General features: G+C 48.8%; 46 protein-coding genes, 6 tRNA genes and 1 rRNA gene (1 of these 53 running past the window's edge). 43 read left to right on the top strand and 10 right to left on the bottom strand.

Features of this window, described 5'->3' with window-relative positions; all coding sequences use genetic code 11:
- The first annotated feature begins 142 nt into the window (after positions 1–142).
- The 8 genes from rrf to rocF all read left to right on the top strand — a co-directional run bounded on the left by rrf (position 143) and on the right by rocF (position 1,811).
- Positions 143–257: ribosomal RNA gene (gene rrf, locus CRN96_RS12000) — 5S ribosomal RNA — on the top strand.
- A gap of 19 nt (positions 258–276) precedes the next feature.
- A tRNA-Asn gene (locus tag CRN96_RS11995) sits at positions 277–351 on the top strand.
- A 25-nt stretch (positions 352–376) separates the two neighbouring features.
- Positions 377–448 (top strand) — tRNA-Glu (locus CRN96_RS11990).
- A 5-nt stretch (positions 449–453) separates the two neighbouring features.
- Positions 454–529, top strand: a tRNA-Val gene (locus CRN96_RS11985).
- Position 530: 1 nt separating this feature from the next.
- A tRNA-Tyr gene (locus tag CRN96_RS11980) sits at positions 531–611 on the top strand.
- A gap of 17 nt (positions 612–628) precedes the next feature.
- Positions 629–703, top strand: a tRNA-Gln gene (locus CRN96_RS11975).
- A 6-nt stretch (positions 704–709) separates the two neighbouring features.
- Positions 710–782 (top strand) — tRNA-Lys (locus CRN96_RS11970).
- A 120-nt stretch (positions 783–902) separates the two neighbouring features.
- Positions 903–1,811, top strand: coding sequence for an arginase (gene rocF / locus CRN96_RS11965; protein WP_425442552.1), 909 nt, complete (start codon positions 903–905; stop codon positions 1,809–1,811).
- A gap of 55 nt (positions 1,812–1,866) precedes the next feature.
- On the opposite strand, the gene CRN96_RS11960 is transcribed toward rocF, so the two are convergent.
- Positions 1,867–2,319 carry an ArsR/SmtB family transcription factor gene (locus CRN96_RS11960; protein ID WP_097042490.1) on the bottom strand — a complete coding sequence of 151 codons (453 nt, stop codon included), beginning with the start codon at positions 2,317–2,319 and terminating at the stop codon, positions 1,867–1,869.
- Between the two features lie 112 nt (positions 2,320–2,431).
- Here CRN96_RS11960 and CRN96_RS11955 point away from each other — a divergent pair, with 112 nt between their 5' ends.
- The 4 genes from CRN96_RS11955 to glmM are packed head-to-tail and all read left to right on the top strand — an operon-like array spanning position 2,432 to position 6,518.
- Complete coding sequence (locus CRN96_RS11955) at positions 2,432–3,379, top strand: helix-turn-helix domain-containing protein (RefSeq protein ID WP_097042487.1); 948 nt, start codon at positions 2,432–2,434, stop codon at positions 3,377–3,379.
- Between the two features lie 22 nt (positions 3,380–3,401).
- Positions 3,402–4,223, top strand: a complete 822-nt coding sequence (gene cdaA / locus CRN96_RS11950; protein WP_097042485.1) for a diadenylate cyclase CdaA — start codon at positions 3,402–3,404, stop codon at positions 4,221–4,223.
- The gene (locus CRN96_RS11945) at positions 4,210–5,154 is read left to right on the top strand and encodes a CdaR family protein (protein WP_097042482.1); all 945 of its coding nucleotides are present in this window, start codon (positions 4,210–4,212) and stop codon (positions 5,152–5,154) included. The genes cdaA and CRN96_RS11945 overlap by 14 nt, the downstream gene beginning before the upstream one ends.
- Before the next feature lie 11 nt (positions 5,155–5,165).
- Positions 5,166–6,518 carry a phosphoglucosamine mutase gene (glmM, locus tag CRN96_RS11940; RefSeq protein WP_097042480.1) on the top strand — a complete coding sequence of 451 codons (1,353 nt, stop codon included), beginning with the start codon at positions 5,166–5,168 and terminating at the stop codon, positions 6,516–6,518.
- 317 nt (positions 6,519–6,835) lie between these two features.
- On the opposite strand, the gene CRN96_RS11935 is transcribed toward glmM, so the two are convergent.
- Positions 6,836–7,075, bottom strand: a complete 240-nt coding sequence (locus tag CRN96_RS11935) for a hypothetical protein (RefSeq protein WP_097042478.1) — start codon at positions 7,073–7,075, stop codon at positions 6,836–6,838.
- Between the two features lie 225 nt (positions 7,076–7,300).
- Between CRN96_RS11935 and CRN96_RS11930 the strand changes: the two genes are divergently transcribed.
- From CRN96_RS11930 to CRN96_RS11890, 9 genes are all read left to right on the top strand, one after another.
- Positions 7,301–7,492, top strand: a complete 192-nt coding sequence (locus CRN96_RS11930; protein ID WP_097042476.1) for a hypothetical protein — start codon at positions 7,301–7,303, stop codon at positions 7,490–7,492.
- The gene (locus tag CRN96_RS11925) at positions 7,485–8,903 is read left to right on the top strand and encodes an amidase (protein ID WP_097042475.1); all 1,419 of its coding nucleotides are present in this window, start codon (positions 7,485–7,487) and stop codon (positions 8,901–8,903) included. Before CRN96_RS11930 ends, CRN96_RS11925 begins: the two co-directional genes overlap by 8 nt.
- Positions 8,904–9,068: 165 nt before the next feature.
- Positions 9,069–9,260 (top strand): hypothetical protein, encoded by a 192-nt coding sequence (locus CRN96_RS11920; protein ID WP_097042472.1) that lies wholly within the window; start codon positions 9,069–9,071, stop codon positions 9,258–9,260.
- Positions 9,253–10,662: an amidase gene (locus tag CRN96_RS11915; protein ID WP_097042470.1), complete on the top strand. Its 1,410-nt coding sequence runs from the start codon at positions 9,253–9,255 to the stop codon at positions 10,660–10,662. Before CRN96_RS11920 ends, CRN96_RS11915 begins: the two co-directional genes overlap by 8 nt.
- A 304-nt stretch (positions 10,663–10,966) precedes the next feature.
- Entirely contained in the window at positions 10,967–12,769 is a 1,803-nt protein-coding gene (glmS, locus tag CRN96_RS11910) for a glutamine--fructose-6-phosphate transaminase (isomerizing) (RefSeq protein ID WP_097042468.1), read from the top strand.
- A 180-nt stretch (positions 12,770–12,949) separates the two neighbouring features.
- Positions 12,950–13,636 (top strand): deoxynucleoside kinase, encoded by a 687-nt coding sequence (locus CRN96_RS11905; protein WP_097042466.1) that lies wholly within the window; start codon positions 12,950–12,952, stop codon positions 13,634–13,636.
- A 236-nt stretch (positions 13,637–13,872) separates the two neighbouring features.
- On the top strand, positions 13,873–15,225 hold the full coding sequence (gcvPA, locus tag CRN96_RS11900) for an aminomethyl-transferring glycine dehydrogenase subunit GcvPA (protein WP_097042464.1): 1,353 nt from the start codon (positions 13,873–13,875) through the stop codon (positions 15,223–15,225).
- On the top strand, positions 15,218–16,681 hold the full coding sequence (gene gcvPB / locus CRN96_RS11895) for an aminomethyl-transferring glycine dehydrogenase subunit GcvPB (RefSeq protein WP_097042462.1): 1,464 nt from the start codon (positions 15,218–15,220) through the stop codon (positions 16,679–16,681). The genes gcvPA and gcvPB overlap by 8 nt, the downstream gene beginning before the upstream one ends.
- 86 nt (positions 16,682–16,767) lie before the next feature.
- Positions 16,768–17,136, top strand: coding sequence for a DUF1801 domain-containing protein (locus CRN96_RS11890; protein WP_097042460.1), 369 nt, complete (start codon positions 16,768–16,770; stop codon positions 17,134–17,136).
- An 80-nt stretch (positions 17,137–17,216) separates the two neighbouring features.
- On the opposite strand, the gene CRN96_RS11885 is transcribed toward CRN96_RS11890, so the two are convergent.
- Positions 17,217–17,657, bottom strand: a complete 441-nt coding sequence (locus CRN96_RS11885) for a DUF1801 domain-containing protein (protein ID WP_097042458.1) — start codon at positions 17,655–17,657, stop codon at positions 17,217–17,219.
- Between the two features lie 125 nt (positions 17,658–17,782).
- On the opposite strand from CRN96_RS11885, the gene CRN96_RS11880 reads away from it, so the two are divergent.
- The 4 genes from CRN96_RS11880 to tatC are packed head-to-tail and all read left to right on the top strand — an operon-like array spanning position 17,783 to position 20,934.
- Positions 17,783–18,565, top strand: a complete 783-nt coding sequence (locus tag CRN96_RS11880; protein WP_143544318.1) for a hypothetical protein — start codon at positions 17,783–17,785, stop codon at positions 18,563–18,565.
- A 48-nt stretch (positions 18,566–18,613) separates the two neighbouring features.
- A complete protein-coding gene (locus CRN96_RS11875; protein ID WP_179647210.1) occupies positions 18,614–19,045 on the top strand; it encodes an RDD family protein in 432 nt (143 codons plus the stop codon).
- A 26-nt stretch (positions 19,046–19,071) separates the two neighbouring features.
- Positions 19,072–20,085, top strand: coding sequence for an acrylyl-CoA reductase family protein (locus CRN96_RS11870; RefSeq protein WP_097042453.1), 1,014 nt, complete (start codon positions 19,072–19,074; stop codon positions 20,083–20,085).
- 33 nt (positions 20,086–20,118) lie between these two features.
- Positions 20,119–20,934 (top strand): twin-arginine translocase subunit TatC, encoded by an 816-nt coding sequence (tatC, locus tag CRN96_RS11865; protein WP_097042451.1) that lies wholly within the window; start codon positions 20,119–20,121, stop codon positions 20,932–20,934.
- 355 nt (positions 20,935–21,289) lie between these two features.
- Here the strand turns inward: tatC and trhO are convergent, their stop codons facing one another.
- Entirely contained in the window at positions 21,290–22,276 is a 987-nt protein-coding gene (trhO, locus tag CRN96_RS11860) for an oxygen-dependent tRNA uridine(34) hydroxylase TrhO (protein ID WP_097042449.1), read from the bottom strand.
- 205 nt (positions 22,277–22,481) lie between these two features.
- The gene (locus CRN96_RS11855) at positions 22,482–22,703 is read right to left on the bottom strand and encodes a hypothetical protein (RefSeq protein WP_097042447.1); all 222 of its coding nucleotides are present in this window, start codon (positions 22,701–22,703) and stop codon (positions 22,482–22,484) included.
- 168 nt (positions 22,704–22,871) lie between these two features.
- Here CRN96_RS11855 and queC point away from each other — a divergent pair, with 168 nt between their 5' ends.
- The 5 genes from queC (at position 22,872) to queF (ending at position 25,883) form a co-directional block, all read left to right on the top strand.
- Complete coding sequence (gene queC, locus CRN96_RS11850; protein WP_097042445.1) at positions 22,872–23,546, top strand: 7-cyano-7-deazaguanine synthase QueC; 675 nt, start codon at positions 22,872–22,874, stop codon at positions 23,544–23,546.
- A complete protein-coding gene (gene queD, locus CRN96_RS11845) occupies positions 23,515–23,934 on the top strand; it encodes a 6-carboxytetrahydropterin synthase QueD (RefSeq protein WP_097042443.1) in 420 nt (139 codons plus the stop codon). The genes queC and queD overlap by 32 nt, the downstream gene beginning before the upstream one ends.
- Positions 23,931–24,653, top strand: a complete 723-nt coding sequence (gene queE, locus CRN96_RS11840; RefSeq protein WP_097042442.1) for a 7-carboxy-7-deazaguanine synthase QueE — start codon at positions 23,931–23,933, stop codon at positions 24,651–24,653. The genes queD and queE overlap by 4 nt, the downstream gene beginning before the upstream one ends.
- Positions 24,654–24,668: 15 nt before the next feature.
- Positions 24,669–25,298 carry a DsbA family oxidoreductase gene (locus CRN96_RS11835; RefSeq protein ID WP_097042440.1) on the top strand — a complete coding sequence of 210 codons (630 nt, stop codon included), beginning with the start codon at positions 24,669–24,671 and terminating at the stop codon, positions 25,296–25,298.
- Between the two features lie 96 nt (positions 25,299–25,394).
- Positions 25,395–25,883: a preQ(1) synthase gene (gene queF / locus CRN96_RS11830; protein ID WP_097042438.1), complete on the top strand. Its 489-nt coding sequence runs from the start codon at positions 25,395–25,397 to the stop codon at positions 25,881–25,883.
- A 57-nt stretch (positions 25,884–25,940) separates the two neighbouring features.
- Here queF and CRN96_RS11825 read toward each other — a convergent pair whose 3' ends face one another.
- Positions 25,941–26,225 (bottom strand): hypothetical protein, encoded by a 285-nt coding sequence (locus tag CRN96_RS11825; RefSeq protein ID WP_097042436.1) that lies wholly within the window; start codon positions 26,223–26,225, stop codon positions 25,941–25,943.
- Between the two features lie 94 nt (positions 26,226–26,319).
- Between CRN96_RS11825 and CRN96_RS11820 the strand changes: the two genes are divergently transcribed.
- The 4 genes from CRN96_RS11820 (at position 26,320) to CRN96_RS11805 (ending at position 30,288) form a co-directional block, all read left to right on the top strand.
- On the top strand, positions 26,320–26,838 hold the full coding sequence (locus CRN96_RS11820) for a GNAT family N-acetyltransferase (RefSeq protein WP_097042435.1): 519 nt from the start codon (positions 26,320–26,322) through the stop codon (positions 26,836–26,838).
- 94 nt (positions 26,839–26,932) lie between these two features.
- Complete coding sequence (locus CRN96_RS11815; RefSeq protein ID WP_097042433.1) at positions 26,933–28,105, top strand: cation:dicarboxylate symporter family transporter; 1,173 nt, start codon at positions 26,933–26,935, stop codon at positions 28,103–28,105.
- Between the two features lie 128 nt (positions 28,106–28,233).
- Entirely contained in the window at positions 28,234–29,376 is a 1,143-nt protein-coding gene (locus tag CRN96_RS11810) for an MFS transporter (RefSeq protein WP_097042431.1), read from the top strand.
- A gap of 21 nt (positions 29,377–29,397) precedes the next feature.
- A complete protein-coding gene (locus CRN96_RS11805; protein ID WP_097042429.1) occupies positions 29,398–30,288 on the top strand; it encodes a Rossmann-fold NAD(P)-binding domain-containing protein in 891 nt (296 codons plus the stop codon).
- A gap of 45 nt (positions 30,289–30,333) precedes the next feature.
- Here the strand turns inward: CRN96_RS11805 and CRN96_RS11800 are convergent, their stop codons facing one another.
- Positions 30,334–31,515: a LysM peptidoglycan-binding domain-containing protein gene (locus tag CRN96_RS11800; protein WP_097042427.1), complete on the bottom strand. Its 1,182-nt coding sequence runs from the start codon at positions 31,513–31,515 to the stop codon at positions 30,334–30,336.
- 234 nt (positions 31,516–31,749) lie between these two features.
- On the opposite strand from CRN96_RS11800, the gene CRN96_RS11795 reads away from it, so the two are divergent.
- From CRN96_RS11795 to CRN96_RS11770, 6 genes are all read left to right on the top strand, one after another.
- Positions 31,750–32,361, top strand: a complete 612-nt coding sequence (locus CRN96_RS11795; protein ID WP_097042426.1) for a Bax inhibitor-1/YccA family protein — start codon at positions 31,750–31,752, stop codon at positions 32,359–32,361.
- Between the two features lie 41 nt (positions 32,362–32,402).
- Positions 32,403–33,122 carry a YebC/PmpR family DNA-binding transcriptional regulator gene (locus tag CRN96_RS11790; protein ID WP_097042424.1) on the top strand — a complete coding sequence of 240 codons (720 nt, stop codon included), beginning with the start codon at positions 32,403–32,405 and terminating at the stop codon, positions 33,120–33,122.
- Positions 33,123–33,184: 62 nt separating this feature from the next.
- Positions 33,185–33,958, top strand: coding sequence for an SDR family NAD(P)-dependent oxidoreductase (locus tag CRN96_RS11785; protein WP_097042422.1), 774 nt, complete (start codon positions 33,185–33,187; stop codon positions 33,956–33,958).
- 192 nt (positions 33,959–34,150) lie between these two features.
- Positions 34,151–34,537, top strand: coding sequence for a GntR family transcriptional regulator (locus CRN96_RS11780; RefSeq protein ID WP_097042420.1), 387 nt, complete (start codon positions 34,151–34,153; stop codon positions 34,535–34,537).
- The gene (locus tag CRN96_RS11775) at positions 34,534–35,439 is read left to right on the top strand and encodes an ABC transporter ATP-binding protein (RefSeq protein WP_097042418.1); all 906 of its coding nucleotides are present in this window, start codon (positions 34,534–34,536) and stop codon (positions 35,437–35,439) included. The genes CRN96_RS11780 and CRN96_RS11775 overlap by 4 nt, the downstream gene beginning before the upstream one ends.
- Positions 35,411–37,423 (top strand): Sec62 family protein translocation protein, encoded by a 2,013-nt coding sequence (locus tag CRN96_RS11770; protein WP_143544317.1) that lies wholly within the window; start codon positions 35,411–35,413, stop codon positions 37,421–37,423. Before CRN96_RS11775 ends, CRN96_RS11770 begins: the two co-directional genes overlap by 29 nt.
- Before the next feature lie 65 nt (positions 37,424–37,488).
- Here CRN96_RS11770 and CRN96_RS11765 read toward each other — a convergent pair whose 3' ends face one another.
- A complete protein-coding gene (locus CRN96_RS11765; RefSeq protein ID WP_097042415.1) occupies positions 37,489–38,175 on the bottom strand; it encodes an LrgB family protein in 687 nt (228 codons plus the stop codon).
- Positions 38,172–38,537 (bottom strand): CidA/LrgA family protein, encoded by a 366-nt coding sequence (locus tag CRN96_RS11760; protein ID WP_097042413.1) that lies wholly within the window; start codon positions 38,535–38,537, stop codon positions 38,172–38,174. Before CRN96_RS11760 ends, CRN96_RS11765 begins: the two co-directional genes overlap by 4 nt.
- 142 nt (positions 38,538–38,679) lie before the next feature.
- Here CRN96_RS11760 and CRN96_RS11755 point away from each other — a divergent pair, with 142 nt between their 5' ends.
- The gene (locus tag CRN96_RS11755) at positions 38,680–39,219 is read left to right on the top strand and encodes a ribonuclease FAU-1 family protein (RefSeq protein WP_097042411.1); all 540 of its coding nucleotides are present in this window, start codon (positions 38,680–38,682) and stop codon (positions 39,217–39,219) included.
- 36 nt (positions 39,220–39,255) lie between these two features.
- On the opposite strand, the gene CRN96_RS11750 is transcribed toward CRN96_RS11755, so the two are convergent.
- Positions 39,256–40,137 carry an SDR family oxidoreductase gene (locus tag CRN96_RS11750; protein WP_097042408.1) on the bottom strand — a complete coding sequence of 294 codons (882 nt, stop codon included), beginning with the start codon at positions 40,135–40,137 and terminating at the stop codon, positions 39,256–39,258.
- A 109-nt stretch (positions 40,138–40,246) separates the two neighbouring features.
- Between CRN96_RS11750 and CRN96_RS11745 the strand changes: the two genes are divergently transcribed.
- Entirely contained in the window at positions 40,247–41,110 is an 864-nt protein-coding gene (locus CRN96_RS11745; protein WP_097042406.1) for a LysR family transcriptional regulator, read from the top strand.
- Positions 41,111–41,205: 95 nt separating this feature from the next.
- A protein-coding gene (locus tag CRN96_RS11740) for a DUF456 domain-containing protein (RefSeq protein ID WP_097042403.1) crosses the window boundary here: on the top strand, positions 41,206–41,212 show its beginning. It continues 479 nt past the right edge of the window; the window shows 7 of its 486 coding nt (coding positions 1–7); its start codon is at positions 41,206–41,208; its stop codon lies off the right edge, out of view.

Here is a 41,212-nt window from a genome sequence, read left to right as displayed (position 1 = left end):
GATAGGTTCGGCGTGTAAGTGTGGCAACACACTCAGCGGACGAATACTAATCGATCGATGACTTATTCAAAGATTTGTACCGTGTAGGTTTTCTACATTGCTTGGCTTCTATATGGTTTTGAATGTACATGCATTCATATTGTCTGGTGGCGATGGCGGAGAGGCCACACCTGTTCCCATGCCGAACACAGCCGTTAAGCTCTCCAGCGCCGATGGTAGTTGGACATACGTCCTGCCAGAGTAGGACGCTGCTAGGCAATTTCTTTTTTTTATGATTCCACAGTAGCTCAGTGGTAGAGCTATCGGCTGTTAACCGATCGGTCGTAGGTTCGAATCCTACCTGTGGAGCCATTTTTATGTCTATACATATTTTTACGGCCCGTTGGTCAAGCGGTTAAGACACCGCCCTTTCACGGCGGTAACACGGGTTCGAGTCCCGTACGGGTCATCATTGGAGAATTAGCTCAGCTGGGAGAGCATCTGCCTTACAAGCAGAGGGTCGGCGGTTCGAACCCGTCATTCTCCACCACGGTGGGGTAGCGAAGTGGCTAAACGCGGCGGACTGTAAATCCGCTCCTTCGGGTTCGGCAGTTCGAATCTGCCCCCCACCATAGCATCATTTTAATATTGGGCCGTAGCCAAGCGGTAAGGCAACGGGTTTTGGTCTCGTCATGCGAAGGTTCGAATCCTTCCGGCCCAGCCATTTTTAGAGCCATTAGCTCAGTCGGTAGAGCATCTGACTTTTAATCAGAGGGTCAGAGGTTCGAATCCTCTATGGCTCATCCTGGACACTTATTCATTTAAGTGTCTTTTTTTATGCATTCATACATAATTATAAGTCGTTGCATAAACTCCTCATTTTATATATTATGGGTGTATAGTACACAAAAGGGGAGTTCATTATGAAAAGAGTGGATATCATAGGGGCGGCAACGGCTTTCGGCCAGCCGAAGCTTGGTGTGGACCTGGGTCCGGATGCATTACGTTATGCCAACTTAATTGAAGAAATTGAAAAAATGAATATAAAAGTTAACGATAAAGGTAATATCTACAGCGATTTCAAGGTGGAAGCTTCAACGCATTCCCGTCGCTCCGAGAACAATCTCAAAAATTATGAGCAGGTCGTCGATTTCAGTGAAAAGCTTGCTGCTGCTGCGGATGAGTCAGTCAAATCGGGTGCGTTTCCGCTTGTCATCGGCGGGGATCATTCACTTTCAATCGGCAGCCTGGCAGGTATCAGTCCTCACTATGATAATCTCGGCGTCATCTGGTATGATGCGCACGGGGATCTGAATGACAGTGCGAGCTCCCCTTCAGGGAACATTCATGGAATGCCGCTTGCGATTGCCTGCGGCGTAGGGGATGAAAATCTGGTCAATATCCATAAGACGGGGGCAAAAATCAAGCCTGAAAACGTCGTATTGATCGGCATGAGGGATTTGGACGAAGGCGAAACAAGGTATATCAAAGACCAGAATATCCTAACGTACACCATGAGGGACATCAGGGAAAAGGGGATTTCCACCGTCATGTCGGAGGCGCTGGAATACCTTGAGGCGAAGACGGATGGCATTCATCTTTCCCTGGATGTGGATGCGCTGGATCCTGAAGAAACTCCGGGCACCGGTACACCGGTGGGGGAAGGATTAAGTCTGTGGGAAACACTTCTTGCGATGAATATACTTCATGACAGCGGAAGTATCACTTCCATGGATCTGGTTGAAGTGAACCCGCTCCTCGATGAGGGGAACATGACTGCTGAAAAAGCGGTGGCCATGGCTTCGGCTTTGTTCGGCAGCAAACAGAAGTAGGCGATGCCGGGGGAGACATAAAAAACGTGGACATCCATAAAGGGGACCACGTTTTTTATTCTTCTTCAAATGGTAATATCTGAATTTTATACTCGCTGGTTTTATCGCTGTTTTTTTTGGTGGAGTGTTCTTTGACCAGATTTTTAAGGTTTTTCTTGAACTGGTTCAATTCCTTATCTTTGATTCTCAAGTGGTAGGACAAATGATCCTTCTTCTTTTCCTGCTTGTATCGCAGCAGGCTGATGTCCGGTACGACCTTTTCAGCCACAGGTTCATAAAATTTCTGGACGATGCTGTTCTTCTCTTCAGTCTTCACGACATGAATGATTTCATTTTTGAGTAATTCATTCAAATGATAATGAATTTTAGCCCTGGGAATGCCTATTTCATCAGCAAGCATCTGCCCCGTTTTCGGCTTTTCACTCAGGAGTGTGAGCAGTTCGATTCTAAAAGGATCGCTGACACTTTTCAATTGCGCCAGATTATTGATGACTAACAATTTTTTCATTTGAAACACCCCTTATATATATATTTATAGTATGATTAAGAGTAAATAAGTTGTCAAATAAATCTAACAGGATGGGTGTATTATTCATAAGCGCAGGAAAGGGGCACCATAGATGATTGGTCAAAGAATCAAGGAAACGAGGCACAGGAATAATCTCACACAGGAAGAGCTTGCTGACGGGATCATTTCCCGGACTTATTTAAGTCTCATTGAGAAGGGCAGCGTCCAGCCTTCCACGAATGTGCTGATAAAACTCAGTGAACGCTTGAACTGTTCCCTGAACGATCTGATGTCTGAGACGTCAAACTTCCGGTATAATGATGTGGAAGTGTTCCGCGAAATCGTCTTTCATGAATATAAAGTGGAACATAATGATTTCTCGACCATACCTGAACTGATGAACAAAGAATATGAGAAAGCGGATGAAATTTCGAGTGCCGATTGCGGCAGGCTCCATCTATTGTATGCCAAATATTACAGGCATGAAGGGGACGCTCTCCAGATGATCCGGCAGGCGGATCAGTCACTGTCAAAGTTGTCCAATAATGTCATCAATCAATTTTACATAGATGCTTTATTGATCAAGACGGCCTACTTGGTGGAGCGTGGGGAAGTCACAGAAGTGCTTGACCTGCTGGAAGACACTTACGCGATGATATATCCGATGAATGAGCTGAACCTTGGCAAACTGAAAATTTTATTTGAAATCATAGAATGTTATTATAGGAAAGAACAGTATTTTACATGCCGTCGCCTGATAGATAAATATGTTGATCTGGAACGCAGGATGCAGGTTCATTATAAAGAAAAAGAACTGGGTGTACTTTCTGCAAAGGTGGCGGCTTTCGAAAATGATTTCGAAATGCTCGAGCGGCTGGTCGACCAGTCGGAAACTGAAGAGCTGATCCTCCTCAAATGCTATAATTTGTACAAAAAAGGCCGGATCAGGGAATGTGTTGAATATTTTAAGAGTTATCCTAAGAATACGGATGAATTGAAGGACGATCCTTTAATGCTGGATATATATAATGAGCTGAAGGATAAGATTGGGACGTTATAATTCATCAGAAAGGACCGGGTGAATGCAGAACACCAACATTTTTGAAAATATAACGACCGCCGCTGTCATCACAAGTGTAATAGATCTGATCATCGTATGGTATGTTTTTTATCTGCTTATCAGAGTCATGAGAGGGACGAAAGCGATCCAGCTGATCAAGGGTATCTTCCTTATACTGATTGGAAGGGCGGTCAGTAATTTCCTTGATCTGACCACGACGACGGAGTTGTTCGACACCGTTCTGGAATGGGGTTTTCTGGCGATCATCGTCATATTCCAGCCGGAACTGCGGCGGGCACTTGAACAGCTCGGACGGGGTAGTTTATTCAAAGGCAGCAATAATACCGCCGGGGCCGATTATGAGGCGTTGAGGGAAGCGATCATCAAATCAATCAGGTATATGGCAAAGCGGCGGATCGGTGCGTTGATCGTCTTTGAAAAAGGGACCGGCCTGAAGGAGTATACGGAAACCGGGATACCGATCGATGCTAAAATTTCAGCGGAACTGCTGATCAACATCTTCATACCGAACACCCCGCTGCATGATGGAGCGATGATCGTCTCGGGTGATAAGATCAACTCCGCAGCAAGCTACCTGCCGCTTTCGGACAGCAGCAAGATTGCGAAAAGCCTTGGTACGAGACATAGGGCGGCAGTCGGGATTTCGGAAGTGACGGATGCATTCACCGTGGTGGTTTCCGAGGAAACAGGCAGCATCTCCGTTACATACGGCGGCAAGCTGGATAAGGAAATCACTCTTGAAGAACTCGATGAGCTGCTGAAAAAGCACTGGAGTATCCTGCCCGGTGTGAAGGAAGGAGGCGGCATGTTTGCTCGAAAGTAAATGGGGATTGAGGTTTGTTGCATTGGCTTTGGCATTATTCATGTTTCTTTCGGTGAATGATGTCTTTGAAAACCTGAACCTGTTCAATGAAAATGGCGACGATGATGAAACTGAAGTACTTCAGGGCATGCCTGTGGAAGTGCTTTACGATGAAGATGAATACTACGTGAGCGGAGTACCGAGTCAGGTGAACGTACAGTTGTCCGGTAACACCTCAAATATAGTCAGACTGCAGACGACAAGGGATTTCAACGTCCTGCTCGATTTGCGGGAGAGGGGGACCGGGGAACATGAAGTGCATTTCACGATTGATGAGCTGCCCGAGAATGTCACGGCCGAAGTCGTTCCTGAAACTGCGGTCGTGAGTATCCAGGAATTGGTTTCACAGACATTCACGGTGCAGGCTGAAGTCGATGAGAGTCGTTTCGGCCCGGCGCATCAGCTGGAATCCGTTTCGGTGGAGCCGGAGACGGTGACCATTTACGGCGGGGAAAACGAAATCAACCGGATACAGTATGTGCGTGCGGCATTAAGCGATAATTCGCGTATTACAGAAGACCGTGTCGAAGAAGCGGAAGTCGGTGTATTCGATTTCCAGTTCAACCGACTGGATGTGCGGACGGAACCATCCAATGTAAGGGTTGAAATCAATGTGAATGAAGTAAGCAAGACAGTGCCTGTCAATTATGAAGTGACGGGCATGGTCGACAGTAATCATCAGCTTGTGAATGTGGAGCTCAATCACGAGACCATCGAAGTGTTTGGAAGTCAGGAAGTTTTGGATACCATCGAGTCGGCCAGTGTCGAAATCGACGTGGACGGCCTGGACAGCTCAGTGACAAGGGATGTTGAACTGGATCTGCCGGAAGGCATTACAAAAACTGAGCCGGCTGTTTTAGAAGCGGAACTCACGATAGAAGAAAATGACTAAAGGAGAAACTCATGGGTAAATATTTTGGTACTGACGGCGTCAGAGGCGTAGCAAATAAAGAGTTAACACCGGAACTGGCATTTAAATTGGGACGTGTTGGCGGATATGTTTTAGCAGGGGAGAACAATACAAAGCCGACATTTTTAGTGGGCAGGGACACCCGGATTTCGGGTGAGATGCTCGAGTCGGCACTCGTTGCGGGACTCCTGTCAATAGGGGCGGAAGTGATGCGTCTTGGTGTGATTTCAACACCAGGGGTGGCATATCTTGCTCGTGAAATTGAAGCAGATGCCGGAGTCATGATTTCAGCCTCACATAACCCGGTGGCAGATAACGGCATCAAGTTTTTTGCCTCCGATGGCTTCAAGCTGAGTGACGCTGAAGAACAAAAAATTGAAGAACTGCTGGATCGGGAGATGGATGATCTTCCAAGACCGACAGGCACCGAAATCGGCAGCAAATCGGATTATTTCGAAGGCAGCCAGAAGTATATCGGTTATCTCAAGTCAACTATCGATGTGGATCTTGAAGGTCTGAAAATCGGGCTGGACGGCGCACATGGTTCAACGCATTCCCTGGCACCATACTTATTCGGGGATCTCGAGGCGGAGACGGTCACGGTGGGGACCAATCCGGACGGCACGAATATAAATGACGGTGTCGGCTCCACCCATCCTGAGAAACTGGTTGAACTTGTGAAGGAAAAAGAATGTGATTTCGGCCTTGCATTCGACGGCGACGGCGACCGCCTGATTGCGGTGGATGAGAATGGCGATATCGTAGATGGCGATAAAATCATGTTCATCCTGGCACAGCATCTGAAAGAAGACGGCAAATTGAAAGATGACATGGTCGTTTCGACCGTCATGAGTAATCTCGGCTTTTATAAAGCCCTGGAAGCACACGGCCTGAGAAGTGACAAGACTAAAGTGGGAGACCGCTATGTCGTCGAAGAGATGAGGAAACACGGCTACAGCCTGGGCGGAGAACAGTCTGGACATATCATCATGATGGACTACAATACGACCGGAGACGGTCTGTTGTCCGGCGTGCATCTGGCTGCAATTATCAAAAAGACAGGTAAGCCTTTGAGCGAACTTGCCGGCCAGGTCGAAACATTCCCTCAGAGACTGGTCAATGTAAGGGTCAAGGACAAACACAATGTCGTAAACAACGAAACGGTCGCTGCAAAAATCGAGGCGGTGGAAAAAGAGATGAACGGCAATGGCCGCATCCTCGTCCGTGCATCCGGCACCGAGCCGCTTGTGCGCGTCATGGTGGAAGCGGAGACCGTCGAGCTCGCAGATCGCTACAGTTCAAATATAGCAGAAGTCGTAGAGGCTGAAATGGGTCTGGAGAAATAAACTGATTGAGCATGAAGAACCGGGACATTCGTCCCGGTTTTTATTTGGAGTGAAGGCAGTCTGCTTATTCGCCGTGGAAATCGATGCCGAATGAGCAGGGGCGAAGGAAATCTGCTTACTCGTCATGAAAATTAATGATGAATGAGCAGCAATCAAGAAAATCTGCTTACTCGTTATGAAAATTAATGGTGAATGAGCAGGCGTAAAGAAAATCTGCTTATTCGCCGTGGAAATCAGGGCTGAATGAGCAGGCTGGACCTTATCTACATCATCTCCACATCAAAAAGAGGCATGAACCCTAATTCATGCCTCTTTCTTTATGCCTTTTCTACAACATATGCCTTTTTCTCTCTATAATACTTTTCGCCGTCTTCCGAAGAGTGTTCAAAAAACCCTTTGAATTCATGTGTCACTTTGAATTCCTGTTCGGGATCCGAGAAAAGGTGACTTTCATTTGTCGACAAGAGCACAGCATCGGTTGATGTAACGAAGCTGTCAAGCTCCTGTGCCTTGTAGTTCTGACCAGGCTTCAAAGTGTTCAATCCAGGTTTGGACATGATCTCCCTCCTTGTCGCCATGATTTCATTATTCTGTTTCCCATCATGTATTATTCCTAAACACAGGAGGAAAAAATGTTTTATATTACTGAAAATGGGAATACGAAATTTACATGCAAAATAGATATATAAATTACAGAAAATTCATCAGGATTTCTCATCCGACAGTCATCAAAGATGATATGTATCAGTCCAATTGTAAATTCTAAAAGGAGGATACTGAAGATGAGACTGAAGAAGTTTATTGATAAAGAGCTGGATATGTACGACATTTCCATCGACAAAGAAGATTTACCCTATGTAAAAGAAGTGCTTTCCAGCATCGAAGCGTCGGAAACTGAGCTTGAAGCTTTTCCGGACCTGAAGGAGCAATTACCGTTCACCATCCAGGATAAGGGGGAGATACTCAATGACTGATCTTGAATTCATGAAGGCATCGGAGCTTGCTCCCATGATCGAGAAGAAAGAAGTGTCTCCGGTCGAATTGACGGAGCGTTTCCTCCATCGCATAGATAAATTGAATCCGAAATTGAATGCCTACCTCACCACTCTGGAAACAAACGCGCTTGAACAGGCGAGGAGTGCAGAAGAGGAAATCATGAACGGCCGCTATAAAGGACCGCTGCACGGCATCCCGATAGGCATCAAGGATAACTATAAGACAAAGGGCATCCGCACTACAGGCGGAGCGAAGATATTTGATGAATACACACCGGATGTGAATGCGACGACGGTGAATAATCTCGAGGAAGCGGGCGGCATCAACCTCGGCAAGTTGAATATGAATCCGCTCGGCGCCGGGTCATCAGGCAACAATCTGGACTACGGCGTGAGCCCGAATCCATGGAACACGAATCATTTACCGGGCGGTTCAAGCAGCGGAAGTGCCACGGCCCTGGCATCCGGCCTCGCGGTACTGACGACGGGCACGGACACGTGGGGGTCCAACAGGATTCCTGCCGCCATGTCCGGGGTGTACGGATTGAAGCCGACGCACGGGCTTGTGAGCACACACGGCCTGCTGCCGACGGCATGGTCCCTTGATACGTCCGGGCCGTTCGCAAGGTCCGTTTCGGATATCGCATTGATGTTGAACGTCATGGCAGGATTCGATCCTAAAGATCCGCAGAGCCTGAATATAGACATTCCGGATTATACCAAAACCCTGAATAAAGATATAAAGGGGCTGAAGATAGGCGTGCCGCGTTATTACCTTGAAGGGCTTGCGCCGGATATAGAGACGCTCTTCGGGAAAGCGAGGAAGACGCTTGAAGATCTCGGTGCTGAAGTCAGGGAAATCGATATCCCCGAGCTTTCAATGTCATCATTTGCGGGCCAGGTGACCGCAACAGGAGAGGCTGCTGCCTATAATTACAGCATGATGCAGGAAGATGCCGGGCAGTACCCTCAGGATGTGCGCGTCCTGCTTTCTGCAGGCACAGTTTCCAGCACCTCGCAATATCTTAAGGCACAGCAGGCAAGGCGGAAGCTTGCTGATGCATTCCAGAGAGCCTTCGAGGAAGTGGATGTCCTGCTTGGTCCGACCCTGCCGATCACCACGCCGGAGATCGCAAAAGACGAGACAAAACAGAACCTGCAGGTGATCCAGCGCGGCCTGCCGTTCACCGTGCCGGCCAACCTGACCGGTGTACCGAGCCTTGCGGTGCCGATGGGTCTCTCTTCAGACGGAATGCCTGCCGGCATGCAGTTCATAGGCAGCCACTTATCCGAAGAGAAGCTGATGCAGGTGGGCAGCGCCTGGGAGAACACAAATCCGATCAGTGTCGGATATGCAGAGATAGAAGGCAGCCATATACCGGATGAATAGAAAGTCTTTAAGCTCACGGCCATCGGCCGTGGGCTTTTTTTCATGCATTTTCATCTGAGCGGCGTTTTCTCCCTAAAGCCCAGGGTATATGCAGATTGAATGCAGTAAAATGGACACAAGCCTTACACGTCGACTAAAAAAGAGTGATGAAAGGAGAGGCATGACATGCCCGTGAAAAAGTTCGTAAAAAGCGGCCTCAAACTGCATGGTGTAAAAGTGAAGAGGTCGGACGTCCCCTATATCAAAGGGATGCTCCTCGCAGTGAAGCAGATGGAAAAACCACTTGAAAATTTCCCCGACATCAATGAGAAGACTCCTCTTACGACCATCGACAAAGGGGTGTTCAAACATGACTGATTTAGCATTTACGGATGCCTTCAGGCTTGCCCGGATGATAGAGAATAAAGAGCTCTCCCCCGTTGAACTGACTGAGCACATGATCGGCCGCATCAATCGTCTGAACCCTGAAATCAATGCCTATTTGAGCCCTCTGGAGAGCGCTGCCCGTGAGCAGGCTGCGGCAGCAGAAAAAGAAATCATGGCAGGTATATATAAAGGGCCGCTCCACGGCATACCCATCGGCATCAAGGATAACTATAAAACGAAAGGCATCAGGACGACGGCGGGATCGAAACTGCTCGGTGACTTCACCCCGGACATCAATGCGACCGTGGTCGACAAGCTTTCAGCAGGTGGTGCCGTCATGCTGGGGAAACTCAATATGCAGCCGTTCGGTGCCGGGCTTGCCGGGCATAATCAGGATTTCGGGGCCCCGCGCAACCCTTGGAATAAAAAGAATATCCCCGGCGGCTCGAGCAGCGGCAGTGTCGCCGCCCTCGCATCAGGCATGGCCGCGGTGGTGACCGGTACGGATACATTTGGATCCAACCGCGTCCCCGCCGCTTTCACGGGTGTTTATGGTTTGAAACCGACATATGGGCTCGTCAGCACACATGGCATATTCCCGCCAGCCTGGTCGCTAGACACCGCCGGTCCCATCGCCCGGTCGGTGCCGGATCTTGCCATCATGCTGGAGCATATGGCGGGCTTCGATCCCGATGATCCGGCGAGCCTGAGAACTTCACTTCAAAATTACATGGAAGGGCTGGATGCGGATATACGGGGTATGAAAATCGGCATTCCGGATTACTACATCCAGGGGCTGGATAAGTCCGTCGAAAAGCTTTTCAAGTCGGCGGTCGCCATACTTGAAGAGATGGATGCGGAAGTGCGGGAGATGGAGATACCGGAACTGTCCCTGGCGCCGTTTGCCGGGTTCGTCACGACTGCCGGTGAAGCGGCTGCATACAACTATGAGGGGATGAAGAAATATCCTGAAGCTTATCCAAAAGATGTCCGCGTCCTCTTATCCACCGGACTCCTGTCGAGTACGGCACAATATGAAAAAGCCCAGCAGGCGAGAAGGAAGCTTGTGGAGGGCTTGCAGAAGGCATTCACTGAAGTGGATGTGCTGCTCGGTCCGACAGCGCCGATGACGGCGCCAAAGATCAGCAGCAAGCCGGGCGCACAAAGCCTGGAAGTCGTGCAGAAATGCACACCGTTCACAGTGCCCGCCAATCTGGCAGGCATTCCGGCCTTATCCGTCCCGATGGGTATGGATAAAAAAGGCCTCCCTGCCGGCATGCAGTTCATGGGGCCGCACCTTTCCGAAAAAAAGCTGCTCCAACTTGCGAAAGCATGGGAGGAAACCGGTCCGCTTAAAAAGAAGTACGGAGAGTTGGAAGTCAACCGGTTGTAAGATGTGAGAATGGAAGCCGGCAACCTGAATATGGTTGCCGTTTTTTTGAAATAAAAGGAAAAAGCGTTGAAACAGAAGCGTAAATAAATTACAATTTTAACGACACAGTTTTTAGGAGGGCAGTCGGAAAAAAATCGGAATAGCGCCTGGGCAGCAATGCTGCTGACGAGGAGGACAGTCATCGATGATCGGCGGATACTGTCCCGGACACTGAAGTGTTCGTCAAACCGGATGTTAAAGCCTGCAAGCGATTGCGGGGACAGAGCACCGGTCAACATTTGTCATGAAAAGGAGCAAATACTTTATGTGCGGAATTGTCGGATACATCGGAGAAGAAGATGTCAAAGAGATATTACTGAAAGGTTTGGAGAAACTGGAATACCGCGGCTATGACTCTGCGGGCATCAGTGTACGCAACGGGGAAGAGCTGAAAATATTCAAGGAAGCGGGACGCATCAAGGATTTAAGGGAGAAAGTGGATCCGGATTTCCAGGCAGCGACCGGCATCGGCCATACACGCTGGGCAACGCACGGCGAGCCGAGTGTGACCAATGCACATCCGCATCAGAGTGCGGACGGCAGGTTTACGCTTGTGCATAACGGCGTCATCGAAAATTACGAGCAGATCAAACAGGAATATCTGCCTGAAACGGAGTTTGTATCGAGCACGGACACGGAAATCATCGTGGAGCTCATCTCCGCGCTTGCAAAAGAGGGCAGGACGACTGAAGAGGCCTTCAAGGCAGCACTTGATATACTGCACGGCTCATACGCACTCGGACTCCTCGATAAAGATGAAGAAGATGTGATCTATGTCGCCAAGAATAAATCCCCGCTGCTGCTCGGGAAGGGTGAGGGCTTCAATGTCATCACATCGGATGCGATGGCGATGCTGCACCTGACTGATGAGTTCGTTGAACTGATGGACGGTGAGCTCGTCCTGCTGAAACGCGACGGAATCACGATCAAAGACCGGGACGGCAATACGATTGAAAGGGAATCCTATATCGCAGAAATCGATGAGAGCGATACGGAGAAAGGCACATATGAGCATTATATGCTGAAAGAGATCAATGACCAGCCGGCCGCGATGCGAAAAATCATCCAGGAATACCAGGATGAAAATGGCGAGCTGAGTATCGACACTGAAATCATGGACCAGATCAATGATGCCGACCGCGTATATATCATTGCAGCAGGCACGAGTTATCATGCAGGACTCATCGGCAAAGAGTATTTCGAGAAATGGGCGGGCATCCCGACTGAAGTGCATGTTGCCTCGGAATTCGTCTATAATACCCCGCTGCTCTCAAAGCGCCCTTTATTCGTATTCATCTCGCAGTCCGGTGAGACGGCGGACAGCAGGGCCGTGCTCGTCGAGGTGAAGCGGCTCGGTCATAAGACGCTGACCGTGACCAATGTGCCCGGCTCGACGCTGTCGCGTGAAGCGGATCAGACGCTGATACTTCATGCAGGACCGGAAATCGCCGTCGCTTCGACGAAAGCATATACGGCACAGATAGCGGTGCTGGCGATACTCGCACAAGTTGCCGCACGTGCACTCGGCAGGGAGACCGGCATCAATCTCACGGAAGAGCTTGCAAAAGTGACGACGGCGATCACGACCGTGATCGATGATGCGGAGACAATTGAGGGAATCGTCCATGAGTATCTGGAAACGACAAGGAATGCATTCTTCATCGGCAGGGCGATGGATCATTACGTCGGACTGGAAGGTGCGCTCAAGCTGAAGGAGATTTCCTACATCCAGGCGGAAGGCTTCGCCGGGGGGGAATTGAAGCACGGCACGATTGCCCTGATAGAGGAGGGCACGCCGGTATTCGCGCTCGCGACACAGGAGAAGGTGAATCTGAACATCCGGGGCAACGCCCAGGAAGTGCAGGCACGCGGTGCTAACGTCTGCACCATTGCGATGGAAGGCCTTGAGAGCGAAAATGATGCGTACGTCATCCCGAACGTACACAGCATGCTGACGCCGCTCGTTTCAGTGGTCGTTTACCAGTTCATTTCATACTATGCAGCACTGCACCGCGGCAATGATGTCGATAAGCCGAGGAACCTTGCGAAATCGGTGACGGTGGAATAACTATAGAAGAGGCAGTAAGGGTGGCTGTGGAAGCATTGTGCTTTTACAGCCACCCTTATTTCTGTGTTTTTAACTATACCTCGTGTTGACCACTCCGGGTATGGACAGGGCTCTGGATGATAAGATAATATATACTGGGAAGTGTTCATATTCGGAAGACAGCAGCTGGGAGGCATAGCAATGATAACGATGGCAGGTACGATCGGTGCGGGGAAGACGGCTTGGGGCGGGGTGATCGCCCGCCATTTCGGCACCGAGTTATTGATAGAAAAAGTGGAGGGGAATCCTTTCCTCCCGAAATTTTATGAAGATCCGAAAAGGTACAGCTTCCACCTGCAGGTGTATTTCCTGAATCACCGGTTCAAGGCGCTGAAGAATGCCTTGAAACATCCTAATACGGTATTGGACCGTTCGATCTATGAAGATGCCATGGTGTTCGCAAGGCTCCAGTACGACAACGGCTCCATGGATGAAGCGGAGTACATGACTTATCTGGAACTCCACGAAAATATGATGCAGGAACTGCATGATCTGTATGAGCAGCAGATCGTTTTCAAAAAGTCGCCGGATCTGCTCGTCTTCGTCCACGGTTCATTCGATGAAGCGATGCGGAGGATCAGGAAGCGGGGGAGGCCTTACGAGCAGGTTGAAAGGGATCCGGGTCTCGCCGAATACTACCGTGACCTGTATGATATTTATGAAAATGAATTCATAAAGGAATACGAAAAGAAGGAAATATCTCCTGTATATCATCTGGACATCGACAAATATGAAGTTTCAGATCCCCGGGACGTGGAAACGGTTCTCGGTGAAATTGAGAGTATGCTTAAAAAAGAAAGAGGATTCGTTTTCCCGGAAATGGAATGAACGGATTTTTGTTACGGAAATGTAGAGAAAAGACATTGAAGAAGGTACATTTTTCACTTGAAGGGCCGTATTCCGGCTCAATTTATGACGAATTTATAAATTCATTCAAATATGTTGTACTTTTATTGTGAAAAAATTGTTAATCTCTTCAATATCCTTTATAATGGTTACGGTATGGCATAAACTGATCAACTCAGAAATTATATTATCGTATGATAAATAAGGAGGAAATTTTAATGGATTTTCGTTATTTACCAGTTACTGAAACTGATAAAGCAGAAATGCTTGAAAAAATCGGTGTGAAATCCACAGACGAGCTTTTTTCCGATATCCCGGAAAAAGTGAGACTGGACAGAGAATTAAAACTTACTAAACCTAAGAGTGAGTATGAACTGAAGCGTGAACTCACTCAAATGGCGTCAAAAAACGCCAATACCCTCGACTATACTTCGTTCCTGGGTGCGGGTGTCTATGATCACTTCATCCCTTCAGTGGTTGACCATGTTATTTCAAGGCAGGAGTTCTATACTTCATATACGCCATATCAGCCGGAAATGACACAAGGTGAACTGCAGGCGATGTTCGAATTCCAAACGATGATTTCTGAGATCACAGGTATGCCTATTGTAAACTCGTCATTATATGATGGCGGTACAGCTGTAGTGGAATCAATGAACCTGAGTGTAGGACATACGAAAAAGAACAAGATCCTCATCTCAGCAGCTGTTCATCCTGAATCCCGTCAGCTAGTGAAGACAGCTTCAGTTGGTAAAGGTGTTGAAGTTGTTGAAATTGGACTTAAAGATGGTAAGACAGACCTTGACCAGCTTGAGAAAGAACTGGATGAAGATGTAGCTGCATTCATCGTCCAATACCCTAACTTCCTCGGTCAGATCGAACCACTTGAAAAAATAAGAGAAATTCTTGATCAGCAGCCTAAGGCTATGATGGTCGTTTCAAGCAACCCGCTTGCACTCGGCTACTTGACGCCTCCAGGTGAATTCGGTGCGGACATCGTTGTCGGTGATACTCAAGTATTCGGTATCCCTGCACAGTTCGGCGGACCACACTGTGGTTACTTCGCAACAACTCAAAAACTGATGCGTAAAGTGCCGGGCCGTTTCGTCGGTGAAACGACGGATGAGAATGGTCAGCGCGGATTCGTGCTCGTACTCCAGACGAGAGAGCAGCACATCAGACGTGAAAAAGCGACATCCAACATCACATCCAACCAGGCATTGAATGCAGTGGCAAGCTCGGCTGCAATGAGTGCACTCGGTAAAAACGGTGTGAAGGAAATGTCCGAATTGAACATGCAGAAAGCAAGATATACAAGAAGCCAGCTGGAAGAAGCAAACATCCCGGCTGCATTCGAAGGATCATTCTTCAACGAGATCGTAGTCAAGCTTTCAAAACCGGTATCAGAGGTTAATGAACAGTTATTTGAAAAAGGATTCATCGGCGGATTCGATTTGGGCCGCGCATATCCTGAATTCGAAAACCATATGTTGATCGCTACTACTGAGATCCGTTCCAAAGAAGAGATCGATGCATTTGTAAAAGAAATGGGGGCTATCAATAATGGCTAATGAAAACTTTCCATTAATTTTTGAGCGCAGTAAAGAAGGCAGAAACGGTTACAACCTGCCTGCACTTGATGTTCCTGAAGTGAATCTTGAAGAGGAACTCGACAGCGCGTATGTACGTAAAGTCCAGGCAAACCTCCCTGAGGTGGATGAGCTTGAACTGATGCGTCACTATACAGGATTATCCAACCGTAACTTCGGTATCCTGTCAGGTTTCTACCCGCTGGGCTCATGTACTATGAAGTACAACCCGGTAATCAACGAAGATGTTGTTAGACTGCCTGGATTCAGCCACATCCATCCTTACCAGGATCCTAAGACTGTTCAGGGTGCTCTTGAGCTGATGTATGACCTGCAGGTACACCTTGAGGAAATCACAGGCATGGACGAAATCACTTTGCAGCCGGCTGCCGGTTCACAAGGTGAGTGGACTGCACTGATGATCTTCAAAGCATTCCATGAAGCGAATGGCGAATCGCACCGTAACGAAGTCATCGTACCTGACTCCGCACACGGTACAAACCCGTCATCAGCAGCGGTTGCAGGCTTTAAAGTCGTTGAAGTTAAATCAAACGAAAAAGGCCTTGTCGACGTTGAAGACTTGAAGAAAGTGGTCAACGAAAACACTGCAGCACTCATGCTGACAAACCCGAACACATTGGGTCTGTTTGAAACTGAAATCCTTGAAATGTCTGAAATCGTCCACGAAGCGGGCGGTAAGATGTACTATGACGGTGCGAACCTGAACGCAATCATGGGTTACGCACGTCCTGGCGACATGGGCTTCGATGCAGTTCACCTTAACCTGCATAAGACTTTCACAGGCCCTCACGGCGGCGGTGGCCCGGGATCCGGTCCAATCGGCGTAACTGATGAGCTGAAGAAATTCCTTCCTAAGCCGGTTGTCACTGAAAAAGACGGCGAATATGCTTTCGACTACGATCTGCCTGATTCCATCGGTATGGTCAAGAATTACTACGGTAACTTCGGCATCAACGTACGTGCGTACACGTACATCCGTACTTTGGGTGCAGAAGGCGTCAAGAAAGTCAGTGAAGGTGCTGTACTCAACGCGAACTACCTCATGCGCAGCCTTGAAGACTCGTATGATCTTCCGTTCACTCAGCACTGTAAGCACGAATTCGTACTTTCGGGCAACAGACAGAAGAAACAAGGCGTGAAGACTTTAGATATCGCAAAACGTCTTATGGACTTCGATATTCACCCGCCAACCGTTTACTTCCCATTAATCGTGGAAGAAGCGCTTATGATCGAGCCTACTGAGACTGAATCTAAAGAAACGCTTGATCACTTCATCGCGACTATGAAACAGATTGCTGATGAAACAGAAAATAATCAGGATGTCATCCACAGTGCACCACACAAAACGACTGTTAAACGTCTTGATGAAGCAACAGCTTCACGTAAGCCTAAACTTCGCTGGGAAGCTGAAGCGTAAGACTTACAAAACCACTCCATACAAAAGTATGGGGTGGTTTTTTTATCTGATATCAAGCTTTTAATCACAGGAGAAGGGATGATTCCATGAGTGAAAAGAGGACCTCGGAAAAAGTGGATGCATATATTGAAGGTCTGTCCGGAGAAATTAAAGTTATTACGGAAGAACTGAGGGCCATCATACTTGATACCTCTGAGGAACTGATTGAAGAATTGAAGTGGGGCATGCCGAATTACAGCTATTACGGGCTGGCTGCCTATCTGCAGACTGCAAAATCACATGTCAATTTTGGGATTCACAATGGCGGGAAAATAATGGATAAAGATACCAGAAAGCTGCTTGAGGGCTCAGGGGAGAAAATGAAGCATATTAAAGTACGGTCGACTGATGATATTGACCGGCAATATTTTCAGAAGCTGATTGAAGCAATAATGACTTTGAATGCATCGGAATGATTCTTCTTTAAGATCAAAAGTGAGGCATTCAATGATTTTATGTAAAAGAAGCACAGCCTGTCATGCAAGCGGCTGTGCTTTTACTCATATAATCTGCTTGATTCATAAAGCTCGATCCATTCCTGAACCGTCATTTTTCCGGCAAGTTCCCCAAGCAGTTCGTATGGTATCTTCTTCGGATTCGTAAAGCGTATGCAGCTCTTCCCCATGTTCAGCTTCGTCTCCATATACTTCGGGTATTCTTCTGTAAACCACTCATAGAGAGCGTCATCACGGTACATTCCCATATGGTAGACGGCCAGATGCTTTTTCTGGACAGCAATGCCGATGAACGGCAACGGTGTTCCACCGACGTGGTACCCTTGAGGATATGTTGACAGCGGCACTGAAAATCCCGGCATGCCATGTTGGAAGTCTGAAATGAATCCGTCAGGCAGATGGGATTTCACCGACTGCCATGTCTTATAAAAGCTGTCTTTCCACTTATCGTCAATACATTCTGCATATTCATCCAATCTCACAATATCACTCCTCGATATCCTGCATGTATTTATTATATAATAAAAATATACTTGAGTAATTCTTTTAGTTGATACTCGTATAAGGGTACTATGGTAAGATTAGATAAAAACAATTGGTGATGTATATGAAAACTAAAAAGTTGAAACTGGCATCAATCATGGTTCTCGGCACTGTCGTATTGGCGGCATGCACCAACCCTTTCGATCAGCTTGCAGATGAAATCAACAGTTATCTGGCAGGTGATGAAGGAACGGAAGAACCAGCCGAGGTGGACGAAGCGGAAGATGTACCGGCCGCAGAGGAACCTGCGGAAGCTTGGGAAGATGCAGAGACGGATCCATTGTACGCGCCGATCGACTACACTCATCTCTACGGAGAGGGGAAAGAGACGAGCATCGCTGCCGGGGAGCATGTAGTGGGCGAGGACATCATGCCCGGCAGGTACAGCATTACATCGACCGGGGAATACTCGGGTTATTTGTCCATCTACGATGAAGAAGAGCGGTATGTCGCCGGAGAAGTGCTGGCCAGTGAGGGAACGGAGAGCACTTTCAGGGATTATCCGACGGAAGTTTTACTCTACATCGATGAAGGGGACAAAATGGAAATCACCAATGATACAACGTTCGTCTTTACACCTGTGGACGGTCCGTTCGAAGGGGCGTTGTCCCCCGGCATGTACATCGCGGGGCATGATATCGAAGCCGGCGATTACAGGATTACAACAGAAGAGACGGAGCTCTCCGGCAATATATATGTGCATCAGATAGAGGCCTATGATTCAGGCAGATATTCGGTCGGGAACCCTGAATTCGGCGGGAAGGATTCATTCGTCATGACTTTTGATGAAGGCGACCTCGTTGAAATCACAGGCATCAAAAGTGTGAACATGGAAAAGCTGGAATAGTCTGATGTATAATAAAAGGATGCACCTCATCATACAGGAGGATTGAATTTGATTTTTCCAGCAAAGTTATGGCAGCGTTTTTTTGCCCGCATCATAGATGGGCTGATAGTTGGTGTACCTATAGTATTTATATTGAGTTTCACTTCCGGTTATGAATTTGTCATCGATCCGGGAGCAAATTTCATATTCAATATTTTCATGATACTGATCGTCACCGCTTATATGATTGTCCTGCCGGTCATCTGGTACGGCTGGACGATAGGAAAGAGGCTGATGGGGATAAGGGTCACGCAGTCGGACAGTTCCGATGTATCGTGGACGACGATGCTGAAAAGGGAGCTGTTCATACTGGTGGTCTACAGCGTGACGTTCGGATTATTTCTACTGTTGTCCGGCGTGATGATGATCACCCGTAAAGATAAGCGGGCACTGCATGATTTGATGGCAAAGACGAAAGTGTCCGATGAAAGCGGGCAGTAAGCAAATTTTTTAAGGGGTGGAATTTTATGAGTTCTTTTAAAGCTTTGGTTGTGGATAAGGTGGACGGCAACCCGGAGATGTCCATTCAGACACTGACGACGGATCAACTCACTTCGGGGGATGTGCTGATCAAAGTCCATTATTCGAGTGTGAACTATAAGGATGCCATGATTGCCGTGAACGGCCAGTTCGCAGAGAAGTTCCCCATGGTGCCGGGGATTGATCTCGCCGGAGAAGTCGTGGAGTCTGTGAATGAGGACTTCCAGCCGGGGGACCAGGTGCTGGCGACCAGTTATTATATCGGTACACGCAATTTCGGGGGATTCAGCGAGTATGCGAAAATCCCTGCCGAATGGCTTGTCCCTTTACCGGAAGGATTGACTTTAAGGGAGTCGATGATACTCGGCACTGCCGGCTTCACTGCGGCATTATCCATCGATAAACTTGAACAGAACGGGCTCAGGCCCGATGACGGGAAAGTGCTGGTCGCCGGTGCGAGTGGTGGTGTCGGCAGCATCTCCGTGAATATGCTCAGTGATATCGGCTACCATGTCGAGGCGAGCACGGGCCATATGGAAGAAGTGCAGTATTTGAAATCCATCGGTGCAAAGCGGGTCATACACCGTGATGAAGTGACCGATGAAGAAGATAAGCCGATCAGGAAAAGGCAGTGGATTGCGGCAATCGATCCGATTGGCGGGAAGACGACGCAGTACATTTTGAGCAGCCTGGATTATGGCGGATATGTTGCGACATGCGGCCTTGTCGGGGGCGTTGAAGTCAAGACGACCGTCCTGCCGTTCATTTCAAGGAACATCCAGTGGATCGGCGTGGATTCTGTCAAGTTCCCGATGGAAGGCAGGAAGAAAATCTGGGACAGGCTCGCAACGGACTTGAAACCATCCAAGCTCTCGAGGGATATCGCGACTGAAATCACTTTGAACGAACTGCCTGACACTTTGAAGGAGATTTTAAAAGGACAGATCAGGGGAAGGTTCATCGTCAACTTCATCAAAGATTCCGATGAAGAGACGGAGTAACATCCTCCCGCGTCCGGACTGAGGTGAGTATGTGTGGGTGAAGAGGATAAAAATGAACGTAAACAGACACTGCAGCAGATTACGGACGAAGGTATTTCAAACACTAAAAGACGCCGCCGGGTGACGCCCGATGAACCGGATGCGACACTGGTCGAACATCTCGACGATTTGAGGAGTGTGCTGATCAAGTCGATCGTCGTATTCGTCATCTTTTTCACACTCATATTTTTGACGATACAATTCTGGTTCCCGTATTTGACTAAAGGACACGACCTGATCGTCAGGGGGCCGTTTGAAGTCATCCGGTTTTACTTAAGGACCGCAGGCTCCCTCGGTATCGGCCTGAGCCTGCCGTTCATCTGCTACTACTTATGGCAGTTCATGCGGCCGGGACTTGTGGATCAGGAGACAAAATTCATCAAGTCGTATTTTCCGATCATGATGGGTTTATTTTTACTCGGGATTGCATTCGGCTACTTCGTGGTGCATCCGGTCAGCTACTACTTCCTCATCCAGATGGGGCAGCAGAACTTCGATGTGCTGGTGACGGCGGATGAGTATATGTCATTCCTGCTGATGACGACGATGCCTTTTGCGCTGATATTCCAGCTGCCTGTCATCGTGCTGTTCCTGCATCATATCGAACTGCTGGATTCGGACATCATGAAAAACGTGCGGCTGTATGTATATTTTGCGCTGCTCGTCATCACCGCACTGATTGCACCGCCGGACTTCTTTACGCATATGATCACGGTGTCGCCGATGATCGTCCTTTACGAGATCAGCATCTACATCGTCAAGATCAAAGAAAGGCGGCAGAAGCGGCGCGAGGCGCAGATGGAACAGTGAAGATCCCCTTTTGGGGATCTTTTTATTTTGTATATTTAGGATTCGCAACGTTGGCCGGGAAAGGGTCTCAAGGTTGCGAAAAACGGGTCTGGAAGCGCAACTTAGATTGCAGAAACCAATCAAGGTTGCGAAAAGCATGCCTGAATCCGCAACTTAAGCAGCACAAACTAACCAAGGTTGCGAAAATCAGGCCAAGATCCGCAACGTTGGTCGGGAAATCACCGCAGGGTTACGAAAAGCATGCCTGAATCCGCAACTTAAGCAGCACAAACCAGTCAAGGTTGCAAAAATCAGGCCAAATCACACGTCAGTCAGAAAAATCCCATAAAAAAAGAGCCGCGCGGGCTCTTGGTCTTTATTTTCCTCTGGCATCGCCGATCATTTCGAATTCGGCAAAGTCGGAGTTCCTCAATTCTTCAAGGCGTGCCTCCACAAATTCCCTGGAGAGTTCCTCATCGATGATGTAGCGGTTGCGTGCGTGCTCGGCGCATTCGAGTGAGCATCCGCCTAAATGATATGCCTGGTTTTCTTCCGAGGCGATGATCTGGGCGTTGCATTCCGGGTTCGCGCAGTTGATGTACCGCTCACACGGTGTATCGTCATAGTGGTCCCGTCCGACAACGGTGTGTTCGACCTGGTTGATCGGCACCGTCAGCCTTTCATCGAAGACATACATCATGCCGTCCCAAAGCTGGCCTTTGGTCTCCGGATCTTTTGCGTACGATGCGACGCCGCCGTGCAGCTGGCCCACATCTTCAAAGCCCTCACGCTTCAGCCATCCCGTGAATTTCTCACAACGGATGCCGCCGGTGCAGTATGTCAGCACCTTTTTGCCTTCGAACAGTTCGCGGTTTTCACGCACCCATTCAGGCGTGTCCCTGAACGTCTCGACTTCAGGGCGGATTGCGCCCCTGAAGTGGCCGACATCATATTCATATGTGTTCCGCACATCGAGTACGACGGTGTCTTCCTTCTGCATCTCCTCGTAGAATTCAGCCGGGGATAAATACTCACCGGTGACTTCACGCGGATCTACATCGTCTTCGAGGCTCAGGTTCACAAGTTCCGGACGCGGTCTCACATGCATCTTTTTGAACGCATGCCCTTCCGCTTCATCCACTTTGAAGACGATCCCTTTGAACAAAGGGTGCTTCTCCATGTAGTTCTTGTATTTGTTGGTGTCCTCCACCGTCCCCGAGACTGTGCCGTTGATGCCTTCATGTGCAAGCAGTATGCGGCCTTTCAAGTTCATGTCTTTACAGATCCGCAGATGCTCTTTGCTCAATCCTTCCGGATCGGCGATGTCGGTATAATAGTAGTAAAGTAATACACGATATTCCATTGTCAATTCCACCTATCAATTATATTTGCAGGATATACCTGATAGTCATAGCAATCGCAATGGTGCCAAAGGTTATTCATTTTTAAAATAAAATTGATACCATCTTGATACTATTTCTCACAATATATGAATATAACCGTTTTCGAATAAAATTTCAAGTACTGGGCAGGGATTGTATATTTTTTGTCATAAATAAAACCCTCATTCAGGAGATCATCCGCCTGATCTCTTCGATCACTTCCTCTTCGCTTGCATGGTAAGTGGATTCGACCTGGATTCTGCTGTTTTTGGATTCGCTCAATTTGAAACGGTCCCCGGCCTGCCTGCTGATCCGGAACTTCGCACCGTCTTTCGATATCGTCGCAAGGGAGGTGCTCGCGAATACTTTAAAGCCTTCCGCCCTGGCGAATTTCGCTATTTTCCTCATTTTAAACTCACTCCTCTGGCATCAATTATATAGAGGTCTGCGGAGGCGGGGCAATATAAAAGTATATTTCGGGGAAAGTTCTCGAAATTCACCAGCCCGCCGGATGGCGAAATTTGGCGGAAACTGTTAAAATTTAATAATTGAAGAATTTATAAGGACGGATGAACCATGAATCGAAAAAAAGCGCTGGTCGTCTTCTCAGGCGGCCAGGATTCCACCACATGCATGTTCCACGCGCTCAAAAAATATGATGAAGTCGAACTGGTCACTTTCATGTACGGCCAGCGGCACGCACTTGAAATCGATGTGGCACGCAAAATCGCAGACGAGCATGGTCTGAAGCACCATGTCCTCGACATGGACCTGCTTTCACAGCTCGCCCCGAATGCGCTCACCCACGATATGCAGATAGACGAGGATGGCGGCATGCCGAACACTTTCGTGCCTGCCCGGAACATGATCTTCTTATCATTCGCCTCGGCGCTCGCCTATCAGATCAAGGCGGGGGTGATCATCACCGGTGTATCACAGACGGACTTCAGCGGATATCCGGACTGCCGCAACAATTTCATCCAGTCGATGAACCTGACCGCAAACCTCGCGATGGATGCTGATTTTGAAATCGAGACGCCGCTGATGTGGCTCGATAAGAAGGAGACATGGGCGCTTGCCGACGGGCTCGGCAAGCTTGAATACATAAGGGAAAATACGCTCACATGCTACGAAGGTGTGCCCGGCGACGGCTGCGGCACATGCCCGGCCTGTGAACTCAGAAATGCAGGCCTTGAAGCGTATTTGAAAGAAAGGGGAAATGACGGTGTTTTATCCAATCCCGGATCATGATTATGAATATGAACTGAATAAAGATCTGAACTTTTCTGCGGCGCATCATATACCGGATGCGCGTGCAGGCAAATGTGAACGTGTACACGGCCATACATACCACGTAAACATCACCATCGCAGGTGATGTGCTCGATGACCTCGGCTTTCTCGTTAATTTTTCCGCGCTGAAGAAACTGATCATGGATGCCTTCGATCACAGGCTATTGAACGACCATGAAGCGTTCAGGGATATACCGCCGACTTCGGAGACGCTGGCAAAAGTGATCTATGATATGGTGGACGAATATATTACGGCAGAACAGCCGAACAAACTGGAATGCCTACAGATCATACTGAAGGAAACACCGACAAGTTATGTCGTCTACCGTCCGAAGGGGAGAAAATGATGAAAATACCCGTATTGGAAATTTTCGGGCCGACGTTCCAAGGTGAAGGTGCCGTCATCGGACAGAAGACGATGTTTGTGAGAACCGCCGGCTGTGATTACCAGTGCAGCTGGTGTGATTCCAAATTCACATGGGACGGCAGTCAGAAGGAAAACATCCGAATGATGACCGCAGAAGATATATTCGCATCCCTCGATGCACTGGCGAAAGACAATTACAGCCATGTGACGATTTCCGGAGGCAATCCGCTGCTCCTTAAAAACCTGAGTGATTTCGTGGAAAAGGCAAAGTCGAAAAACATCAGGCTTGCGGTGGAGACCCAGGGCACGATGTATCAGGACTGGCTGCAGATGATCGACGATGTGACGATCAGCCCGAAGCCGCCGAGTTCCGGCATGGTGACGGACTACGGTAAGCTGGAACATATTTTTGCGAAACTGGATGAGAGCGGCACATCATATAATTTGAAAGTCGTCATATTCGACGATGCAGATTTCGAATATGCGGCTGATCTGCACCGGAAGTACCGTGATGTCGCATTTTATCTTCAGGTGGGCAATCCCTATCTGGATGGCGAAAGTGTCGACAACCACACGGAGAAGCTGCTCAGCCGCTATGAGGACCTTGTGGATCGTACGATGAACGACAAGCGGATGAATGAAGTGCGGGTGCTGCCGCAGTTGCATACACTGCTCTGGAGCAATAAGCAGGGCGTATAAAATGGAGGTGGACATATGAAACTGCTGATCTGGCTCGATATCGCCTGTCCGTACTGTCATATCGGGAAAACAAACCTGGACCGGGCGTTGAAGGAAATGGATGCGGAAGTTGAAGTCGAATATAAGAGCTTCAGGCTGAACCCGACGGCGCCGGCAGCCCCCGACTTCACGATGAAGGAGGAACTTGCCGGAAAGTACGGGAAATCCGGATCTGAAGTTGATGAAATGCTCGATCAGCTGGCTGTTCAGGGCAAAGAAGCGGGCATCACATTCAATATGGACGGCGTCATCCCTTCGAACACGATGGACGCCCACAGGCTCATCAAGTTCGCCGCCGCTGACAATAAAGACGATGCAGTGCTGAAGAGGCTCTACACCGCATATTTTGAAGCGGGCAGAAATACCTCGGACCACGGTGTACTGCTTGAAATTGCGGAAGATGCCGGGCTTGAGGCGGAAGCGGTAAGGGATATGCTTGAAAGTGATTTATACAAGGATTTGATCTATGCCGATCAGAATGAAGCGAAGGATATCGGCGTGCAGGGTGTGCCGTTCATCGTGGTCAACGGTGAATATGCACTGCCGGGAGCAATGCGCACGGAAGATTATCTACGTGCATTGCAGGAAGTGCAGGAAAGCAATTGAATGAAGAGGTTCTTAGCAAACAACCCTCTATAAAAAACTGAGACACGCCATGTGCCCTCAGGTACATGGTTTTTATTTTGAAAGGTGAGGATTATGATGACAAATGAAAATACAAAAGATTTGACGCTGCTCGGCAACGAGGACGTAAAGTATGCGTTCGACTATGACCCGGAGGTGCTTGAGACGTTCGACAATAAATTCCCGGACCGGGATTATTTCGTGAAGTTCAACTGTCCGGAGTTCACGACGCTGTGCCCGATCACGAACCAGCCGGATTTTGCGACGATTTACATTTCGTACATACCGGATGTAAAGATGGTGGAATCGAAATCACTGAAGCTTTACCTCTTCAGCTACAGGAACCATGGCGGCTTCCACGAGTCCAGCGTCAATATGATCATGGATGACCTGATCGAGCTGATGGATCCGAGATATATCGAAGTATGGGGCAAATTCACTCCGCGCGGCGGGATTTCCATCGATCCGTACTGCAATTACGGCAGGGCCGGGACGAAATACGAAAAGATGGCGGATCACAGGCTGATGGAACATGATATGAATCCTGAGACGATCACCAACAGATGATGAAAAAAATGAGGCGGAGACATATGTCCCCGCCTCATTTCAATTCAAAATCCCATATCATTCCGCAGCTGTCTTACGATCCTTGCCGTGGGTGATGAGCTTATACAGGTGATAGACCGCGCCGAATAACACAAGCAGCGGTATAAGGATGACGACCAGGAAGAAGAATACGCCCACAGCCTCCCCGATGCCGAAATTGGCGAAGAAATCCGCCGTCGTCACTTCGAGTATCGGAGGCAGGAACGCATAATAGTATATGAGGCCGAGCACTGCAAGTGTGAACACATAAAATACAAGGTTCGAGATGTGATAAGGAACGGTGCCTTTATCAAATTTAAACATTTTACAAATCCCCTCTGTTATAAATGTTAAATACATTATACAATATGAATAATGAAAAAAGTAGACTGACATCAGAAAACATGGAGTGAACACGATGGGACTGAGAAAGGCGATGGAGGCGGACCTGCCGAGAATCATGGAAATAAAAGAGAGTGTGGTACCGCTCATGATTGAATCGGGCAACACGCAGTGGTCCGAGGATTATCCGGATCTTGAGAGATTCAGGGAAGACTTGAGGACACGGACACTATACGTCTATGAGACGGACGGGCACGTCAAAGGTTTTGCGGTGGTGGATGATGAGCATCCATACCCGTATGATGACATACCTTGGGAGCTGACGCGTGCAGATTCCCGTGCACTGCACAGGATGGCCGTGGACCCGGCTCACCAGGGGAAGGGGATCTCGGCAAAGATGATGGCACAGATCGAGGATATGCTGGTGGAGAAGGGCATCAAGGGCATCCATACGGATACCTCGCTTGAAAATGAAAAGATGCAGTATCAGTTCGAGAAAAACGATTTTGAATTCAAGGGGAAGCTGAACCTGGATGAGAATCTGGATGACTGGTATGTCGCTTATGAAAAAGTATTCGAGGAAGAAGACTCCTGAATGAAAACCTTTTCATAAATATCTGTATTTTTATATATTTTAACTTTGCATAAATGTATAATGGTATATGAAATCAAACAAGGGGGAAGAAAATATGAAATTGATCATCAGACTGCTTGCCGCCATCGTCATCGGTATCACAGTCGGCTCGCTTTATTATGCGGTGGGCGGCACATTCCTGGAGTTGCTTGCAAGGCTCTTCATCACAGTGGAGACGATCCTTGGATCGGTGATATTCTTCACGATTCCATTCATCATCCTGTTCTTCATCGCATCGGGGATTTCACGTATTACGGGCGGATCCGGTAAAGTTGTCGGAGCTACCCTCGGTGTTGCATACATATCGACGCTCGGTGCTGGACTGCTTGCATATTTTGTCGCAGTCCTCATCATGCCGCTTGTCACGGGCGGCGGTTCAGTTCCTGAAGAAGGTGAAGGTCTCGCGCCGTTCTTTGAATTCGAAATCCCGCCGGTACTGGACATCCTGTCCGCACTTGTGCTGGCTTTCGCGCTCGGCATCGTGATTACGGTGACGAAGACGGACACCATGCGGAAATGGGTGGATGACGGAAAGGTCATCACGGAGTACGTCATCGAGAAAGTGATCATCAATATCCTGCCGTTCTATATCGCAGGTGTGTTTGTCGGAATGGCGGCCACCGGCACGGTATTCGACACGGTTGCAGTCTTTGGGGTCGTGCTGCTTGTTGCGGTCGTGCTGCACTGGGTATGGATCACCATACAGTATACGATTGCAGGCATACTGATCGGCAGAAACCCGTTTTCGCTGATCAAGACGATGCTGCCGGCCTACTTTACGGCCCTCGGTACGATGAGCAGTGCGGCGACGATTCCGGTGACGCTGAAGCAGGTCAAGGAGAATGGCATACGGAACCGCATTGCGGACTTTGTCGTACCGTTGTGTGCCAACATCCACCTTGCCGGAAGCACAATCACCATCATCAGCTGTTCGATCGCTGTCATGACGGTCCTGCCCGAGTACAGCATGCCAGGATTCTTTGAGATCCTCGGTACGATCATGCTGCTCGGCGTAGTGATGATTGCGGCCCCGGGTGTACCGGGCGGCGCGATCATGGCAGCGAGTGGGGTGCTCATGGTCAACCTCGGCTTCAATGAGGCGGCTGTAGCATTCATGATCGCACTGTATATGGCACAGGACAGCTTTGGTACGGCTGCAAACATCACAGGGGACGGTGCGGTCTCTGCAATCATCGATGCAGTCGAACAAAGGATCAACAAAGCGTAAATCTAAAAAGGCTTGAGGATTCTATATCCTTGAGCTTTTTATTTTTCGATCAAGCGTTTTGAAATACATGAAAGAAAAAATCAGCTATAATGGATGATGAATGTCAACATGCATAGAGAGTGGAATTCATGAATAAACTATTATTTGTCGTCGTGTTCATATGCTTTTTGGATCTTTTCATAGAACTGCCGATCATCACCCCCTTTGCACTGTCGCTCGGGGCAACCGAATATGCCGCCGGTGTGGTGGTTGCTACATACTCCTTCTTCAATCTGATCGGCAACGTTTCAGGCGGATACTTTTCGGATAAGATCGGCCGCCGGAATGTACTCATCACCGGAATGGCAGTGAACATCGTTGCATTGATGTCCTATTCGCTGATCGACTCGGTCAATGCACTGCTCGCACTCAGGGTCATCCACGGCTTTTCGGCCGGTATGCTGACACCGGTCGCTTTCAGCCTTGTCGCGGACTTGAGCCGCCGTGAAGCGATGGGACGGTCCATGGCATTGACGGGCGTATCCATCGGCTCCGCTGCTGTTCTCGGGCCGGCGCTCGGCGGCATCATTTCAAGCCTTGCCGCTTATCAGACGGTGTATTTTGTGCTCGGCTGCATTTATATCGTCGGCATACTGCTCGTCATATTCGCGATCAGGGAAAGCACCACTAAAGAAGAGCGGACTTTCCATAATACGACAAGCTACAGGACACTGCTGTCACGGCCGGCCCTGATTGCAGCGTACATCTCGTCGTTCACGCTGATGATCGCCAATGGATCGCTCGCTTTCGGTCTGCCGATCAAGATCGGCTCGCTTGGGCTTGAAGACCATATCACTGGCATGATGCTTTCAGTATTCGGGCTGACGGCCATCATCATCTTCGGCACGCGGCTCAATGTGATATACACCAAAGTGAGGTCGATGAAGCTTGTGATGTTGGGGATCTTCATAGTGAGCATCGGTATGCTGGTGCTGCACTTTGCGCCGCATCAGCTGCTTGTCCTCTTCGTGATGATCTTTTACGGGGCAGGCTTCGCCCTCATCTTTCCATCCATGAACAAACTCATCGCTGAAAATACCGAGATATACGAACGTGGGAAAGCGAACGGCATATTTTATGCATTTTTCTCGGTCGGCTCGGTGGCCGGCTCGTATTCATCAGGAATATTCACCACATACTTCGATCTGCCGTTCGTCTTCATCAGCATCATTTTAATGGTCATGCTGATCATCATACTGACACTGGATGGCAGGTATATGGCTCGAAACTAACTTCAGAAAGGATGTTGCTTTTTGAAAAACGTCTTATTGATGGGCATCAGCGGCAGGATCGGAAAAAATCTATACAGGCAGCTGAAGGACGAATATAAACTTTTCGCCTTCTCAGCACCGAACCAGTCGGATGAGGGGCTCGAGATCACTTTATTGAAAAAGGACCTGTTCATACTCTCTGAAGTGGAAGAAGCGCTTGAGGGGATGGATATCGTCATATTTTTCGAAGATCCGATCATGCGGCTGAACAGGATGACCCAGGGGAAATTTTATGACATCTACTCGCTCATCGCGGATAATATAGCGCGGGCATCGGCGCTGAACGGGGTCGAACAGATCATTTACGTTGCAGATGAAATCAGTTCGGGTGAGACCGTCAAAGTGCTCGGTGCATACGGTACACCCGCGATGGTCACTGAGACGCCGGTGAAGCGGTATGGTAAGAACCTGTCTTACAAAGCTTCCGACTATAACAATGTGCGGAGCATCCAGAAGGCGCCCCTCCCTGCCGGGTGGTCGGTGAAGCAGGTGGCGAATTACTATTTCCGGTGGCTGGATGAAATTCTGCACGGACTGGTCAATGTGGCGCTGGACGGAAATGAATTTAAAGTATACATCTCCAATCTGGACCGGCCGATACTCATTGCGTCATATGATGCGGAGGACAGCGTGGATGATATAGAAATCTATCATATTACGGGCGGTCTTTTGGCAAAGGAACAGCCGAATAAAGTGGCGCGTCTTGAGTTCAGGCAGCTCGGGACCAATGAGGAGTTCATCATGGCGCTGCATGATTACGAGCCCAATCTGCCATGGGGCGTTTATCTGTTCACCCAGGCGCCGGTCCAGGCGCTCGTGAACAGGATTTATCAAGTGGAAATGATCATCAACAGCCATGAAGAGGACCAATGAAAAAGAACCAATTTGGGTCGCCCAAATTGGTTCTTTTCTGTATGATTAATGGATGAAGTTGTGATTTGCAGCCTGTGATGCGCTCAGTGTCCTGAAAGCCTTGACACCCTGGCCGCCGCCGAAATTCATCTCGGAGATGAGGATCGATCCGTCCGGGTTGACCCTTTCAACCACACCGACATGTCCCATGCCCCATGCATTGTTCGTCCATGCATGCGCCTGGATGATCGCACCGACGGATGGCCTGTTGTTTACAGTGTAGCCGGCAGATCTTGCGTGGCCTGCCCAGTTCGTGGCATTGCCCCAGTTATTACCTACAGGTTTGCCGAGCTCTTTACGGCGTTCGAAGGCATACCATGTGCAGTCTCCCCAGTAGTACCAGTTCGTGCCCCATGAAACGTTGCTCGGTGCAGCAGGTGCTTTGTAGCTTGAATCGGATGAAGTGCTTGAACTCGAAGCAGATGAACTGCTTGTGTTCGATGATGCAGTCGAGCTTGAAGAAGTACTGCTTGAACCGGCACTCAGCTTCAAAGTCTGCCCCGGATAGATGATCGTGCTGGAAAGGTTATTGATGTTCATCAAAGTCCTGTAGTTCGTACCATGGGCACTCGCAATCCTGCTCAAAGAATCACCGGATTTCACCGTATATGTACCGCCGGTTGCAGTGCTGCCTGCGCTTGAATCAGTGTTTGAGCTGCTTGTTGAGCTGCTCGTATTTGATGATGCAGTCGAACTTGAGGTATTGTTTGAACTTGAGCTGCTGCTTGAGCTTGTGCTCGTTTTCAAAGTCTGTCCCGGATGGATGATGTGTCCGGAGATGTTGTTGATTTCCATCAAAGTTCTGTAATTCATGCCATGAGCACGTGCGATGCTGCTCAAAGTATCGCCGGATTTCACTCTGTATGTACCACCGGTTGAATTGCTGCTTGATGAGTTGGTTGCGCTTGAAGAAGTGTTTGGGGTGTTGCTTGAACTTGAAGAAGTGGCTGAGCTGCTTGATGAGCTGCTGTCAGAATTTGAAACCTTCAAATTCTGATTCACAAGAATCAGGTTGGATGATAAGTTGTTCCATGATTTCAGCTGTGAAACCGTCACGTTGTTCTTCTGGGCGATGGACCAGAGTGTGTCCCCGCTTTTCACATTATGTGTAGATGCTTCGGCATCCTGTGCAAATGCATATGTAGAAATTGCTGCAGTTGCCGTCAATGCTGTTAGTACTTTTTTCATGAATGATGATCCTCCGTAAATTGAATTGGGTATATATATGTATGTGACTGACACTTGTATGCTGTTTTTTGATATAACGTATGATACCAAAAAGTAATATCGAAATGATGAATGTAATGGAAATGTAACACAATTAAAATATTAGGCTGTTTCGCGTCACATTAACGGTGTAAAAATAATAATTTAGTAAACTTATAGTATATAAACAGCTGTTGGAAATTTAGGAGTGAAGAAATGATTAAAGATCACGGAAGAGTCTGGCTATTTTTCATGTATTATTGGATAATTTTTGGCATTTCAACTTATTTTGGCCAGTTTTTGCCTCCGGAGTGGCGTCCCACCTTATCCATGACGATATTCATCATCATCATGATTTCCCTCTTTGTAAGAGGGTTTAACAGGTCGGGTCCTGTAATCAGCCATATATATGCAATCCTGATTGGGCTGATTTCATACGGTACTTTTGAAGGTTTCATCAATCAATTCGATGAGAGAATATTCTATCAAGTTGTTTTGATATCAGTGATAGTGTTTGTCATCTTCGGCATCACAGGATACTTCCTCCTGAAGGATATCTCCTCCTGGGGGCGCTTTTTATTCGCCGGTCTGCTGGTTTTGATACTGGCATCCATTGTGAACTTTTTCGTCGGGCTGGACTGGCTGGCTTTTGGAATCACCGTTTTTGGTTTATTATTGTATATAGGCTATACGATGTATGACTTCAACAGGATGAAGAACAGGAAGTATAGGAATGCGCGGGTCATGGGGTTCAATCTGTTCATGGATCTGCTCCTCATCATCAAGAGGATGCTCCAGCTTTACCGCCGTTTCGGGAACAGAAGGTAACCGCATGCATATGATAATTTCAGTGAAGGAAGAGGAAAGAAATGGGCAGGAAATGGAATAATATTAAAGAAAAGAAAGCACAGAAAGATCAGAACACGAGCCGCATATATGCAAAATTCGGCCGTGAAATCTATGTGGCCGCCCGTAAAGGCGAGCCGGATCCGGAGAGCAATCAGGCACTGAAAGTCGTGCTTGAGCGTGCAAAAACCTACTCCGTGCCGAAGCACATCGTCGATAAGGCGATCGACAAGGCGAAGGGCGGCGATGAGGAGACTTTTGATGAGCGCCGTTATGAAGGTTTCGGGCCGGACGGTTCAATGATCATCGTGGATGCCCTCACCGATAATGTGAACAGGACGGCTTCGGATGTGCGTGCTGCATTCGGTAAGAACGGCGGCAACATGGGTGTGAGCGGCGCGGTCAGCTATATGTTCGATCCCGTTTCGGTCTTCGTCTTCAGTGATTTCGACAGTGAGGCGGTCCTGATGCAGCTGATGGAAAATGATGTGGACGTGAACGATGTGACGGTTGAAAATGATTTTACGGTCGTCTACGGCGATCCTCAAAGTTTTCATGAGATTAAAAGTGCGCTCGATGAAATGGGCGTCTCCGAATATGAAGTGGCGGAACAGTCCATGATTGCACAGAATGAAGTCTCACTTGACGGGGAAGCACGCGAACAGTTCGAAGTGCTGATCGATGCACTGGAAAATCTGGAGGATGTCTCGAACGTCTACCACAACGTGAACCTGGAGTCATAAAGCTTCAAAAGAAGCATCCGTAATGATAACTTTTAAATAAAGACATATTAGGGGGATGCATGATGGATTTTGGTTATGAAGGCAAGGTTGCCGTAATCACAGGTTCCAGCAAAGGGATCGGCAGACAGACGGCAGAGGAAATGTTGAAGCTCGGTGCAAAGGTGATGCTTGTGGCAAGGGGTGAGGAAGAGCTTGCTGCAGCGAAGGAGTCACTCGGCGCTCACGGTGAGGTCGACTATGTCGTCCAGGACGTCACCGGGGATGATGCGGGAGAGAATATCATCAACGCGGTCATTGAAAGGTTCGGCCGCCTCGACGTGCTCGTCAATAACGCAGGCGGTGCCTTTGCGGAAAGCTTTGAAGAAGTTGAGGTCAATGACTGGCAGGGCGATCTCGATCTGAAAGTGCTGTCGGCAGTCAAAATGTCGAAAGCCGCCCTGCCGCATCTGAAGGAGAATGGCGGCGCCATACTGAACCTCACCGCTGTGGCGGGGAAGAACCCGGGTGCCGGCACACTGCCGACATCCGTATCGAGAAGTGCTGGACTCGCAATGACGAAAGCGATGAGCAAAGACCTCGGCCGGTACGGCATCCGGGTCAACGCCGTATGCATCGGCCTGATACGCAGCGACCAGGTGGAGAAGATGTGGAAGGCAGAGGCGCCTGAGATGAGCTGGGAGGAATTTGCGACAACCGGCCGGGAGGACATCCCGCTCGGACGCGTCGGTGAAACGGAGGAAGCGGCGAATGTGATCACATTTTTATGTTCGGAACTCGCTTCATACATTACAGGCGCTGCCGTGAACATCGACGGCGGTGCCAGCGCATCATTATAAGGAGAGTCACCCAGCACGGAACCGATCAAGGTTCCGTGTTTTTTATTTTTTAAGGGGGGGGGAGGACAGGGTCCCGTCATGATGAAAAAGTGTGGTGGACAAATATTTTCTCATATGGGATACATAATAATTGTAATTTTACTGTACCAACTGTATTATAATAAGTAATACAGTTAGGGCGGAGGGATGCTTTTGTTCAACATCGATTTGAAAAGCAGGATGCCGATATATGAGCAGCTGGTCAACCACATCAGGATGCTCATCATTCAAAATGTGCTCGAGACCGATGAGAAGCTGCCATCGGTCAGAAGCCTGGCGCAGGAATTGACGATCAATCCGAATACCATTCAGAAAGCATATCGTGAACTGGAAAATGAAGGGTACATCTACTCGGTGCCCGGTAAAGGAAACTTTGTCAGTGATATGAAGCATGCCGCCACTCCCGACAAGATTGAGACACTGAAGGAGAATCTGGAAATCACAGCAAGAGAATTGATTTATTTGGATGTGCCGGTCGAAGAAATCAAAGATTTGGTTGAAAAAGCAAAAGATGATGTTGGAGAGGAGTGGGACGGATGAATATAAACATCACTGGCGTCGATAAGTCATTCGGTGCCAAGAAAGCTGTGGATAACGTATCCCTGAATATTAAGGAAGGGACGATGCATGGGCTGCTCGGTTCAAACGGTGCCGGAAAAACGACTTTCATGAAAGTCATGGCAGGAATCTATAAGCCTGAAAACGGGGAGGTCCTTTACGGGGGACAGGAAGTATTTGAAAACACCCTTGTTAAATCGGAAGTGATTTTCATTCAGGATATGCCGTATTTCTTCACCTCGGCAACTTTGAATAAGATGGCGGTCTTTTATGAGGGTATTTACAGTAACTGGTCGGAAAAGAGATTCCATCAGCTTGCAGACCATTTCAATTTGAACCCGGATCAGCCGCTGAATGCATTATCCAAAGGGATGAAGCGTCAGGCTTCATTCATACTGGCGATGTCGGCGCGGCCCAAAGTGATGCTGCTGGATGAACCTTTTGACGGGCTGGATCCGATCATGAGGAACCAGGTCAAAAATATCATGATGCAGGACATCGCGAACCATAATATGACCGTCATCGCATCCAGCCATAATCTTCGGGAGATGGAGGATTTGTGTGATTCGGTGTCCATCATGCACAACGGAGAGGTTTTATTCAACAGGGACCTGAATGAAATCAAGGGCTCCCACTGCAAGCTCCAGATTGCCTTCAAAACGCTGCCGGATGAAAATTTCTATAAAGACATCGGTGCCGTGCACAAAAATATCAGGGGACGGGTGGCCACCTGCATCATCAAAGGTGATCTTACAGCAGTCGAGCGGAAAGTGACGAAGTATGATCCCCTGATGTATGATATCCTGCCGCTCACCCTGGAAGAGATATTCACTTATGAAATGGGGGAAAAGGGATATGAAATCTCCAACATTATTGTGGAATAGCACACTGCTCAGGCATTTCACCGTCCAGACATTCTGGATCACCGTCCTGTATATGATGATGTCCCTGATTGTCCTGCCCCTCAGCCTGTGGATCTTCTCCCTCAGCATGACGGATGCCTCATATTTGTATGATGCGGCCGTCTTCGAGAACCTTGCATCCGTACATCTGGTTTTCGGCATGATATATGCAGCGGGTCTTGGATTGTTTTCGATGAACTTTAAAAATCAGGAAAGCGTTTCTGACTTCATCCACAGTCTGCCGGTCAAACGGGTCACGGTGCTGACGAGCGTATTCATCATCGGCATTTCATCGATCATCATCTCGACGGCCCTGATTGCTGCAATCCTGATGGTGGAACGTTTTGCCCTCACTTTTGAACTGGCAGCACTTGATGTCCTCTCGTGGCTTGTCTACAGCATTGCCGTGATGGCGACAGTTTTCATCATCACGGTGTTCACGGGCTTTTTCACGAATCATCTGTTCATTCACCTGCAGCTCGTCATCATCATATTCTTCCTGCCGCTTGCACTGTGGGCTGCAGCGACGAGCACAGCAAGCACGATGTTCGACGGCATCTCCCTGTTCCAGGGCGTGATGGATGATGACCTGCTCACACCTGTCATCGAAAATACGTTTCCGATATTCGCCGTCATGCAGATATATGAGCCGATCTCCTGGATGAAGTGGGTCATATGGGCGGGAGTGGCACTCCTCGCTTTCATTTTTTCCTATATCCTCTATGGCAGAAGGCAGAATGAATATGTGAACTTAAACTTCACCTACCATCCTGTACGGGTGATCCTGTCGGTCCTGATCGTAATCGTCGGCATGCTCATACTTGGGAATGTGGTCGGATTGATTTTTGCCGCAGAAAATATTGTACGGGTCATCGCCTTTATTTTCGCCTGGTTCGTTTCCTTCATCCTGGTGGAAATGTTCTTCCAGAGTACGGTCAAGATCCGCTTCAAAGTCAGGCGCTTCCTGATTTCCGCCGGCAGTGCAGTCGTGTTCATGGTGGTATTCTATGCGGGTTGGAACATGTATTCCGACTACGTGCCGCCTGCGGACGAAGTTGAAGCGGTCATGGTCGATGCCGGAGAGGCCGGGATATTTTCAGGATACGTCCCCCAGAACGACATCATGAGTGAGGATTTCCTGATGATGGACGACCCTGCATATATCAGTGATGTCACACAGGTGCATCAATATGCTGCTGACAATAAAGTGCCGAGGCACAGTCTCGAAGAATACAGGATATTTGAAGTCACTTACCGGATGAAGGACGGCAGCATGGTACACCGCTCGTTCGACCATTATCCCGAAGGTGAAGAGGCTGAAAGGCTTTTGGCCGAACTGAATACGGCCGGTCAGACGAGGGCGCAGGACCTGATATATAACATCGGGGACGACCGTGATCTGGTGCAGCTGTCATTGATAGCCTCCGGAAGCAGCACTGTATTGATTGATGATGAACGGGAGATCGAGCGTTTCATCAATGAATATAAGGAAGGGTTCCAGAAGACGGCGGATGCCGGCACCGAGTTGAACAGGTTCGCATCTGAACATATCATCAATGCCGAACTGGAATTCAACAACGGTACATTCAATGAATGGATCTACGGCAGGGTGCTGCTCTACCATCCTGCAGTGTTGTCCCGTATTTCAGAAGCACAGGATATCAGTGAATTCATTTCCCTCGCCGGTGCAGAGGAAGTCTACACCTACGAGATCGAAGGGGAGGATGCATTTTATGAAGATTACCGGAGATTACCGTTTGAGGAACTCGCTTTGAAATATGAGCTCGAGGCACTCGGTGAAGACGGACGGACAGAAGTGATGGAAACCGTGGATGACGGTGCGCTCAACGCCGGAAGCCGCAGGCTGATCATCTATACCAACCTGAATTACTACCCGTATGAAGGTACGGGTGATATTGAAGCGGATGCCGCTGAATATACACACTTCATCGTCGGGGTGGAGTGAACAAGCAGGCCCTGGACAAATGTCCAGGGCCTGCTTTGTGTTTTACTGATCTATGGAAGTTGAATCTAAACAAACCATGATACGATTCCTGGTGTGATGAGGGAGACGATGATTGCGCTCGCGACCATTGCGACGGTGCTGATCGAACCTTCGAGCTGGCTGTCTTTCATCACTTCAGCCGTCCCTATTGCATGTGATGCGGCACCCATCCCCATGCCGCGTCCAAGGTGCGAGGTGATGCCGAATATTTTAAAGATATACTTGTGCATGACCGCACCTCCGATGCCTGCAATCATGACCATCACGGCTGCAAGTGATGTGATGCCGCCGAGTGATTCTGTGATGACTACAGCAACCGGCGTCGTCACGGACTTGGCGGAAATGGCATATAATATTTCAGTCCCGAACCCTGTCCATTTCGCCAGGGAGATGCCGGATACGACGCCGATGAAAGCACCGGCCGCAGTACCGGTGAAGAGCGGCACTGCAAGCTTCACCATGACTTTACGGTGTATATAGAGCGGATAGGCAAGGGCGACGACGGCAGGCCCGAGCAGCTGATTGATCCACTCACCGCCGATCATGTATTGTTCATACGGGATATCAAAAACGGACAGGAAAATGATGAGGATGACCGTTGATGATAAAATGGGCAGGGTGAAGGGGCTTTCCGCCTTCCGGTGTATGTAGAGCGACAACCGGTATACTAAGATGGTCATTGCGATTATGCCCGAGGCTGCGAGGATGTTCATGGCTGTCCCTCCCTGCCGCCGGATAAATGGCCGATCAGTCCGGAGACGGCCATCACGAGAATGGTGCTCACAAGGACGATGATGACCAGCATGAAGCCCTTCCCTTGGAATATGCCGTAATACTGCATGATGCCGAGGGTGGACGGGATGAAAAAGAAAGGCAGATATTTCACCATGAAACCCGCACCATCCCCGATCCATTCAATTCTGATCACCCGTGTGAAAAGCAGGAGGATCAGCAGCATCATCCCGATGACGCTTCCGGGGAGGGCCAGCTGAAACGTTTCGGAAAGCCATTCCCCGGCCTGGTACAGTATATATAATATTGCGATCTGTAAGACGATTTTCATTGATTTGACCATATGTATTCACCTCTGTCGGTATACCATCATTTTACATCATTATGAGGTGCAGGGGAGGGCGAAATGGAGGCTTCCCGAGATTGCGTATTTCTTCACTTTTCTTTTGCTTATTATGTATAATGTAATGAAGGAGATGAGAGCCATGAAAATGAAATACTTGGATAAACGCGGGTGGCGCCGTTTATTGGACTCTACATACGATGAAGTGCTGACCCGCTTCAATGGTGAAGAGTTCCTGGCCGGCCTTATCTACATGAAGAAGATACGCTCCCCTCTCGTCGTCCCGGTCGTGGACAAATCGGTGAAAGTCGTCGATAAGGATTATAAATGGCTGCAGATACTGCCGAAAGAACGGAAGTACAGCATCACCGTCATGTATGATGACCACTGGCACGTGCTGCAGTACTACTTCGATGTCAATATGGCACATTACCTGGAACCGGGCAATGCAAGGCGGAAAGACATTTACCTGGACGTGCTCGCACTCCCGGACGGACAGTATGAGCTCGTCGATGAGAAGGATATACAGCGTGCCCTGAAGAACAACAAGATTACCGAGAAGGACAAGGATGAGGCCTACGCCGTGGCACAGCATATCATGGATGAGATTGAGCGGGACTTCGGGCAGTTTGTAGAACTTGCGGCGCACTGCCTTGGGGAACTGCGGAAAAACATGAAGTGAGGGGGCAGCCTGTAAGCTGCCCCCTGAAAGAAATATTTAGCTCGACGTGAAGTCGCCGCCGTTCACGTGGAGCACTTCACCGGTCATATAGCTTGAATCCTGCGCTGCAAGGAAGACGTACGACGGTCCGAGCTCAGCAGGCTGGCCGCGCCTTTCCATCGGTGTATCCTCGCCGTGTTCATCCACATGCTCGGCATCGAATGTGGCAGGTATGAGCGGGGTATAGATCGGCCCGGGTGCCACGGCGTTCACGCGTATCTTCTGCGGTGCGAGGTTTTGGGCGAGCGACCTGGTGAATGAAGTGATTGCCCCTTTCGTCGATGAGTAGTCGATGAAGATTGGAGAGCCTTTATATGCCGTGACGCTCGTGGAGTTGATGATTGAATCCCCTTCCTCCAGGTGAGGGAACACTTCCTGTGTGAGCAGGATCATGCTGATGATGTTGGTCTCGAAAGTCTCCCGCAGATTCTCTTCGGTGATGTCGAGGAAGTCCTTTTTCGGGAACTGCACACCGGCATTATTCACAAGGATGTTGATTGTGCCAAGGTTGGAGACGACCTCCTTCACAGTCTCTTTCCTGAAATCAGCATCCTTGATGTCCCCGCTGTACAGCAGGCACTTGACGTCTTCCTTTTCAGCGAGCATCTTTACATATTGCGCATCTTCTTCTTCCTCTTCAAGATATAATAATGCGACGTCCGCCCCTTCTTTTGCGAAGTGGACGGCGACCGAGCGGCCGATTCCTGAATCCCCGCCGGTGATCAATGCCACTTTCCCTTCCAGCTTTCCACTGCCTTTATAATCATCGGCAATGATGACGGGTTTCGGGTCCATGTCCTTCTCTATGCCGGGCTGCCCGTCCTGTGTATAACCTTCGACCTGCTCATTGACTGCTTCGTATTTCTTTTCATTATTCATAAAATACCTCCTCAATCAAATGTAGATTACATATACCCGATTCCTTAAGAGTTACTCGAAGCGGCAAACTATGATAAGATTTTCTTATATAGGAAGAAAAGGTGATTAAATGAAAGTTGATGATTATAAACTGCTCGTCACTTTGCATGAAGCGAAGACGTTGAGGCAGGCCGCCGAAAGGCTGTTCATCTCCCAGCCGGCGGTCAGCCAGAGGCTGAAATCGATCGAAGAGGAGTGGGGCGTGGAAATCTTCATCCGGACGAAGCGGGAATTGTTCGTCACAGGACCGGGGGAGCGGATCATCCGCCATGCCCAGAAGGTCGTGGAAAATGAAAACATGCTGAAGGAGTACCTCGTAGCCCATGAAGGGGCGGTGGAAGGCAATTTGAACCTCGGCGTCTCATCATTGATCGGCAGCACGATCCTTGCCGGTGTCCTGAGGGAATATACACGGCTGTACGCCGGGGTGAACATCAACATCCAGGTCGGCTCATCCCCGCAGATCATCAATGATGCAAAAGATTACCATATTTCAATCACCCGGGGCAGGCAGGTGCTCAACAAGGAAAATAAACTGCTCTTCACAGACAGGCATTACCTCGTCACACCAAAAAGCCTCGTCGGCCAGGACAACCCGCCGGTAATCGAGTTCTTTTCGGAGCCGGTCTATATCAGGATGATCGAGAAGTATTTTGAAACGCGGTTCAACCGGAGGTATGAACCCCAGTTCAGTGTCGACCAGATCGCGACATGCCGGGCTTTATTGTTCGAAGGTGTGGGTGTCACGGTGCTGCCTGAAATCGTCGTCAAAGACTTTGATAAGGAGCAGTTCAAAATCGAGGAAGTGATCGTCGACGAAGAACCGATCACACGGGATACGTACATTTCATTCGATAAGAATGTGATGGAACTGCCGCAGGTGGAAGCATTTATAAAAGTCGTGAAGAGTTATATCAAAAATTTTGAAACGTAGCACCGGGGAGTTCCGCTTGCAAAGCTTTCCCGGATATTGTTAGGATTAAGTGATGCTGATGGCACGCAAACTCATATTCAAGAAGGAGTCGTTTGATGGAGA

It is taken from the genome of Salinicoccus kekensis (assembly GCF_900220995.1).
Taxonomy (GTDB): domain Bacteria; phylum Bacillota; class Bacilli; order Staphylococcales; family Salinicoccaceae; genus Lacicoccus; species Lacicoccus kekensis.
The sequence above is the reverse complement of the archived record's forward strand: the minus strand, read 5'-3'. Positions and strand labels throughout refer to the sequence as shown.

Excerpts from the sequence above, each read along its gene's own strand:
- rocF (WP_425442552.1), top strand. The coding sequence starts at position 903 with ATGAAAAGAGTGGATATCATAGGGGCGGCAACGGCTTTCGGCCAGCCG.
- CRN96_RS11960 (WP_097042490.1), bottom strand. The coding sequence starts at position 2,319 with ATGAAAAAATTGTTAGTCATCAATAATCTGGCGCAATTGAAAAGTGTC.
- CRN96_RS11955 (WP_097042487.1), top strand. The coding sequence starts at position 2,432 with ATGATTGGTCAAAGAATCAAGGAAACGAGGCACAGGAATAATCTCACA.
- cdaA (WP_097042485.1), top strand. The coding sequence starts at position 3,402 with ATGCAGAACACCAACATTTTTGAAAATATAACGACCGCCGCTGTCATC.
- glmM (WP_097042480.1), top strand. The coding sequence starts at position 5,166 with ATGGGTAAATATTTTGGTACTGACGGCGTCAGAGGCGTAGCAAATAAA.
- CRN96_RS11935 (WP_097042478.1), bottom strand. The coding sequence starts at position 7,075 with ATGTCCAAACCTGGATTGAACACTTTGAAGCCTGGTCAGAACTACAAG.
- CRN96_RS11930 (WP_097042476.1), top strand. The coding sequence starts at position 7,301 with ATGAGACTGAAGAAGTTTATTGATAAAGAGCTGGATATGTACGACATT.
- CRN96_RS11925 (WP_097042475.1), top strand. The coding sequence starts at position 7,485 with ATGACTGATCTTGAATTCATGAAGGCATCGGAGCTTGCTCCCATGATC.
- CRN96_RS11920 (WP_097042472.1), top strand. The coding sequence starts at position 9,069 with ATGCCCGTGAAAAAGTTCGTAAAAAGCGGCCTCAAACTGCATGGTGTA.
- CRN96_RS11915 (WP_097042470.1), top strand. The coding sequence starts at position 9,253 with ATGACTGATTTAGCATTTACGGATGCCTTCAGGCTTGCCCGGATGATA.
- glmS (WP_097042468.1), top strand. The coding sequence starts at position 10,967 with ATGTGCGGAATTGTCGGATACATCGGAGAAGAAGATGTCAAAGAGATA.
- CRN96_RS11905 (WP_097042466.1), top strand. The coding sequence starts at position 12,950 with ATGATAACGATGGCAGGTACGATCGGTGCGGGGAAGACGGCTTGGGGC.
- gcvPA (WP_097042464.1), top strand. The coding sequence starts at position 13,873 with ATGGATTTTCGTTATTTACCAGTTACTGAAACTGATAAAGCAGAAATG.
- gcvPB (WP_097042462.1), top strand. The coding sequence starts at position 15,218 with ATGGCTAATGAAAACTTTCCATTAATTTTTGAGCGCAGTAAAGAAGGC.
- CRN96_RS11890 (WP_097042460.1), top strand. The coding sequence starts at position 16,768 with ATGAGTGAAAAGAGGACCTCGGAAAAAGTGGATGCATATATTGAAGGT.
- CRN96_RS11880 (WP_143544318.1), top strand. The coding sequence starts at position 17,783 with ATGAAAACTAAAAAGTTGAAACTGGCATCAATCATGGTTCTCGGCACT.
- CRN96_RS11870 (WP_097042453.1), top strand. The coding sequence starts at position 19,072 with ATGAGTTCTTTTAAAGCTTTGGTTGTGGATAAGGTGGACGGCAACCCG.
- trhO (WP_097042449.1), bottom strand. The coding sequence starts at position 22,276 with ATGGAATATCGTGTATTACTTTACTACTATTATACCGACATCGCCGAT.
- CRN96_RS11855 (WP_097042447.1), bottom strand. The coding sequence starts at position 22,703 with ATGAGGAAAATAGCGAAATTCGCCAGGGCGGAAGGCTTTAAAGTATTC.
- queC (WP_097042445.1), top strand. The coding sequence starts at position 22,872 with ATGAATCGAAAAAAAGCGCTGGTCGTCTTCTCAGGCGGCCAGGATTCC.
- queD (WP_097042443.1), top strand. The coding sequence starts at position 23,515 with ATGACGGTGTTTTATCCAATCCCGGATCATGATTATGAATATGAACTG.
- queE (WP_097042442.1), top strand. The coding sequence starts at position 23,931 with ATGATGAAAATACCCGTATTGGAAATTTTCGGGCCGACGTTCCAAGGT.
- CRN96_RS11835 (WP_097042440.1), top strand. The coding sequence starts at position 24,669 with ATGAAACTGCTGATCTGGCTCGATATCGCCTGTCCGTACTGTCATATC.
- queF (WP_097042438.1), top strand. The coding sequence starts at position 25,395 with ATGACAAATGAAAATACAAAAGATTTGACGCTGCTCGGCAACGAGGAC.
- CRN96_RS11825 (WP_097042436.1), bottom strand. The coding sequence starts at position 26,225 with ATGTTTAAATTTGATAAAGGCACCGTTCCTTATCACATCTCGAACCTT.
- CRN96_RS11820 (WP_097042435.1), top strand. The coding sequence starts at position 26,320 with ATGGGACTGAGAAAGGCGATGGAGGCGGACCTGCCGAGAATCATGGAA.
- CRN96_RS11815 (WP_097042433.1), top strand. The coding sequence starts at position 26,933 with ATGAAATTGATCATCAGACTGCTTGCCGCCATCGTCATCGGTATCACA.
- CRN96_RS11810 (WP_097042431.1), top strand. The coding sequence starts at position 28,234 with ATGAATAAACTATTATTTGTCGTCGTGTTCATATGCTTTTTGGATCTT.
- CRN96_RS11800 (WP_097042427.1), bottom strand. The coding sequence starts at position 31,515 with ATGAAAAAAGTACTAACAGCATTGACGGCAACTGCAGCAATTTCTACA.
- CRN96_RS11795 (WP_097042426.1), top strand. The coding sequence starts at position 31,750 with ATGATTAAAGATCACGGAAGAGTCTGGCTATTTTTCATGTATTATTGG.
- CRN96_RS11790 (WP_097042424.1), top strand. The coding sequence starts at position 32,403 with ATGGGCAGGAAATGGAATAATATTAAAGAAAAGAAAGCACAGAAAGAT.
- CRN96_RS11785 (WP_097042422.1), top strand. The coding sequence starts at position 33,185 with ATGGATTTTGGTTATGAAGGCAAGGTTGCCGTAATCACAGGTTCCAGC.
- CRN96_RS11775 (WP_097042418.1), top strand. The coding sequence starts at position 34,534 with ATGAATATAAACATCACTGGCGTCGATAAGTCATTCGGTGCCAAGAAA.
- CRN96_RS11770 (WP_143544317.1), top strand. The coding sequence starts at position 35,411 with ATGAAATCTCCAACATTATTGTGGAATAGCACACTGCTCAGGCATTTC.
- CRN96_RS11765 (WP_097042415.1), bottom strand. The coding sequence starts at position 38,175 with ATGAACATCCTCGCAGCCTCGGGCATAATCGCAATGACCATCTTAGTA.
- CRN96_RS11760 (WP_097042413.1), bottom strand. The coding sequence starts at position 38,537 with ATGGTCAAATCAATGAAAATCGTCTTACAGATCGCAATATTATATATA.
- CRN96_RS11755 (WP_097042411.1), top strand. The coding sequence starts at position 38,680 with ATGAAAATGAAATACTTGGATAAACGCGGGTGGCGCCGTTTATTGGAC.
- CRN96_RS11750 (WP_097042408.1), bottom strand. The coding sequence starts at position 40,137 with ATGAATAATGAAAAGAAATACGAAGCAGTCAATGAGCAGGTCGAAGGT.
- CRN96_RS11745 (WP_097042406.1), top strand. The coding sequence starts at position 40,247 with ATGAAAGTTGATGATTATAAACTGCTCGTCACTTTGCATGAAGCGAAG.